Source organism: Streptomyces sp. 3330, assembly GCF_031456635.1.
Classification (GTDB): domain Bacteria; phylum Actinomycetota; class Actinomycetes; order Streptomycetales; family Streptomycetaceae; genus Streptomyces.
The window spans coordinates 1-57550 of sequence record NZ_JAVDVA010000010.1; the positions used below are offsets into that span (position 1 = coordinate 1).

Annotated in this window: 55 protein-coding genes and 3 tRNA genes (1 of these 58 cut by a window edge); 26 read left to right on the forward strand and 32 right to left on the reverse strand. The window is 70.1% G+C overall.

The annotated features are described in order from the left end of the window. Positions 1–96 precede the first annotated feature (96 nt). The 3 genes from J2X68_RS18130 to J2X68_RS18140 all read right to left on the reverse strand — a co-directional run bounded on the left by J2X68_RS18130 (position 97) and on the right by J2X68_RS18140 (position 3310). Positions 97–894, reverse strand: a complete 798-nt coding sequence (locus tag J2X68_RS18130; RefSeq protein ID WP_310433591.1) for a J domain-containing protein — start codon at positions 892–894, stop codon at positions 97–99. Positions 895–1021: 127 nt separating this feature from the next. Next, entirely contained in the window at positions 1022–2467 is a 1446-nt protein-coding gene (locus J2X68_RS18135) for a DUF2252 domain-containing protein (RefSeq protein WP_310433797.1), read from the reverse strand. A gap of 756 nt (positions 2468–3223) precedes the next feature. Beyond that, positions 3224–3310, reverse strand: a tRNA-Leu gene (locus tag J2X68_RS18140). A gap of 411 nt (positions 3311–3721) precedes the next feature. Between J2X68_RS18140 and J2X68_RS18145 the strand changes: the two genes are divergently transcribed. The 6 genes from J2X68_RS18145 (at position 3722) to pknB (ending at position 11863) form a co-directional block, all read left to right on the forward strand. After that, positions 3722–4594 (forward strand): DUF3662 and FHA domain-containing protein, encoded by an 873-nt coding sequence (locus J2X68_RS18145; RefSeq protein ID WP_310433592.1) that lies wholly within the window; start codon positions 3722–3724, stop codon positions 4592–4594. 10 nt (positions 4595–4604) lie between these two features. Then, entirely contained in the window at positions 4605–5117 is a 513-nt protein-coding gene (locus J2X68_RS18150; protein WP_310433593.1) for an FHA domain-containing protein, read from the forward strand. 140 nt (positions 5118–5257) lie between these two features. Further along, positions 5258–6778: a Stp1/IreP family PP2C-type Ser/Thr phosphatase gene (locus tag J2X68_RS18155; protein ID WP_310433798.1), complete on the forward strand. Its 1521-nt coding sequence runs from the start codon at positions 5258–5260 to the stop codon at positions 6776–6778. 27 nt (positions 6779–6805) lie between these two features. After that, positions 6806–8245, forward strand: a complete 1440-nt coding sequence (locus tag J2X68_RS18160; RefSeq protein ID WP_057606287.1) for an FtsW/RodA/SpoVE family cell cycle protein — start codon at positions 6806–6808, stop codon at positions 8243–8245. Next, the gene (locus tag J2X68_RS18165; RefSeq protein WP_310433594.1) at positions 8242–9711 is read left to right on the forward strand and encodes a penicillin-binding protein 2; all 1470 of its coding nucleotides are present in this window, start codon (positions 8242–8244) and stop codon (positions 9709–9711) included. Before J2X68_RS18160 ends, J2X68_RS18165 begins: the two co-directional genes overlap by 4 nt. 169 nt (positions 9712–9880) lie before the next feature. Beyond that, positions 9881–11863, forward strand: coding sequence for a Stk1 family PASTA domain-containing Ser/Thr kinase (gene pknB / locus J2X68_RS18170; protein ID WP_310433595.1), 1983 nt, complete (start codon positions 9881–9883; stop codon positions 11861–11863). A 164-nt stretch (positions 11864–12027) separates the two neighbouring features. Here the strand turns inward: pknB and J2X68_RS18175 are convergent, their stop codons facing one another. From J2X68_RS18175 to J2X68_RS18200, 6 genes are read right to left on the reverse strand one after another with little or no spacing between them, the layout of a single operon-like run. Next, positions 12028–12789: a class E sortase gene (locus J2X68_RS18175; protein WP_310433596.1), complete on the reverse strand. Its 762-nt coding sequence runs from the start codon at positions 12787–12789 to the stop codon at positions 12028–12030. A gap of 22 nt (positions 12790–12811) precedes the next feature. Then, complete coding sequence (locus J2X68_RS18180) at positions 12812–13867, reverse strand: class E sortase (protein ID WP_310433597.1); 1056 nt, start codon at positions 13865–13867, stop codon at positions 12812–12814. Continuing rightward, positions 13864–14502, reverse strand: a complete 639-nt coding sequence (locus J2X68_RS18185; RefSeq protein WP_310433598.1) for an aminodeoxychorismate/anthranilate synthase component II — start codon at positions 14500–14502, stop codon at positions 13864–13866. The genes J2X68_RS18180 and J2X68_RS18185 overlap by 4 nt, the downstream gene beginning before the upstream one ends. Further along, on the reverse strand, positions 14499–14660 hold the full coding sequence (locus tag J2X68_RS18190; RefSeq protein WP_310433599.1) for a hypothetical protein: 162 nt from the start codon (positions 14658–14660) through the stop codon (positions 14499–14501). The genes J2X68_RS18185 and J2X68_RS18190 overlap by 4 nt, the downstream gene beginning before the upstream one ends. 52 nt (positions 14661–14712) lie before the next feature. After that, positions 14713–15390: a class E sortase gene (locus J2X68_RS18195; RefSeq protein WP_310433799.1), complete on the reverse strand. Its 678-nt coding sequence runs from the start codon at positions 15388–15390 to the stop codon at positions 14713–14715. 33 nt (positions 15391–15423) lie between these two features. Further along, a complete protein-coding gene (locus J2X68_RS18200; protein ID WP_399040237.1) occupies positions 15424–16308 on the reverse strand; it encodes a DUF881 domain-containing protein in 885 nt (294 codons plus the stop codon). A gap of 140 nt (positions 16309–16448) precedes the next feature. Between J2X68_RS18200 and crgA the strand changes: the two genes are divergently transcribed. Beyond that, a complete protein-coding gene (gene crgA, locus J2X68_RS18205) occupies positions 16449–16703 on the forward strand; it encodes a cell division protein CrgA (protein WP_054242100.1) in 255 nt (84 codons plus the stop codon). A 277-nt stretch (positions 16704–16980) separates the two neighbouring features. Here the strand turns inward: crgA and J2X68_RS18210 are convergent, their stop codons facing one another. Both J2X68_RS18210 and J2X68_RS18215 read right to left on the reverse strand, forming a co-directional pair. Continuing rightward, entirely contained in the window at positions 16981–17871 is an 891-nt protein-coding gene (locus tag J2X68_RS18210; RefSeq protein ID WP_310433601.1) for a rhomboid family intramembrane serine protease, read from the reverse strand. A gap of 133 nt (positions 17872–18004) precedes the next feature. Further along, the gene (locus J2X68_RS18215) at positions 18005–18538 is read right to left on the reverse strand and encodes a peptidylprolyl isomerase (protein WP_310433602.1); all 534 of its coding nucleotides are present in this window, start codon (positions 18536–18538) and stop codon (positions 18005–18007) included. Positions 18539–18870: 332 nt separating this feature from the next. Between J2X68_RS18215 and J2X68_RS18220 the strand changes: the two genes are divergently transcribed. Beyond that, positions 18871–19575 carry a DUF5324 family protein gene (locus J2X68_RS18220; protein ID WP_310433603.1) on the forward strand — a complete coding sequence of 235 codons (705 nt, stop codon included), beginning with the start codon at positions 18871–18873 and terminating at the stop codon, positions 19573–19575. A gap of 87 nt (positions 19576–19662) precedes the next feature. Here the strand turns inward: J2X68_RS18220 and J2X68_RS18225 are convergent. Further along, positions 19663–19735, reverse strand: a tRNA-Ala gene (locus J2X68_RS18225). A gap of 180 nt (positions 19736–19915) precedes the next feature. Here J2X68_RS18225 and J2X68_RS18230 point away from each other — a divergent pair. Both J2X68_RS18230 and J2X68_RS18235 read left to right on the forward strand, forming a co-directional pair. Further along, positions 19916–20464: a hypothetical protein gene (locus J2X68_RS18230; RefSeq protein WP_062644873.1), complete on the forward strand. Its 549-nt coding sequence runs from the start codon at positions 19916–19918 to the stop codon at positions 20462–20464. 162 nt (positions 20465–20626) lie between these two features. Next, positions 20627–22825: a protein kinase domain-containing protein gene (locus tag J2X68_RS18235; RefSeq protein WP_310433604.1), complete on the forward strand. Its 2199-nt coding sequence runs from the start codon at positions 20627–20629 to the stop codon at positions 22823–22825. Here J2X68_RS18235 and J2X68_RS18240 read toward each other — a convergent pair. Together J2X68_RS18240 and J2X68_RS18245 are read right to left on the reverse strand one after the other, a co-directional pair. Continuing rightward, positions 22789–24177 (reverse strand): hypothetical protein, encoded by a 1389-nt coding sequence (locus tag J2X68_RS18240; RefSeq protein ID WP_310433605.1) that lies wholly within the window; start codon positions 24175–24177, stop codon positions 22789–22791. The genes J2X68_RS18235 and J2X68_RS18240 overlap by 37 nt on opposite strands. A gap of 188 nt (positions 24178–24365) precedes the next feature. Continuing rightward, the gene (locus J2X68_RS18245) at positions 24366–24494 is read right to left on the reverse strand and encodes a DLW-39 family protein (RefSeq protein ID WP_003999697.1); all 129 of its coding nucleotides are present in this window, start codon (positions 24492–24494) and stop codon (positions 24366–24368) included. 348 nt (positions 24495–24842) lie between these two features. On the opposite strand from J2X68_RS18245, the gene J2X68_RS18250 reads away from it, so the two are divergent. Then, a complete protein-coding gene (locus J2X68_RS18250) occupies positions 24843–25208 on the forward strand; it encodes a DUF6344 domain-containing protein (RefSeq protein WP_310433606.1) in 366 nt (121 codons plus the stop codon). Between the two features lie 252 nt (positions 25209–25460). On the opposite strand, the gene J2X68_RS18255 is transcribed toward J2X68_RS18250, so the two are convergent. From J2X68_RS18255 to J2X68_RS18265, 3 genes are all read right to left on the reverse strand, one after another. Beyond that, entirely contained in the window at positions 25461–25814 is a 354-nt protein-coding gene (locus J2X68_RS18255; RefSeq protein ID WP_310433607.1) for a VOC family protein, read from the reverse strand. 115 nt (positions 25815–25929) lie between these two features. Continuing rightward, complete coding sequence (locus tag J2X68_RS18260; protein WP_310433608.1) at positions 25930–26160, reverse strand: hypothetical protein; 231 nt, start codon at positions 26158–26160, stop codon at positions 25930–25932. A gap of 76 nt (positions 26161–26236) precedes the next feature. After that, entirely contained in the window at positions 26237–27016 is a 780-nt protein-coding gene (locus tag J2X68_RS18265; protein ID WP_310433609.1) for a hypothetical protein, read from the reverse strand. 205 nt (positions 27017–27221) lie between these two features. On the opposite strand from J2X68_RS18265, the gene J2X68_RS18270 reads away from it, so the two are divergent. The 6 genes from J2X68_RS18270 to J2X68_RS18295 are packed head-to-tail and all read left to right on the forward strand — an operon-like array spanning position 27222 to position 29864. After that, positions 27222–27656 (forward strand): Asp23/Gls24 family envelope stress response protein, encoded by a 435-nt coding sequence (locus J2X68_RS18270; protein ID WP_310433610.1) that lies wholly within the window; start codon positions 27222–27224, stop codon positions 27654–27656. Between the two features lie 42 nt (positions 27657–27698). After that, on the forward strand, positions 27699–27926 hold the full coding sequence (locus tag J2X68_RS18275; RefSeq protein ID WP_310433611.1) for a hypothetical protein: 228 nt from the start codon (positions 27699–27701) through the stop codon (positions 27924–27926). Then, on the forward strand, positions 27923–28369 hold the full coding sequence (locus J2X68_RS18280; protein ID WP_310433612.1) for an Asp23/Gls24 family envelope stress response protein: 447 nt from the start codon (positions 27923–27925) through the stop codon (positions 28367–28369). The genes J2X68_RS18275 and J2X68_RS18280 overlap by 4 nt, the downstream gene beginning before the upstream one ends. Continuing rightward, a complete protein-coding gene (locus J2X68_RS18285) occupies positions 28366–29055 on the forward strand; it encodes a DUF6286 domain-containing protein (protein ID WP_310433613.1) in 690 nt (229 codons plus the stop codon). Before J2X68_RS18280 ends, J2X68_RS18285 begins: the two co-directional genes overlap by 4 nt. A 10-nt stretch (positions 29056–29065) precedes the next feature. Continuing rightward, positions 29066–29659, forward strand: coding sequence for an alkaline shock response membrane anchor protein AmaP (amaP, locus tag J2X68_RS18290; protein ID WP_310433614.1), 594 nt, complete (start codon positions 29066–29068; stop codon positions 29657–29659). Between the two features lie 34 nt (positions 29660–29693). After that, positions 29694–29864: a hypothetical protein gene (locus J2X68_RS18295; RefSeq protein WP_310433615.1), complete on the forward strand. Its 171-nt coding sequence runs from the start codon at positions 29694–29696 to the stop codon at positions 29862–29864. Between the two features lie 95 nt (positions 29865–29959). Here J2X68_RS18295 and J2X68_RS18300 read toward each other — a convergent pair. From J2X68_RS18300 to dnaA, 9 genes are all read right to left on the reverse strand, one after another. Continuing rightward, positions 29960–30036: transfer RNA gene (locus tag J2X68_RS18300), tRNA-Ile, on the reverse strand. A gap of 123 nt (positions 30037–30159) precedes the next feature. Beyond that, positions 30160–30948 (reverse strand): DUF3566 domain-containing protein, encoded by a 789-nt coding sequence (locus tag J2X68_RS18305; protein WP_310433616.1) that lies wholly within the window; start codon positions 30946–30948, stop codon positions 30160–30162. 18 nt (positions 30949–30966) lie between these two features. Next, the gene (gene gyrA, locus J2X68_RS18310; RefSeq protein WP_310433617.1) at positions 30967–33561 is read right to left on the reverse strand and encodes a DNA gyrase subunit A; all 2595 of its coding nucleotides are present in this window, start codon (positions 33559–33561) and stop codon (positions 30967–30969) included. Positions 33562–33603: 42 nt separating this feature from the next. Further along, positions 33604–35688 carry a DNA topoisomerase (ATP-hydrolyzing) subunit B gene (gyrB, locus tag J2X68_RS18315; RefSeq protein WP_310433618.1) on the reverse strand — a complete coding sequence of 695 codons (2085 nt, stop codon included), beginning with the start codon at positions 35686–35688 and terminating at the stop codon, positions 33604–33606. A 375-nt stretch (positions 35689–36063) separates the two neighbouring features. Continuing rightward, positions 36064–36597, reverse strand: a complete 534-nt coding sequence (locus J2X68_RS18320) for a DciA family protein (RefSeq protein ID WP_310433619.1) — start codon at positions 36595–36597, stop codon at positions 36064–36066. Beyond that, a complete protein-coding gene (gene recF / locus J2X68_RS18325; RefSeq protein ID WP_310433620.1) occupies positions 36594–37715 on the reverse strand; it encodes a DNA replication/repair protein RecF in 1122 nt (373 codons plus the stop codon). Before recF ends, J2X68_RS18320 begins: the two co-directional genes overlap by 4 nt. A 52-nt stretch (positions 37716–37767) precedes the next feature. Then, entirely contained in the window at positions 37768–38643 is an 876-nt protein-coding gene (gene gnd / locus J2X68_RS18330; RefSeq protein ID WP_057606303.1) for a phosphogluconate dehydrogenase (NAD(+)-dependent, decarboxylating), read from the reverse strand. A 200-nt stretch (positions 38644–38843) separates the two neighbouring features. Beyond that, complete coding sequence (gene dnaN, locus J2X68_RS18335; RefSeq protein WP_310433621.1) at positions 38844–39974, reverse strand: DNA polymerase III subunit beta; 1131 nt, start codon at positions 39972–39974, stop codon at positions 38844–38846. Positions 39975–41254: 1280 nt separating this feature from the next. Then, positions 41255–43273: a chromosomal replication initiator protein DnaA gene (gene dnaA / locus J2X68_RS18340; RefSeq protein ID WP_310433622.1), complete on the reverse strand. Its 2019-nt coding sequence runs from the start codon at positions 43271–43273 to the stop codon at positions 41255–41257. Positions 43274–43650: 377 nt separating this feature from the next. On the opposite strand from dnaA, the gene rpmH reads away from it, so the two are divergent. The 9 genes from rpmH (at position 43651) to J2X68_RS18385 (ending at position 50556) form a co-directional block, all read left to right on the forward strand. Beyond that, positions 43651–43788, forward strand: coding sequence for a 50S ribosomal protein L34 (rpmH, locus tag J2X68_RS18345; RefSeq protein ID WP_018846094.1), 138 nt, complete (start codon positions 43651–43653; stop codon positions 43786–43788). A 21-nt stretch (positions 43789–43809) separates the two neighbouring features. Beyond that, positions 43810–44181: a ribonuclease P protein component gene (gene rnpA, locus J2X68_RS18350; protein ID WP_078615780.1), complete on the forward strand. Its 372-nt coding sequence runs from the start codon at positions 43810–43812 to the stop codon at positions 44179–44181. Next, entirely contained in the window at positions 44178–44537 is a 360-nt protein-coding gene (gene yidD, locus J2X68_RS18355) for a membrane protein insertion efficiency factor YidD (protein WP_310433623.1), read from the forward strand. The genes rnpA and yidD overlap by 4 nt, the downstream gene beginning before the upstream one ends. Before the next feature lie 3 nt (positions 44538–44540). Next, on the forward strand, positions 44541–45824 hold the full coding sequence (yidC, locus tag J2X68_RS18360; protein ID WP_310433624.1) for a membrane protein insertase YidC: 1284 nt from the start codon (positions 44541–44543) through the stop codon (positions 45822–45824). Between the two features lie 15 nt (positions 45825–45839). After that, entirely contained in the window at positions 45840–46352 is a 513-nt protein-coding gene (locus J2X68_RS18365) for a R3H domain-containing nucleic acid-binding protein (RefSeq protein ID WP_062644858.1), read from the forward strand. A 118-nt stretch (positions 46353–46470) separates the two neighbouring features. Next, the gene (gene rsmG, locus J2X68_RS18370; RefSeq protein ID WP_310433625.1) at positions 46471–47187 is read left to right on the forward strand and encodes a 16S rRNA (guanine(527)-N(7))-methyltransferase RsmG; all 717 of its coding nucleotides are present in this window, start codon (positions 46471–46473) and stop codon (positions 47185–47187) included. Positions 47188–47437: 250 nt separating this feature from the next. Beyond that, complete coding sequence (locus J2X68_RS18375; protein WP_310433800.1) at positions 47438–48511, forward strand: AAA family ATPase; 1074 nt, start codon at positions 47438–47440, stop codon at positions 48509–48511. Continuing rightward, a complete protein-coding gene (locus J2X68_RS18380) occupies positions 48508–49611 on the forward strand; it encodes a ParB/RepB/Spo0J family partition protein (protein ID WP_310433626.1) in 1104 nt (367 codons plus the stop codon). The genes J2X68_RS18375 and J2X68_RS18380 overlap by 4 nt, the downstream gene beginning before the upstream one ends. A 327-nt stretch (positions 49612–49938) precedes the next feature. Continuing rightward, positions 49939–50556 (forward strand): GNAT family N-acetyltransferase, encoded by a 618-nt coding sequence (locus tag J2X68_RS18385; protein WP_057606308.1) that lies wholly within the window; start codon positions 49939–49941, stop codon positions 50554–50556. 92 nt (positions 50557–50648) lie between these two features. On the opposite strand, the gene trxA is transcribed toward J2X68_RS18385, so the two are convergent. The 6 genes from trxA to murJ all read right to left on the reverse strand — a co-directional run. After that, entirely contained in the window at positions 50649–50981 is a 333-nt protein-coding gene (trxA, locus tag J2X68_RS18390) for a thioredoxin (protein ID WP_062644855.1), read from the reverse strand. A 41-nt stretch (positions 50982–51022) separates the two neighbouring features. Next, entirely contained in the window at positions 51023–51991 is a 969-nt protein-coding gene (trxB, locus tag J2X68_RS18395) for a thioredoxin-disulfide reductase (RefSeq protein WP_310433627.1), read from the reverse strand. A 177-nt stretch (positions 51992–52168) separates the two neighbouring features. Further along, positions 52169–53080, reverse strand: coding sequence for a hypothetical protein (locus J2X68_RS18400; protein WP_310433628.1), 912 nt, complete (start codon positions 53078–53080; stop codon positions 52169–52171). After that, on the reverse strand, positions 53077–53820 hold the full coding sequence (sigM, locus tag J2X68_RS18405; protein ID WP_310433629.1) for an RNA polymerase sigma factor SigM: 744 nt from the start codon (positions 53818–53820) through the stop codon (positions 53077–53079). Before sigM ends, J2X68_RS18400 begins: the two co-directional genes overlap by 4 nt. A gap of 28 nt (positions 53821–53848) precedes the next feature. Further along, a complete protein-coding gene (locus tag J2X68_RS18410) occupies positions 53849–55564 on the reverse strand; it encodes a serine/threonine protein kinase (protein WP_310433630.1) in 1716 nt (571 codons plus the stop codon). A gap of 138 nt (positions 55565–55702) precedes the next feature. Beyond that, positions 55703–57550 carry the 3' portion of a murein biosynthesis integral membrane protein MurJ gene (gene murJ, locus J2X68_RS18415; protein WP_310433631.1) on the reverse strand. Its footprint extends 426 nt past the window's final position, so the window shows 1848 of its 2274 coding nt (coding positions 427–2274); its start codon lies off the right edge, out of view; the stop codon is at positions 55703–55705.

Below are 57550 nucleotides of genomic sequence, written 5' to 3' on the forward strand. Positions count from 1 at the left end.
CGGATGGCTGCACACCTACAATCACCACCGCGGACACACCGCGCTGAAAGGCCAACCACCCGCCAGCCGCGTCCCCAACCTCACGGGTCAGTACACCTAGCCCACCAGCTCGGCCAGCTCGGCCTCGCGGGCGGAGACGTCCGCGAGGAGCTTGTCGGCGATCTCGTCCAGGAGCCGGTCCGGGTCCTCCGGCGCCATGCGGAGCATCGAGCCGATCGCGCTGCCCTCCAGTTCGCGGGCGACCAGCGCGAGCATCTCCTTGCGCTGAGCGAGCCACTCGAGACGGGCGTAGAGCTCCTCGCTGGGGCTCGGGCTCCGCTCCGCGGGGGCCGGCCCGGCCGCCCACTCCTCGGCCAGTTCGCGCAGCAGCGCTTCCTCGCCCCGGGCGTAGGCCGCGTTGACGCGGGTGATGAACTCCTCGCGCCGGGCCCGCTCCGCGTCCTCCTGGGCCAGGTCCGGGTGCGCCTTGCGGGCCAGCTCGCGGTACAGCTTGCGGGCCTCCTCGCTGGGCCGCACCCGCTGCGGAGGCCGGACCGACTGGTCCGTGAGCATCGCCTCGGCCTCGGGGAACAGCCCTTCGCCGTCCATCCAGCCGTGGAACAGCTCCTCGACCCCGGGCATCGGCATCACCCTGGCCCGCGCCTCGGCGGCCTTCTGCCGGTCCTCGGGATCGCCGCTGCGCGCGGCCCGGGCCTCGGCGATCTGGGCGTCCAGTTCGTCGAGCCGGGCGTACATCGGGCCGAGTTTCTGATGGTGGAGCCGCGAGAAGTTCTCGACCTCGACGCGGAAGGTCTCCACCGCGATCTCGAACTCGATCAACGCCTGCTCGGCGGCCCGCACGGCCTGCTCCAGCCGTGCCTCGGGCCGGGGCTGCTCAGCTTCGGGGGTCGTCACCCGACCAGCCTAGGCCAACGCTCCCCCGAACCCACCCGGACGACCCTCCCGCTGGCCTTCCCCCGCCGACCGTCCCGCCGGATCCTTCCGCCCGGGCTCCCCCGCTCCGACTCCGCGCGGCCGCGCCTCACACGCCCGTCTCCGCCGCGATCCGCCCCTCCCGCACCGCCGTCACCAGGTCCGAGTGGTCGGCCTCGGTGCGGTCGGCGTAGGCCACGGCGAAGGCGGCGATCGCCTCGTCGAGTTCCTCGTTCTTGCCGCAGTAACCGGCGATGAGGCGGGGGTCGGCGCTGTGGGAGTGGGCGCGGGCGAGGAGCGCGCCGGTCATCCGGCCGTAGTCGTCGATCTGGTCGGCGGCGAGCGCGGCCGGGTCGACGCTTCCCTTGCGGTTGCGGAACTGCCGTACCTGGAAGGGGAGTCCGTCGACCGTCGTCCAGCCCAGCAGGATGTCGCTGACCACCTGCATGCGCTTCTGGCCGATGACCACCCGGCGTCCCTCGTGCTCCACCTCCGGCACCTCGAAGCCGGCGGTCAGCAGATGCGGGACCAGGGCCGAGGCGCGGGCCTCCTTCACCTGGAGGATCAGCGGCTCGCCCCGGTGGTCGAGCAGCAGCACCACGTACGACCGCGTTCCCACGCTGCCCGTGCCGACGATGCGGAAGGCGACGTCGTGGACCGCGTGCCGGGCCAGCAGCGGGTGACGGTCCTCGGACAGGGTGGTCAGATAGTTCTCCAGTGACGCGGCCACCACGCGGGCCTCCGCGTCCGGGACGCGGCGCAGGACCGGCGCCGCGTCGACGAAGCGCCGGCCGCCGTCCTCCGTCGGCTCGGTCGACTTCGCCGCGAACCGGCCGCTGGTGTTGGCCCGCGCCTTCTCCGAGACCCGCTCCAGGGTGCCCAGCAGGTCGTGCGCGTCGGTGTGGGAGACCAGTTCCTCGTCGGCGATGGCGTTCCACGCGTCCAGCACGGGGAGCTTCGCCAGCAGCCGCATCGTCCGGCGGTAGGAGCCGGCCGCGCCGTGTGCCGCCGTGAGGCAGGTGTCCTCGTCCGCGCCCGCCTCACGGCCCGCGAGCACCAGAGAGGCGGCGAGCCGCTTGAGGTCCCACTCCCAGGGACCGTCGACGGTCTCGTCGAAGTCGTTCAGGTCGATGACCAGACCGCCCCGCGCGTCGCCGTACAGGCCGAAGTTCGCCGCGTGGGCGTCGCCGCAGATCTGGGCGCGGATCCCGGTCATGGCGGTGCGGGCCAGGTCGTACGCCATGAGTCCGGCCGAGCCGCGCAGGAACGCGAACGGCGTCGCCGACATCCGGCCGACCCGGATCGGGGTCAGCTCCGGGATGCGGCCCCGGCCGGACTCCTCGACCGCCGCCACCGCGTCCGGCCGGGAGGGGTCCAGTTCGAGCACGGCATGCGCGGACCGCGGCACCCGGCTGCGCAGCGCCTTGCCCGCCTCCTTGGGCGACCCCGTCCGGGGCGCCCCCGGGGCGGCCCCCGCTTCCGGCGTCACGGCGGACCCCCCGGTGGGCCACTCGGCGAAGCCCCGCACACGGGGGATCCTGCCCGCCCCGCCCATCTCTGTCCCCGCGCCACCGGCCTCGGTCACCACGACCGCCTCCCTGCACACGTACACAGTCGGCTCGGCGAGCCGATCATCAACCCGCGCCGACCGTACAGCCCGACGACCTGACGGCGGCAGCCCCTGTGGACAACCTCCCGCCTGTGGAAAACCCCTCGCCACCCCTGCGGGACAGCCCGGTCGACCCACTCCTTCATGGTAGGCACCGGCTCCACGACGACGGCTCCACGACGACAGGTCCGGCACGACGGCTCCACCCCTGCCGCCCCGCCCTTGCCACCCCGCCCTTGCCACCCCAGCACCGCGGCTCCAGCACCGCGGCTCCAGCACCGCGGCTCCAGCACCGCGGGCATGTTTCACGTGAAACACACCCTCACGGACAGAACGTCCCATCCCGTCCACGCCGCCCCCGGCCTCACCTCACCCGAGACGTCACACGGGTGTCTCACCGCACGCGGCGATCACGTCGGCAGAGATCTCGGACAGAACCGGACCGGCCGACCAACTGACCAACCACCCGGCCGCCCGCCGCCCGGCCGCCCGCCGCCCGGCCGCCCGGCCGCCCGGCCGCCCGCTGCACCCTCGGACGACCTCCGTCGGCGACCGGTGCCCCGTACCGCTCGTCGCCACCCATAGCTCTGAGATGTTCCTCACACACGGTGAGCAACCGTGGCCCGGGCTTGCCCACGTCGGACGTCACCGCCCCGGAACATGCGAAAGCCCCGTAGGTCTGAGACCTACGGGGCTTTCGGCTGGTGCGCGAGGGGGGAGTTGAACCCCCACGCCCTTGCGGGCACTGGAACCTGAATCCAGCGCGTCTGCCTATTCCGCCACCCGCGCATTGGGTGTGTCTTCGGGCTTCTGGGCTTTTCGGCCTGGCGCCTTCCGACACGCAGAACATTAGCACGCGGTCCAGGGTGCGTTCACATCCCTTCTGTGCGGGCAGGGAGCAGGTGGGAGGCCGTCGGCGGTCCCCGTACGTCTCGGCGGTGACTGGTTCACGTATCAACCTCGTACCTAAGGCGGCCGTCTCCCCGGGAGCCGGACAAGGACCACAGTCAGGTGCGGGACACTGGTCCTCGGCCGCCTCTACGATCCTGGGCAGCAACAGGTGCGCAAGAGGGCGTCGACACCCGTCGACGGGGCCGACAGGGGGAACCAGCCGATTCACCGGCGCGTGGATACGATCAGTAAGCAGTACCAGGCAGGCAGCACGGCACGGGACAGCAGCCACTACGGAGGAGGTGCCCCATGGGAGTCCTGAAGAAGTTCGAGCAGCGTCTCGAGGGTCTGGTCAACGGCACCTTCGCGAAGGTGTTCAAGTCCGAGGTCCAGCCCGTGGAGATCGCCGGCGCGCTCCAGCGCGAGTGCGACAACAACGCGACCATCTGGAACCGGGACCGGACCGTCGTCCCCAACGACTTCATCGTGGAACTGAGCACGCCGGACTACGAGCGGCTCAGCCCCTACTCCGGCCAGCTCGGCGACGAGCTCGCCGGAATGGTGCGCGACTACGCCAAGCAGCAGCGCTACACCTTCATGGGCCCGATCAAGGTCAACCTGGAGAAGGCGGACGACCTCGACACCGGCCTGTACCGGGTGCGCAGCCGTACGCTCGCCTCCTCCAGCAGCCAGACGCCGGAGCAGCCGCCCGCGGGCGGCCGACAGCGTCCCGGCGGGTCCGGATATCCCGGGGCCGGAGCCGGCGCCGCCGCTCCGCCCATGCCCTCCGCCCCACCGCCCGGCGCCCGTGCCGGCAGTTACGGCTATCCGCCCGCCGCGAGCGCCCAGCGCCCCGGTGCGGCGGGCGGCGGCCTGGCCGGGGCCCCGCAGCCCGGGTCACGCGCCCGCCACTGGATCGAGATCAACGGCACCCGCCACCAGATCTCCCGCGGCACACTCGTCATGGGCCGCAGCACCGAGGCGGACGTACGGATCGACGACCCCGGCGTCTCCCGCCGGCACTGTGAGATCCGGACCGGTTCGCCCTCGACGATCCAGGATCTCGGCTCCACCAACGGCATCGTGGTGGACGGGCAGCACACCACCCGCGCTACGCTCCGCGACGGCTCGCGGATCGTCGTGGGCAGCACCACCATCATTTACCGGCAAGCCGAAGGGTGAAGCGGGGGCAATGTCAGAGCTGACCCTCACGGTCATGCGGCTGGGTTTTCTGGCCGTACTGTGGCTGTTCGTCATCGTGGCCGTGCAGGTCATCCGCAGCGACCTCTTCGGTACGCGTGTCACCCAGCGCGGGTCGCGCCGGGAGGCAGGGCGGGCGCAGCAGGCACAGCGCCAGCAGGCGCCCCCGCAGCAGCGCCAGCAGCCCGCCGCTGGCCGCACACGTCGCAACGCACCTACCAAGCTGGTCGTGTCCGAGGGCACCCTCACCGGCACGACCGTCGCGCTCCAGGGCCAGACCATCACTCTGGGCCGGGCGCACGACAGCACGATCGTGCTGGACGACGACTACGCCTCCAGCCGTCATGCCAGGATCTACCCGGACCGCGACGGCCAGTGGATCGTCGAGGACCTGGGCTCCACCAACGGCACGTACCTCGACCGATCGCGGCTGACGACTCCCACGCCGATCCCGCTGGGTGCGCCGATCCGTATCGGCAAGACCGTCATCGAGCTGCGGAAGTAGTGCTACATCATGAGTGAGTGCGAGCGGAGCGAGCACGCGGCGGCGGCCGGCACCCATGGCCCCCGTGTGCTCCCGACCGGAGGGTGGGCAGTGTGGCTCGACACGACCGGCTGTACCCGGGGCCGACGGGCGAGGTGCGCATGAGCCTGTCACTGCGTTTCGCCGCCGGATCGCACAAGGGCATGATCCGGGAGGGCAACGAGGACTCCGGTTACGCCGGACCCCGCCTGCTCGCCATCGCCGACGGCATGGGCGGCGCCGCCGCCGGTGAGGTCGCCTCCTCCGAGGCCATCTCCACCATCGTCGCCCTCGACGACGACGTCCCCGGCTCCGACGTCCTCACCTCGCTCGGCACCGCCGTCCAGCGCGCCAACGACCAGCTGCGCTCGCTGGTCGAGGAGGACCCCCAGCTCGAGGGCATGGGGACCACCCTGACCGCGCTGCTGTGGACCGGCCAGCGCCTCGGGCTCGTGCACGTCGGCGACTCGCGCGCGTACCTGCTGCGCGACGGCGTGCTGACGCAGATCACCCAGGACCACACCTGGGTGCAGCGCCTCGTCGACGAGGGCCGCATCACCGAGGAAGAAGCCACCACCCACCCCCAACGCTCGCTGCTGATGCGGGCGTTGGGCAGTGGTGAGCACGTCGAGCCGGATCTGTCGATCCGCGAGGTCCGGGCCGGCGACCGCTATCTGATCTGCTCCGACGGCCTGTCCGGCGTCGTCTCGCACCAGACGCTCGAGGACACCCTCGCCAGCTACCAGGGCCCGCAGGAGACCGTGCAGGAGCTGATCCAGCTCGCGTTGCGCGGCGGCGGCCCCGACAACATCACGGTCATCGTCGCCGACGTCCTCGACCTGGACACCGGCGACACCCTCGCCGGGCAGCTGTCCGACACCCCGGTCGTGGTCGGCGCGGTCGCCGAGAACCAGCTCCAGCTGCACGACAACGGCATCATGCAGACCCCCGCGGGACGCGCCTCGGGCCTCGGCCGCAGGCAGCAGGGGCGGGGCGGAGGCGGCGAGTTCGGTCCGCCCGGCTCCGGCGACATCACCGGTTTCATCCCCACCGACGGCTTCGGCGACTACACCGACGACGACTTCGTCAAGCCCCGCAAGGGCCGCAGGTGGCTGAAGAGATCCTTCTACAGCGTGCTCGCGCTCGCCGTGATCGGCGGCGGCCTGTACGGCGGCTGGCGCTGGACGCAGACGCAGTACTACGTCGGCACCAAGGACGAGCACGTCGCGCTGTACCGGGGCATCAGCCAGGACCTGGCCTGGGTGTCGCTGTCGAAGGTGGAGAAGGACCACCCCGAGATCGAACTCAAGTACCTCCCGGAATACCAGCAGAAGCTGGTCGAGGCGACGATCGCCGAGGGCAACCTCTCCACCGCCCAGAAGAAGATCGACGAGCTTGCCGTCCAGGCCTCCGCGTGCAAGAAGCACGCGGAAAGCCCCACGGCGAGCAAGACCGGCTCGAAGACCGGCGAGAGCCAGGCCGGCGGCACCACGGGAACCACCCCCACGTCCGTCACGTCCAAAGCATCGCCGAGCCCCTCGGCAACCGCGTCCCCGTCCGTACCCGCGACCGCCACTCCCACCCCCGGCCCCAGCCTTTCGGAGGAAGAGCAGAAGGTCGTCTCGCGGTGCGGTGAGCAGTAGGCAAGCCGTGAGAGGCCCCGTCACACGATGAGCAGTACTACCAACTCGCCGACGCACCACACGTCCACGATCGGCTCGATCGGTACACCGAGCCGGCGCAACACCGAGCTCGCGCTGCTGGTGTTCGCCGTCGCCATCCCGGTCTTCGCCTACGCCAACGTGGGCCTCGCCATCAACGAACAGGTGCCGTCCGGCCTCCTGAGCTACGGCCTCGGCCTCGGCCTGCTGGCCGGTGTCGCGCACCTCGTGGTGCGCAAGTTCGCGCCCTACGCGGACCCGCTCCTGCTGCCGGTGGCCACCCTGCTGAACGGGCTCGGGCTCGTCGCCATCTGGCGGCTCGACCAGTCCAAGCTGCTCCAGCGGATCGAACAGGCCGGTACCGCCGCGCCGCGCCAGCTGCTGTACACGGCGATGGGCATCGCGCTGTTCGTCGTGGTGCTGGTCTTCCTCAAGGACCACCGCGTGCTTCAGCGCTACACCTACATCTCCATGGTGGGCGCGATCTTCCTGCTGCTGCTGCCGCTCGTCCCGGGCCTCGGACAGAACATCTACGGCGCCAAGATCTGGATCTCGGTCGCCGGTTTCTCCATCCAGCCCGGTGAGTTCGCCAAGATCGTGCTGGCGATCTTCTTCGCCGGCTACCTGATGGTGAAGCGCGACGCGCTCGCCCTGGCCAGCCGCCGCGTCCTCGGTCTGTACCTGCCGCGCGGCCGCGACCTCGGCCCGATCATCGTCGTCTGGATCATCTCGATCCTGATCCTGGTCTTCGAGACGGACCTCGGCACCTCGCTGCTGTTCTTCGGAATGTTCGTCATCATGCTGTACGTCGCCACCGAGCGGACCAGCTGGATCGTCTTCGGTCTGCTGATGTCGGCGGCCGGCGCGGTCGGCGTGGCCCAGTTCGAGAGCCACGTCCAGCAGCGTGTCCAGGCCTGGCTCGACCCGATGAAGGAGTACACGCTCTCCCAGCAGGGCGTCGCCGGCCACTCCGAGCAGGCCATGCAGGCCCTGTGGGCGTTCGGCTCCGGCGGCACCCTCGGCACCGGCTGGGGCCAGGGCCACTCCGAGCTGATCAAGTTCGCCGCCAACTCCGACTTCATCCTCGCCACCTTCGGCGAGGAGCTCGGCCTGGCCGGCATCATGGCGCTCCTGCTGCTGTACGGCCTGATCGCCGAGCGCGGTGTGCGCACCGCCCTCGCCGCCCGCGACCCGTTCGGCAAGCTGCTGGCCATCGGCCTCTCCGGCGCCTTCGCCCTCCAGGTGTTCGTCGTCGCCGGCGGTGTGATGGGCCTCATCCCGCTCACCGGTATGACGATGCCCTTCCTGGCCTACGGCGGTTCCTCCGTCATCGCCAACTGGGCGCTGATCGGCATCCTGATCCGCATCAGCGACACCGCGCGCCGTCCCGCGCCCGCCCCCGCCTCGAACCCCGACGCCGAGATGACCCAGGTGGTCCGCCCGTCATGAACAAGCCCCTGCGCCGGATCGCGATCTTCTGCGGCCTCCTGGTCCTCACCCTGCTGCTGCGCGACAACTACCTCCAGTACGTCAAGGCGGACAGCCTCGCCAGCGACACCAAGAACCGCCGGGTGAACATCACGCGCTACTCGACCCCGCGCGGCGACATCATCGTCGACGGCAAGGCCATCACCGGCTCGGTCGAGACCACCGGCGACTACAAGTACAAGCGCACCTGGTCCAACGGCGCGATGTGGGCGCCGGTCACCGGCTACTCCTCGCAGGCCTTCGGCGCCAACCAGCTGGAGAAGCTCGAGGACGGCATCCTCAGCGGCAACGACGACCGGCTCTTCTTCCGCAACACCCTGGACATGATCACGGGCAAGGAGAAGGAGGGCGGCAGCGTCGTCACCACCCTCAACGCCGCCGCGCAGAAGGCCGCCTACAAGGGCCTGGGCGACAAGAAGGGCGCGGTCGCCGCGATCGAGCCGTCCACCGGCAAGATCCTGGCGCTGGTCTCCACCCCGTCGTACGACCCGTCGAAGTTCGCGGGCTCCTCCGACGCGGACGCCGAGGCGTGGAACGCCGTCCAGAAGAAGAACGACGCCGACGACCCGATGCTCAACCGCGCGCTGCGCGAGACCTACCCGCCCGGCTCCACGTTCAAGGTGGTCACGGCCGCCGCGGCGCTGGAGAACGGCGAGGTCTCCGGCGTCGACGAGAAGACCGACACCCCGGACCCGTTCCCGCTGCCGCAGTCCTCGAGCAAGCTCACCAACGAGCACGGCACCTGCGAGAACGCCACGCTGCGCTACGCGCTCATGGTGTCCTGCAACACCGTCTTCGCGAAGATGGCCGACAACGTCGGCAACGAGAAGATGATCGAGCAGGCGGGGAAGTTCGGCTTCAACGAGGCCGAGCTGGACACCCCGGTGCGCGCCGCCGAGTCGATCTACCCCGAGGACAACCGGCCGCAGAACTCCCTGGACGGCATCGGCCAGGGCTCCAACCGCGCCACCCCGCTCCAGATGGCCATGGTCGCCTCGGCGGTCGCCAACGACGGCAAGCTGATGAAGCCGTACATGGTCGACCAGCTGAAGGCCCCCAACCTGGACACCCTGGAGACGACCGAGCCCCAGCAGCTGTCGCAGGCCGTCTCGTCCAAGACCGCGCAGGCCCTCCAGGAGATGATGGAGACGGTCGTCAACGACCCGCAGGGCACCGGCGGCAAGGCCCAGATCGACGGCGTCACCGTCGGCGGCAAGACCGGTACCGCCCAGCACGGCATCGACAACAAAGAGAAGCCGTACGCCTGGTTCATCTCGTACGCGAAGCTGTCCGACGGCAGTGCCCCGGTGGCCGTCGCCGTCGTCGTCGAGGACGGCGCCGCCGACCGCGGCGACATCACCGGTGGCGGTCTCGCCGGTCCGATCGCAAGGGACGTGATGAAGGCAGTCATCGACAGCAAGAAGTGACCCCCATCACGTCGCCTACACATCGGTGCACGTTGCGATACCGGTCCTGTATCGGGTGACGGGCTTGGCCAGGTCACACAGCGCCGTCCGGGTACGGTATGCCCGGACGGTAGCCTCCGGCCGCACACGTGTGCCGGTCGGGACCGACGGAGAGGGCTGGTAGGTAGCTATGGAAGAGCCGCGTCGCCTCGGCGGCCGGTACGAGCTGGGCCACGTGCTCGGCCGTGGTGGCATGGCCGAGGTCTATCTCGCGCATGACACCCGCCTCGGCCGCACCGTGGCGGTGAAGACGCTGCGCGCGGACCTCGCGCGCGACCCTTCCTTCCAGGCCCGGTTCCGCCGGGAGGCCCAGTCTGCCGCCTCGCTCAACCACCCCGCGATCGTCGCGGTCTACGACACGGGCGAGGACTACATCGACGGGGTCTCGATCCCGTACATCGTCATGGAGTACGTCGACGGCTCCACGCTCCGTGAGCTGCTCCACTCCGGCCGCAAGCTGCTGCCCGAGCGGACGCTGGAGATGACCATCGGCATCCTCCAGGCCCTCGAGTACTCGCACCGCGCCGGCATCGTCCACCGCGACATCAAGCCCGCGAACGTCATGCTGACGCGCAACGGCCAGGTCAAGGTCATGGACTTCGGCATCGCCCGCGCCATGGGCGACTCCGGGATGACGATGACCCAGACGTCCGCGGTCATCGGCACGGCCCAGTACCTCTCGCCGGAGCAGGCCAAGGGCGAGCAGGTCGACGCGCGCTCCGACCTGTACTCGTCCGGCTGTCTGCTCTACGAGCTGCTGACGGTCCGCCCGCCGTTCGTCGGCGACTCCCCGGTCGCCGTGGCCTACCAGCACGTCCGGGAGGAGCCGCAGCCGCCGAGCGTCTTCGACCCCGAGATCACTCCCGAGATGGACGCCATCGTCCTGAAGGCGCTGGTCAAGGACCCGAACTACCGCTACCAGTCCGCCGACGAGATGCGCCTCGACATCGAGGCCTGCCTCGACGGCCAGCCGGTCGGCGCGACGGCGGCCATGGGCTCCGTCGGTTACGGCGGCTACGGCGACGACCAGGCGACCACCGCCCTGCGCTCCGCGGACGCCGGGGCCACGTCGATGCTGCCGCCCATGAACCCGGACGACGGCGGCTACGGCTACGACGACCGTCCCGACCGGCGCCGCCAGAAGAAGTCCAACGCTTCGACGATCCTGCTGGCCGTCGCGGCGGTCCTGGTGCTCGTCGGCGCGGTGCTGATCGGCAAGTGGGTGTTCAGCGGCGGCGTGAACAACGAGTCGGTGGCCGTGCCCAACCTGGTCGGCCAGGTCCGGGCCGATGCCGAGAAACAGCTGACCAACAGCAACCTCAAGCTGGGAACGGTCACCGAGAAGCCCTGCGCGGACCAGAGCAAGGGCAAGATCTGCGACCAGGACCCCGACGCCGCGACCAAGGTCGACAAGGACTCCACCGTCAACCTGGTCGTCTCGACCGGTGCGCCGAAGGTGGCGGTGCCCAGTGTCCTCGGCAAGAGCCTGGAGGACGCCAAGGCGCTCCTGGAGGGCGACCAGTACGAGCTCGTCGTGGAGACCAAGGAGCAGGTGTCCACCGAGGAGGAGGGCACCGTCCTGGAGCAGAGCCTGAAGCTCGGCAAGGAGGTGGAGAAGGGCACCACCATCACCCTGACCATCGCCAAGGCCGAGGAGAAGGCGACCGTCCCGGACGTCTCCAACAAGAGCTGCGACGACGCCAAGGCGCAGATGGAGCAGAACGACCTCAAGGGCAACTGCGTCGAGGTCGACACCCAGGACCAGAACCAGGTCGGCAAGGTCATCCAGACCGTGCCGTCGATCGGTTCCCAGGCCGACAAGGGCTCCACGGTCCAGATCCAGATCGGCAAGAGCAACCAGACCCAGGTCCCCTCCAACCTCCAGGGCCTGAGCGTCAAGGACGCCAAGAAGGCGCTCCAGGACGCGGGACTCAACGTCGGCAGCATCACCGGCAACTCGGACGACGACGCCCAGGTGATCAGCTCGGACCCGGCCCCCGGCAGCACCGTCAACAAGGGCCAGACGGTGAACCTGGTCGCCGTCAAGAACGGCGACAACAACAACGGCGGCAACAACGGCGGCATCAACTTCTTCGGTGGCACCAGCGGTTGACCGCACCCGGCAAAGGCGTGGGCCCCACCGGACGCATCCGGTGGGGCCCACGCCTTTGTCGCTTCGTGCGGTACGGAGCCTCAGTGCTTCGTGCGGCCCTGAGCCTTTCCGCCCTCGTCGGCCCGGAGCCCTCGCGCCTCGTGCTGCCCGGGCCGGGCCGCGGTCTAGCTCAGTTCCTTCGGCGGCGTCCGGTTCGCGTCCACCTTCTCCACGCGCTCCAACTCCCCCCACACCACGTACCGGTAGCGGCTCGTGTAGACCGGCGTGCAGGTCGTCAGGGTGATGTAGCGGCCGGCCTTCTTCTTGCCGGACTCCTCGGGGATCCGGCCGAGGACCTCGACGTTGTACTTCGAGGTCTCGGGCAGGACCGCGTACACCTTGTAGACGTACCAGTCGTCCTTCGTCTCGAAGACGATCGGGTCGCCCTTCTCCAGCTTGTCGATGTTGTGGAACTTCGCGCCGTGGCCGTCACGGTGGGCGGCGAGCGTGAAGTTGCCCTCCTTGCCGCTCGTCGGGAGTGCGGCCTTGAAGGGGTCGGTGTAGTAGCCGGCGACGCCCTCGTTGAGGACCTTCGACGAGGTGCCCTTCTCGACCAGCACCTCGCCGTTCTTCATCGCGGGCACGTGCAGGAAGCCGATGCCGTCCTTGGTGTCGAGCGCCCCGGGACCGCTGTCCTGCTGGGCCCAGTTGTCGCGCACCTTGTCGCCCTGGCGGTCCGCGTGCCGGTCGGCCACGACGTTCGTCCACCACAGGGAGTAGACGACGAACAGGCCGAGCACCAGGCCGGCCGTGATGAGGAGTTCACCGAAGACGCTGACGGCCATCGCGATCCTGCCGCCGCCGCGGCGCCGCGGCCCGGGATCGGGCGCGTCCACGCGCGGGTGCTTCTCGTGCTCGGTGTCGCCGGTGGTCGCTGCCACGTTCATCTGCCCCTACTCGACTGCACGCCTACTCGACGAGCGCATCCGGCTTTCCCTTGCTGCGCGGCCGTTCCTCGACCATCTTGCCCCAGACGATCAGGCGGTACTTGCTGGTGAACTCCGGGGTGCAGGTGGTGAGGGTGATGTACCGGCCCGGCCCGGTGAATCCGGACTCCGCGGGCACGGGGTCGAGGACGCTCGTGTTGCTGGGCGCGGTCACCGGCAGCGAGGACGCCATCTTGTAGACGAAGTACTCGTCCTGCGTCTCGACGACGATGTCGTCGCCCGCCTGGAGCCTGTTGATGTAGCGGAACGGCTCGCCGTGCGTGTTGCGGTGGCCCGCGAGCCCGAAGTTGCCGGTCTTCGCGTCGGGCATCGCGGTCTGCAGCGGGCTCTCGCCGTAGTGCCCGACCATGCCCTTGTCGAGCACCTTCTTGTTGCTGACGCCCTCGGCGATCGGCACCACGACGTCCAGCTTCGGGATGTGCAGGATCGCGAAACCCTGCCCCGGCGAGAACACCCCGGGGGCGCCCTTGCCGTTCGCCCAGTCGTCCTGGAGGCTGCTGGCCTCCTTGTCGGCCTGCGCGTGCGCCCGCACGTTCGTCCACCACAGCTGATAGGTGACGAAGAGCAGCATCAGCACGCCCGTGGTGATGAAGACCTCGCCGACGGCCCGGCTGGCCACCACCGCGGCGCTCGGCTTGCGGGCCCGCTGCCGACGGCGTGCCTCGACGCGGGACAGCGGCCGCTCGTCCTGGGCCGGCGGGTGGGCCCCGTTGTACGACTCGGTCGCCTCGCCCGGGCCGCCATGACGGCCGTGGCGGCCCTTGGCGGCCTTTCTGCGGGCCGCGCGACCGCCCGCCGGGGTTCCAGGGGCCGGGGAGGCCGCCGATCCGCCAGAAGCGGATATGGGGTCGCCGCCGAACATGGACGCCGGCGGTATCCGCAGCGCCACCGTCTCCTCGTCGACCGGCGGCTGGTACGGCTCCCCGCCGTAGGGGCCGGCTCCGTAGGCGTCACCGCCGAACGACTCGTACGGCGCGGTGCCGTACGAGTCCTCACGCTCGGGGCGCAGCGCGGTCACGCCGTGGCCCTGCCCACCACCGGGGCGAGCCCCGCCGACCTCGCCACCGCGCCCTGGTCGCCGCACTCCACCAGCCAGTTGGCCAGCATCCGGTGCCCGTGCTCGGTCAGCACCGACTCGGGGTGGAACTGGACGCCCTCGACGGGCAGTTCCCGGTGGCGCAGGCCCATGATGATCCCGTCGTGCGTACGGGCCGTGACCTCGAGCGCGGCCGGGACGGTGGCCGGCTCGGCGGCCAGCGAGTGGTAGCGGGTCGCGGTGAAGGGGGTCGGCAGGCCGGCGAACACGCCCCTGCCCTCGTGCTCCACCAGCGAGGTCTTGCCGTGCAGCAGCTCCGGCGCCCGGTCCACGACGCCGCCGTACGCCACCTGCATCGACTGCATGCCCAGGCAGACGCCGAAGACGGGGACGCCGGTGGCCGCGCAGTGCCGGACCATCTCGATGCAGACGCCGGCCTCCTCGGGCGTGCCGGGCCCGGGGGAGAGCAGCACCCCGTCGAAGCCGTCCTGGGCATGGGCCGTGGAGACCTCGTCGTTGCGCAGGACCTCGCACTCGGCGCCCAGCTGGTACAGGTACTGGACCAGGTTGAAGACGAAGCTGTCGTAGTTGTCGACGACGAGAATGCGCGCGCTCACTGGTTGTCCACCGTCACATCGTTGAAGGGAAGCAGCGGTTCGGCCCACGGGAAGACGTACTGGAACAGCGCGTACACCACGGCCACGATCAGCATGATCGAGATCAGCGCCTTGACCCACGCGTTTCCCGGCAGATGCCGCCAGATCCAGCCGTACATGCCGTCCCTTCCGTCGCATCACGGCACCTGACTCACGCCGTACGCCACCAGACTAACGGCGCAGGGCCTTCGGTTCGCCTGCCTCCACGGGCTGTGTGGAGTCGAGATGCGCCCAGACGATCAGCCGGTGACTGTGCCCCCATTCCGGATCGCACGTGGTCAACGTCAGGTACCGGCCCGGACGCGTGTACCCCGACTTACGTGGCACAGCGTCGATCACCTCGACGTCCGAGGGAACGGTTTTGTAGGGGCCTTTGTCGATCCGATAGGTGAACCAGGTCGTCCCGTCCGTCAGGACCACCGCGTCACCCCTTCTGAGCAGGGGAAAGTCCTTGAAAGGATCGCCGTAGGTACGGCGGTGGCCGGCGACGGAGAAGTTTCCGGTCTGCCCGAGGCGCGCGCTGCCCGCGTAGTGCCCCAGCCCCTTCTTCAGGGTGCCGGTCGCCGTGCCCTCCAGCACCGGCTTGTTCCACGTGGAACCGAGACGTGGGATGTACATGACCGCGAAGGCCTTGCCGCCGCGGTAGGGCGCCGGCGGCACGGTGGCGGTCGCGCCGGGGGTGGGGCTCACGGTCCCTCGGGCCCACCGGTCGTGGAGGTCGTCGATCTGGTCGCCCATGACGCGGTCGGCCTGTACGCCGGTCCAGAACAGCACGTAGACGACGAAGAGGACGATGACGGCCCCGGCGGTGATGCACAGCTCGCTGAACGTCCTGACGATCACCCGCACCGACACAGGCGCCCCCCGGCGGCCGCTGCTCCCCTACTCCACAGGCTTGGCGTAGTGCAGATCCACTGTGCCCGAGTAGCCGGGCAGAGTCACCGTCCCGTCCTCGGTGACTTTCCAGCCGAGGCCGTAGACGTTCACGTAGACCATGTAGTTCTGGATCGCGGGGGCCTCGGCGAGCGCCTGCTGCAGCTTCTCCGGGTCGCCGACGGCCTGGATCTTGTACGGCGGTGAGTAGACGCGGCCCTGGAGGATCAGGGTGTTGCCGACGCAGCGCACGGCGCTGGTGGAGATCAGCCGCTGGTCCATGACCTTGATGCCCCGGGCGCCGCCCTGCCAGAGCGCGTTCACGACGGCCTGGAGGTCCTGCTGGTGGATGACCAGGTAGTCGGGCTGCGGCTCCGGGTAGCCGGGGAGCTTGGCGGTGGCGTTCGGCGGGGCGTCGTTGAGGGTGACGGTGATGGCCTCGCCCTTGACCTTCTGGGTCCCGGCGTCCTTCTCCAGCCCCGCGAGCTTGTCGTCCTCGGCCTGGGTGCTGCCGTCGTCCGCCTCGGCCAGCGACTCCACGTCGTCGCGCAGGGCCCCGTTCGTCTCGTCCAGCTCGCCGTTCTTCTGGCTGCGCTCCTGGATCAGGTCGGACAGCTTCAGCAGGGAGGCGTCCGTGCGGATGTTGGTGCCCTTGGCGGTGTTGAAGCTGGTGAAGAAGAGCAGCCCCGCGAGGGCGAAGACACCCACGGTGAGCACCCGCACGGGCCGGAATCCGCCCCGGCGGTCGGGCGAGGAGAGGGCGGGAGCGGGCCGGTCGGGGGCCGCCGAACCGGCCGGGGAGGGATCGGGTGCGGAGCCGGGAGCGGAAACACGGGTGGGATCGGGGGCTGAACCCGTTGTACCCGTCCGGGGGGAGTCGGCAGAATTGCTCAACGTACCCTTATCTCCTTCGGCGCCGTAGAAGCACTACGCTAACGGACGCCCGGGGGAGCCTCTCAGTCCCCTAGCACGCAGCCCCCGAGCCCGATCCAGCACCTGCGCGGCCACGCAGCGCATCGACAGGAGAGACCCTCGTGCCGAAGTCACGTATCCGCAAGAAGGCCGACTACACGCCGCCTCCGGCGAAGCAGGCGACCGCCATCAAGCTGAACAGCCGTGCCTGGGTCGCGCCGGTCATGCTGGCCATGTTCCTCATCGGCCTCGCCTGGATCGTGGTCTTCTACGTGACGGACGGCTCGCTCCCCATCGACAAGCTGGACAACTGGAACATCGTCGTGGGCTTCGGGTTCATCGCGGCCGGGTTCGGCGTCTCCACGCAGTGGAAGTAGCGGCGCGGGCAGCGGAGAAAGCCCAGGCCGGCTAGCTCTGCCCAGGGTTATCCCCTGAGTTATCCACAGCAGTTTTCCACATGGGGAAAAGAAAGACGATCTGTGGATAACTCACCGGAGGTTGACGCCGGTGTGACGTAACTACCGGCTGTCACCCTCACTCGAAAGAACGTTCGCCCCCTGTCTGACCTGTACAAACGCAGGTTGTTGACAGGGGGCGAAGCTGTTCCCGCACGTTGTGCACAAGATTCGACACAGACTGTGGACAACAGCGCGCTCAGGTGAGCTGGACGGTCCTCAGGAGCGTCACCACCACGACGACTGCCAGCATCAGCGCGCAGGTGCCGAACTGGACGAGGGCCCTCCGCTCGCGAGGGGCGTGGACCATGCCGATCCCCATCACGACCCCGGCGACCAGACCGCCGATGTGGGCCTGCCAGGAGATGCCGCTCCACCCGAAGGTGATGACCAGGTTGATCACCAGCAGGGCGACGATCGGCCGCATGTCCTGGCGCAGCCGGCGCATCAGGACGGCCGTCGCGCCGAACAGACCGAAGATCGCGCCGGAGGCACCCAGGGTGGCGGTGCCCGGCGAGGCGAGCAGATAGCTCAGGGCGCTGCCCGCGAGGCCCGACACCAGGTAGAGCGACAGATAGCGGGCCCGGCCGAGCGCCTGCTCCAGCGGGCCGCCGAGCCACCACAGGCTCAGCATGTTGAAGGCGAGGTGCCAGGGAGCCTCGTGCGAGAACATCGAGGTGACCATGCGGTACCACTCGCCCTCGGCCACGCCCTCCGTCGGATGGAAGGGGGCCGGCGGCCACTGGCCGATCAGCACCAGGCTGTCCAGCAGCGAGGACCGCACCTGCACGGCGAGGAACACCGCCACGTTGATCCCGATGAGGATCTTGGTGAGCAGCCGGGGATCCGCGGTCACCACGCCTCCCGCCAGCGTGCGGGGCTGGGAGGCACTGGGCGCGTGCCCCGTACCGGAGCCCTCGCGGACGCAGGTGGGGCACTGGAAACCGACGGAGGCGCTGACCATGCACTCCGGGCAGATCGGGCGCTCGCAGCGGGTGCAGCGGATGCCGGTCTCCCGGTCGGGGTGCCGGTAGCAGACGGGCAGGCCGCTCTGCGCGTCGTCCTGCCGGCTGCCAGGCGCCTGGTCCATGGGCTCCCCCAAGAAAGTCGTCCGAGTCGTCGGGGTCGAGTATCGGAGTAGTCGGCGTCGTCGGAAAGGAACCGCCCTGCTCATCCTTACGGACGAGCAGGGCGTTTGGTTCCCGGTGCGCCGTGGCGCCGCCTCAGCTCTTGCGGCTCTCGACGACGACCGACTCGATGACGACGTCCTGCAGCGGACGGTCGGTGCGCGGGTTGGTCTGGATGGCCGCGATGGCGTCCACCACCTTCTGGCCGGCCGGGTCGACGACCTCGCCGAAGATGGTGTGCTTGCGGGTCAGCCAGGCCGTCGGCGAGACGGTGATGAAGAACTGCGAGCCGTTGGTGCCCGGGCCGGCGTTCGCCATGGCCAGCAGGTAGGGCCTGTCGAAGCGCAGGTCGGGGTGGAACTCGTCCTCGAACTGGTAGCCGGGGCCACCGGTCCCGTTGCCCAGCGGATCGCCGCCCTGGATCATGAACCCGCTGATCACCCGGTGGAAGACCGTGCCGTCGTACAGCCTGTCCGTGGACCGCACGCCGGTCTCCGGGTTGACCCACTCACGCCCGCCGGTGGCGAGGTCGACGAAGTTCTTGACCGTCTTCGGGGCGTGGTCCGGGTAGAGCCGGATCTCGATGTCGCCGTGGTTGGTCTTCAGGGTGGCGTACAGGTGCTCGGCCACGGTCTGCCTTCCGTTGTCTCTCTGTGACCCTCAGATCCTCGCACGGGCCGGCGCCGCCGCAGTCCGACGGCCCGCACCGGCATCAGACGCGTCGGTCCGGGTACACAAAAGCATCCGACTCGTCCGGGACGGGAGCGGGCGGTGCCGATCCGTGGCATCGTCGGTTTTGTCGCTCTGCCGACCCTCTGTTGCCCTAGCCCTCGATCCGTCCCCTATCGCATGTGATCAACACTCGTATGCCCGTCCGCGCATGCCGGGACGGCCATTGACAGGCATGATCCGTAAAAGGGTGGAAAGTCGAAATACCGTACGCCACCGAGGAGGAGGAACCCGTGACCCGCATCGACAGCGTGCGCGCCGCGACCGGCTCGGCGAAGGACAGCGTGCTGCACGCCGCGGAAGTGGTGGCGCCCTACGCCGACACGGCCAAGGAACGGGCCGCGCTCTACGCGCACGAGGCCCGTGTACGGCTCGCGCCCAAGGTGTCGCTGGCCGCAGAACAGGCCCGCGTGCAGTACGACGCCCATGTCGCCCCGCGTCTGGAACAGGCGAAGACCCATGTCCCGCCGAAGGTCGACCTGGCCGCGCAGGAAGCGGCCGCCCGCACCCGGCTGGTCGCACGGCAGGCAGCCGAGTACTCCCGGCCGAGGATCGAGCAGGCGGTTGCCGCGGCCGGGCCCGTGAAGGACGAGGCCGCCGCCCGAGGCGTCGCCGCGCTGGCCGCCCTGCGCGGTCAGGTGACGCCGAAGGAGATCGAGAAGCTGATGCGCAAGCACCGGCGGCGGGCCAAGGCGGGCAAGCTCGCCAAGGCGCTGATCGTCCTCGGCGCCGTCACCGGCGGCGCCTACGCGGCCTGGAAGTGGTGGGACAAGCAGGCCAACCCGGACTGGCTGGTCGAGCCGCCGGCGGCCACGGAGGTGCCCGCCTCGGGCGGCCTGGCCTCGGTGGACGGCAGCAGCGACCCGTCGGTCCTCGACCCCGAGGTACAGGCCAAGGAGGCCGAGGAGGAGGCCGCGAACCGCGACGACCGCAGCTGAGCGGTCGGCGGTCGGCCCGCGCCCCCACCTCAACGGCAAAAGACCCCGCCCACCTGCGTTTCCGCAGGTGGGCGGGGTCTTTCCAGGTGGAGCCTAGGGGAGTCGAACCCCTGACATCTGCCATGCAAAGACAGCGCTCTACCAACTGAGCTAAGGCCCCGCAAGAGACGTCCGGCCGGAAAACCTCGTACCGGCGGGCGCCGCAGACCAGAGTACCGGGTCACCCGGGGTATCTCGCAAAAAGATTGGGGGTCCCCGCGGATGACCACGCTCCGTAAGATGCTCGGACGCGGTTCGCTACAGCGAACCGCGGTTTCTGGGGAAGCGATGGGGAGACGCAATGGACGCCGCACAGCAGGAAGCGACCGCGAGAGCGCGGGAACTTCAGCGGAACTGGTACGGAGAGCCGCTGGGGGCGCTCTTCCGTAAGCTCATCGACGATCTTGGCCTCAACCAGGCTCGTCTCGCTGGGGTACTGGGCCTCTCGGCGCCGATGCTGTCGCAGCTGATGAGCGGTCAGCGCGCGAAGATCGGCAACCCGGCCGTGGTGCAGCGGGTGCAGCTGCTCCAGGAGTTGGCGTCGCAGGTCGCGGACGGCAGCGTCAGCGCCGCCGAGGCGACCGAGCGCATGGACGAGATCAAGCGGTCCCAGGGGGGCTCGGTGCTGAGCAACACCACGCAGACGACGAGTGGTTCGGGAGCGCCCACGGTCAAGCGGGTCGTCCGCGAGATCCAGTCCCTGCTGCGCTCGGTGGCCGCCGCCGGCGACATCATCGACGCCGCCGACACTCTCGCCCCGACCCACCCGGAACTGGCAGAGTTCCTCCGGGTGTACGGCGCCGGCCGTACCTCCGACGCGGTCACGCACTACCAGTCCCACCAGAGCTGAGCCCTCGGCCCGGTCGCCGAAGGGGGTTCGGCAGCCGGGCGGTAGGCACCAGCCACGGGGGCATCAGGACGCAGCGGGGCACACGGGGGTCGTATCGCTCATCGCGGGGGAAGGCAGAGGGGGAGACCCGAGCGGGACCAGGGGGAGGAGCGACGCACAGCCATGGGTGAGGTCTTCGCCGGACGGTACGAACTGGCCGACCCGATCGGTCGCGGCGGGGTCGGCGCGGTCTGGCGCGCCTGGGACCACCGCCGCCGCCGTTACGTGGCCGCCAAGGTGCTCCAGCAGAGCGACGCGCACGCGCTGCTGCGCTTCGTGCGCGAGCAGGCGCTGCGGATCGACCATCCCCATGTGCTCGCGCCCGCCAGCTGGGCCGCCGACGACGACAAGGTCCTGTTCACCATGGATCTGGTCGCCGGCGGCTCGCTGGTCCACCTCGTCGGCGACTACGGCCCGCTGCCCCCGGTCTTCGTCTGCACCTTGCTCGACCAGTTGCTCTCCGGTCTCACCGCGGTCCACGCGGAGGGTGTCGTGCACCGCGACATCAAACCCGCCAACATCCTGCTGGAGGCCACCGGTACGGCACGTCCGCGCCTCAGGCTCTCCGACTTCGGCATCGCCATGCGGCTGGGCGAGCCGCGGCTGACCGAGACCAACCTGGTGGTGGGAACGCCCGGTTACCTCGCGCCCGAGCAGATGATGGGCTCCGATCCGGACTTCCCCGCCGACCTGTTCGCCGTCGGCCTGGTCGCGCTGTATCTCCTGGAGGGCGCCAAGCCGGACGCCAAGGCCCTCGTCCAGTACTTCGCGGAGCACGGAACTCCGGGCGCCCCCAAGAGCGTTCCGGAGCCGCTGTGGCAGGTGGTCGCCACGCTCCTCCAGCCGGACCCACAGGCGCGCTTCCGTACGGCCACAGGGGCGCGCAAGGCGCTCGCGGCGGCCGCCGAACTCCTGCCCGAGCCCGGCCCGGACGACGAGCTGATCGAGATCTTCGACCAACTCGGCCCGCTGCCCCCGGGGTTCGGTCCCGACGGCCCGCCCAGGCGCCCGAGGCCCCCCACCTCCCTGTCCCCCCACCCGCACACCACCCCCGAGCCCCACCCGCACACCGCCCCCGAGCCGGACCGCCCCTCCACCCCACCCGACCCGGAGGGTGGACCCAGCACCTCCGAGGCGGGCGGGCCGTACGGCACCTCCGAGGCGGGCGGCCCGCGCGCCTCTGGCAGGGGGCACCTGAGCAACCCGCGCGAGCCGGCCGGCCGGGCCGCCGCGCTCGGCCCGGATGGCCCCGCTCCGGCTTCCGGCCCGGGAGAGAGGGGCGCCGCTTCCGGCCCCGGTGGATCGGGCGCCGCGCCCGGCGCGGGCCGCCCGGTCACCCCGCCCGGGCCGGCCGGTCCCGGTGCCGCTCCCGGTTCGGAACCTCCCGGCGGCACGCCCCGGCCGGCCGCCCAGGGCACCGGGCCGCTGCCCGCCCGTCCGGGAGCGGCCCCCGGGACAGCCCCTACGGGCACCGGATCCCTCCCCTCCGGTCCCGCGGCGGCCGCCGCTGCTGTCCACCCGGGCACAGGTGGTCTGCCCTCCCGGCCGAACCGAGCGCCTGATCCGGCCCACCCGGGCGCTGGTACGGGCTCGGGCATGGGGACGGGCGCGGGATCGGGCTCGGGTGTCGGCACGGGGACGGGCGCGGGATCGGGCTCGGGTGTCGGCACGGGGACGGGCGCGGGATCGGGCTCGGGTGTCGGCACGGGGACGGGCGCGGGCGACGGTACCGGAAACGGCACCGGTGGGGCGTGGTCGGGTGGGGGATCCGTGCCGTCCGCGCCCTCCGTACCGGGTCATGCGCCGGGGTTCGGGCCGAACGACCCACGTCAGGAACCGGATCCGACGCCCACCGATCCGCGGCGGCCCACGCGACCGACGCCACGGTCGGCGGCCTCGGCCCCCACGCCCGCCCCGTCCATGTCGGACACCGGCAGCTTCCACCTGCCGCCCCCGCGACCGGCGACCGGCTCCTTCCCCGGCCCCGGCGACGCGGAGCCCTCCCCTCCGCATCCCCCCGCCTACGCGCCGACGCCCGGCCCCATGGCCGCGCCCCCGTACGAGCCCACGTTCGTGCTGCCGACCCGCGGCCGGCACGGCGAGGGGTCCACCGCCTCGTACACCGCTCAGGACCCGCCGCACGCGCAGGCCCCTCACGCGCCTCAGGCCCTCTCCACCCCGCAGGTCGTCTCCCCGCACGGCCGTCGGCGCGGGCACCGCGCCGCGCGCCGTCCTGGTCCGCCCGCCGGAATCGCGCTGCCGCTGCTCTTCCTCGCGCTGGCCTGCTACGCCGTGGGGTTCTGGGCGTTGACGCGCATCTGAGCCGCCGACCGGCGCCGGGCGGTCAGCGTCCATACCCCGAGCACCATCAGCAGCACGCTTCCGGTGCCGATGCCGCCCACGGCGACCGCCTTCATCGCGGGGTCGCCGCCCGACGTTCCGTCACCCGACGCGTCGGCGGCCGCCGTGTCCCCGCCCGCCGCGAGCACGGGGTCCGGCGCCCCGACGTCGAAGAACCCGCGCGGCACCGACTGCCGGGCGTACCCCGGCCCGGCCCGGGTGCTGCCGCCGAGGCCGACGCGCAGGGTCAGCCCGTAGGGCCCCTCGCCGAAACGCTCGGCGACCTGCGCGGCGAGGTGCACGACGAGGTAGTACGCGCCGGCGAACCGCAGGGACTTCGTCGGGTCGGTGGGGGCGTACCGGTTGGCGTAGCCGACCGGCGGGAGCGGGGGCAGCGAGGCCGACTTCTGGCTGCCGCCGTAACCGATGCCCGTGTCCTTCACCGAGGCGCGCACCGGGTTGTAGAGCGTGAGGTCCAGGGCGTCGACCACGTACCCGGAGTTCGTGTCCGCGCTGCCCAGGTCGACGGTGGCGGACGGCTGCTGGCCCCAGTCGACGGGCACCTTGTAGAAGAGGGTCTGCCCGGGGACGATCTCGTCGCTCCAGACGCCCGGCCGGACGGCGGCCGCCTCGGCGAAGCCCGCCCCGCCCCGGGCCGAGACCGGTTCGTCCACGGGCGGCGTGGGCGTGGCGGAGTCCCACACCTCGGGCGCTCCCGTGGCGGCGGCCTTCGCCAGCGGCGCCTCGGAGACGGGCGCGAGCTCCAGGTCCCAGGACCGGCTGCCGGACAGGTCCGTGTCCTCCTCGCCGCCGCCGGTGCCGGTGCGCTCGACGACCACGTAGTACGTCCCGGCCTTCCGGCACAGCCCCTTGCCGGGCAGGAGTTCGCGCGCTCCCCAGGCGGTGAGCGGCTGCGGGCTCCCGGCGACCCCGACGGTCACGGAGTCGGAGGAGCAGGTGGTGCTGTCGGCGTCCTGCACGGAGACGCTGATCCCGTCCCCGGCGAGGAGCGTGGCCCGCGCGCGCGGGATCGCCGTGACGGAGACGTAGACGTCCGAGACGCCGTCGAGTTCGAGGCGGTAGTAGGCCTTGTCCTCGCCCTGGAGGGAACTCCGGTACGTCGCGCCGGGTTCCAGGCGGGCGGCGCCGGTGGTGCCCTTCGTCGCGGGGGCGCTGCGGACGTCGTCGGCGAAGGCGTACGAGGGGACCTCCGGCGCGGCCACGGCGACCCGTGCGGGCTGCGCCGCCCACGACAGGCCGAGCACCGCCGTCACGACCGCGCTCCGTACGACGGCCCGCCACACGGCCGCTCCACGCCCCGTACGCCGGGCCATCGACCCCGCCCCCTCCGCCCCCTCGCCTTCGACCGAACGTGGGCCATCCTCCCCCGCACGCGCGCGTGCCGCCCCCGCATTCCGTACGAGCGTCCGAAAAGGCCGCCTCTAACCCCGGTCCGGGGGACACGCAACACAAAACCCCGACCGCGAGCGGCCGGGGTCTGTTCAGTCTTCGGTATCGATACTCACGAACCCGTGGGCACGGAGTCGGTCGCCTCCGTCCACAGATCCTGCTCGGCGCGATCCGCCTGGATCTGGCGGTACACGAGGAGCCCGCCGATGGCGGCCAGTGCGACCAGGAGAAGCTTCTTCACCGCGCGACCTCGTCTTTCCTTGACGTAGGGGACCTCTGGCGCCCGACTATACACACCGACCGAGACCGATCGGTGACCTGCGTCCGCCCCCAACTGCCGCCCTCGGCAGCGCAGTAGAACCGGATCGCGCCGCTCCGATCGGAGGGTGATCACACCCGCACGGACGGTGACTTTTGCCCTTCCTCATACCGTCTGATCCTCACTTCTGGGCTTTTAGAGGCCTTTGCGGCCATCCGGGTGGTGTTCATCAGAACAACGCCACGCCGCGAGCGTCGGTCCACCACTTCACGGCGCTCATACACATCATGAGGAAAGTACGCAAATCACCCAACCCGAAAGTGAGGGGCCATGCCCGAGAACAGGGTCATGAAGCTGTGGACCGCCATCGTCACCGCCTTCCTCGCGCTGTGCACGGCGCTCGGACTCATCACGACGACCGCCACCACGGCGGCCGCGCAGACCGCTCCGACGCGCAGCAGCGAGAATGTGACGACCGCCGACACGACGGCTCGGCCGACGGTCGCGGCGCCCTGGGTGTGGGCCCAAGCCCGCTCCCTGCCCCCCACGATGAAGCAGCGCATCCGCGCCGAGGCGCACGGCAAGTCGCCCAGCTGCCGCCACCGCGGCCTCCCGGACGCGGAAGCGGCCGAGCACACCGCCGCCTCCTGCGACTCCGCGGACCCGGCCGAGCCGGCCACCCCGCTCCAGCGCTGAGCCCCCCCGGCACGCCGCGTGCCGCCTCCCCCGACGTAACGGCGAACTTGCGTACAGCCCGCACGAGCAGGCCCGGCAGCTCCCCCAGGAGCCCCCGGGCCTTCGCCATGCCCCACCGCATTCCTCACACGCCCGGCCACACGCCCGGCCACGCGGCGCCCCGCCAGATGCACGGCCACGCACCCGGCCACGCGTCCCCGACCCGGCAGTCCCGTGGTTCAGGGGCGGGTCGACGGCGCTACGGGCCGGCGCCTAAGGATGCCTCCGCCCGAGGACACAGAACTCGTTGCCCTCGGGGTCCGCCAGGACGACCCACGGCTGGTCACCCTGGCCGATGTCGACACGCGTCGCGCCGTGGGCCTCGAGACGCGCCACCTCGGCCGCCTGGTCATCGGGCCTGAAGTCCAGATGCAGCCGGCTCTTGGCCTGCTTGATCTCGTCGAGCCGGACGAACTCCAGCCCCGGCAGGCGATCGGGCTCCGGACGGATCTCGAACTCGTCGTCGGAGGAATGGACCACGACCCAGCCGAGAGCCGTGGCCCACCACTGCCCCAAGGCCACCGGATCCGCCGAGTGGACGATCACCTGTTCCCATTGCAAGGTCATCCGCGCAGCCTAGGCCGCCCCGAGCCCGCCGGCCCGGCCAGGCCTTCGCACGGGTGGGGCCGAGACGGACGTGTCCTGTGGCCTCGTCCTACGCGGCAGCCGTCGTGGCGTCCCGTCAGGCGTCCGCGCCGTCGCCGTTCGGCAGGAGTGCGGCCAGTTCGGCGCCGTCCGGGCGGTGGACCGCCTCGGCGGCCTCGCGCAGAACGGCGCGGTCGGCCTTGTCCTCGTCGGCGATCAGGCGAATCACCGCACCGTCGTCGGGCACCGCGTACTCGTGGCGGTCCCCGGCCTCGCGGCACCAGGCGTCGCCGTCCCGGACACAGGTGACCTTCTTCTTGCCCGACACCTCGCCCAGCGGCTCCTCGGGGCAGCTCTCCGCCGTCAGCGTGCCGTGCCCCGCGAAGAGGCCGAACTCGGCGGCACTAGGCCGCTGTTTCCGCGACGAGGACGGCGACGGCGATCGGGCGCGTGGCGTCCGTGGCGGCGGCGTGGGCCACGGCGGCCCGGACGCCGAGGGCGACGTCCAGTGGATGGTGCCCTGCCGCGACGGCGAGGTGGACCTCGATGTGGCGGCCGGGTGGATCGTCGAAGTCCTGCACCTTGACCGGGCGGCTTCCCCATGCGGCGGTGAGGCGGGCGACGCCCGGAACAGCCGTCGCGACGTCCGCCAGCTCACCGACGGGCCCCGGCGTGGGTCGTGTTCCGGTCTCCGGGGGCAGGCTTCGCGCGGCTGGGGCTGCGGCCGCCGCGTCCGGCGCGGGCTCCGTGGCCCTCGTCGCGATGGGTGGCCTGACGACCGTCTCCGAGCCCAGTTGGAGATCCGTGACGCGCAGGTCGGCTGTGACAGTGGCCAGGCCGAGCCGTTCAGCGGCCGCATCGAGCAACGCGCTCCTCAACTGGGCGGCGGTTTCGGGCAGTGGCCGACCGAGAGATGAGGCGAAGGCGGCTTCGATCCTGAGCGGGCCGGGCGGTAGCGCGCTGGCCGGCGGACGCACGGCCGGTTCGGACACGGGCTCGAGCGGTGCCGGCCCTATGCGCAGGGACTCCAGCCGAACACCGGGAACCGCGGCAGCCGCGCGCCCGAGGACCCCGACGGCCGCTTGCTCGGTGATCCATGTCCCGTCGCCCGGCCCGCCCAGCGGCAGCAGCCGGCCGAGGTCCAGCCGGAGCTGTGCCGCCTGCGCCCACGCCTCGGACTCCACCGCCCTCTCACCCTCTTGCTCCCCCTGCTCCGGTTCTCGTCCCGCCCGCCCTGCGGTCGGGGTGTCCGCGAAGGGCCCGGGCGGGACGTTCGGGCCCCTCGGATAACCGCTCCATCTCCCGCAACACATCCGGTCAAAAACTTACTAAAAAGACTAGAATATCAAAAGAGATAGGCATATGAGCTTTTGAGGAAGGAATGTCACGATGACTGAGAACACCGGCGTGAAAGTCGGCGGTCCGCCCGGCTCTCGCGGCCGGACGATCGTCGCCGACGTGGTAGTGGAGAAGATCGCCGGGATGGCGGCACGGGATGTGCTCGGCGTCTATGCCCTGGGCGGTGGACTCGCCCGCTCGATGGGAGCCATGCGGGAGCGGCTGCCCGGCGCCGGCAGCGGCAAATCCGCCACGCGCGGGGTCAGTGTCGAGGTCGGAGAGCTACAGGCGGCCATCGACCTGGAGCTCGTCGTCGACTACGGCGTCTCGATCACGGACGTCGCCGCCGAGGTGCGGGAGAACGTGATCTCCGCGGTGGAGCGGATGGCGGGTCGGGAAGTGGTGGAAGTCAACATCACCGTCAGCGACGTGAAGCTGCCCGCCGACGAGGAGGACGAAGGAGAGGAGCGGCAGCGCATTCAGTAGCCGGGGCGCGCGGAGCGGCCGGCTTGAGTGAAGGAGCGCGTGATGAGCAGGGCCGTGGTGGGCTTGATGGCCGGTATGGCGCTGGGTTTCGCGGCGTATTTCGGTAACTTCTGGGCTTTCCTGCTGGTGCTGGGACTGGGTGTCGTCGGTCTTGTGGTCGGGCGGTTCACGGAGGGCGATCTCGAACCGGGCGACTTCGTCCGGCGCCGGGACCGCCAGGAGCGGATCCGCGACGACCGGCGACGGACCCGGGGGGACTGGCGGCAGTGACCGGTGAAGCAGATCGGCGTCCGGCCGTTCCCCGCGACGAGCGCGGTGCGCTCACCGTCGCCGACCGGGTCGTTGCGAAGATCGCCACCCGTGTGGCGTGCGAGGCGCTGAGCGGGTTCACCGAGTCGGCCGGCCGTGTACCGCCGGGCCGCCGGACGCCACGTGTGAACACCTCGGTGCGGCGGGCACCGAGGCGGAGTACCGCAGGACGAGACGCCGGGTCCGCCGCGCCACGGCAGACGGCGCTCGGCGAGGCGCGGCTGCGCATCGCCGTCGAGCTCGGCTATCCGTCCGACATCGGGGCGCAGTGCGCGGCGGTGCGCCGGGCGGTCACCGAACGGCTCAGGACATGGGTCGGCATGGACGTGTCCGACCTCGTGGTGTCGGTCGAGAGGCTGCACCCGGTGCAGGGGCGGAACACGGACCAGGAGAGGGTGAGATGAGCGCGCACACCTGGCGGCAGCCGACCGGTGCCGGCGACGGCGACCTACCCGCCGATCCCGGCCGGGCGACTTCGTCCGCCGATGACACCCCGGACACGGGCGCGATGGCGACGACCGGCGCGTCAGGCCGGTCGGGGCGCCGCTTCTGGTCGGCGCGGCGCGTTCCCGCGGCCCTGGTGGCCCTGCTGTCCGCCGCGGCCGTCGGACTGCTCCTGTACGACGTGGTCTCGGTGCGGGCAGGCCGGCCGTCGATGAGCTGGCGTCGGCACCTGGCCGAGGAACTGGCCACCCGGCCACTGGACGACGTCTGGGTGATCGTCGGGGCCGCGGTGGCGATGGCCCTGGGCGTGTGGATCTTCCTGCTGGCGGTGACGCCGGGCATGCGCAGGCTGCTGCCCATGCGGCAACCCACCGACATCCCCGGCACGGCGGATGTCCGAGCCGGGCTCGACCGCCGCGCGGCCGCTCTGGTGCTGCGCGACTGGGCGGTGCGGGTGCCCGGTGTCCGGTCGGCCCGGATCGCTGTGGGCCGCCGGAAGGTCAAGGTCCTGGCGCAGGCCCATTTCCGCGGACTCGACGAGGTCCGCGAGGATCTGGCCGCCACGCTGGAGGAAGCCGTGAGGTCCTTGGGTCTCGCCCGGCAACCCGCACTGACCGTCCGCGTCCGGCGCCCGAAGAAGGGCTGAGGTGATCCTGATGCGCAGGACGGTGAACCGGGTGCTGCTGGGGCTTCTCGGCCTCGGGCTGTTCGCCCTGGGCGGCGGCGTGCTCTGGGGAGGGCTGGATCTCCAGCGCCGCTGGGGATTCGGCATGCCGGGCTGGTGGCCCTTCGTCGGGCCGGACGATGTGCTGCTGGGCGCCGAGGGACGTACCCGGTGGCGGGACGAGGGCTGGTGGTGGCCGACCGTGATCGCGGCGCTCGCCGTCCTGCTGGTCCTGCTGCTGTGGTGGCTCCTGGCGCAGCGCGGACGTCGCCTGGACCAGGTCCTCGTCCGGAGCGAGGACGGCGCGCCGGCCCGGCTCGACGGCCGAACGCTGGAGGACGCCATCGAGGAAGAGGCGCGGTCCCTGAACGGGGTTTCCCGGGCTCAGGTCCGGCTGTCGGGCCGACGTACCGCTCCCGCCGCACGCGTGCGGCTTTTGCTGGAGCCTTACGCGGAGCCCGCGCGGACTCTGGGACGGCTGAGCCGCGAAACACTCGCCCACGCACGGGACTCGGCCGGCCTGGACAGCCTCCCGTCGAAGGTCCGGCTCAGGGAGGCCCGCCATCGAGCCCGACGCACCGCATGAGTTCCCGCGCAAGCCCTTCCCGGGAGGTCCCGTCGTGGTCCTTTTCCTGGCCCTGCTCATCGCCGGAATCGCCCTGGTCGCCATCGGCGCGGCCGTGGACGGCATGCTCTACCTGATGTCCGTCGGCGTACTGCTCCTCATCGCCGATCTGCTCTACCTGGCGGCCCGCTCCATCTGGCGCTCCACCCGCCGCCCGGCCCCCTGAAGAAGCCCGGCCACGGCGACGGACCCGGGTGGGCAACCGGTGTCGCCCGGTGATGTCAAAAGACCCCCGGACCGATGGTCCGGGGGTCTTTTGGCTGGTGGGGCTAACAGGATTTGAACCTGTGGCCTCATCCTTATCAGGGATGCGCTCTAACCAACTGAGCTATAGCCCCGCCGCGCTCTGCGGTGTGTGTCCCGCGCGCTGACTCCTGAAGATTAGCGCACGACGTGGGCAGTCCCAAAATCGATAGTCGCGGGACCCACGGCAGGGTTTGAAACCGCTGCGACGGCAGAGGTCACTCGTCCTCGGCCAGCGTCAGTTCGACGCCTCCGACGAACCCCGCGGACAGGTTGTAGATGAACGCGCCGAGCGTCGCCAGCGCGGTCGCGAGGACGACGTCGATGACCGCGATGATCGACGTGAACATCAGGACGTGGGACAGCGACAGGAACGACTGGAGGTCGAAGCCGTTCGACTCGTTCGAGCCGGTCGCCTCCGAGACCGTGCCGCCGACCGTCGAGAAGACGCCCATCGCGTCCATGACCATCCACAGCACGGCGGCCGCGACGATCGTGCAGATGCCGAGGGCGATGGAGAGCAGGAAGCTGACCTTCATCACCGACCAGGGGTCGGCCTTCGACACCCGCAGCCGCGCCTTGCGGACCCGGGGCGTGGTGCGGGCCCCGGTCCGGGGACGGCGGACGGCGCCGGCCGCGGCCGGCGCCGCGGGCGCCTGCGCCGGGTAGGCCTGCGGCGGGTGGTAGGGCCCGGCCTGCTGCTGCGGCTGGCGCTCACCGGGAAGCGGCGACGCCTCCTGCTGGGCCTGGGTGCCTCTGGTGTCCGTCACGGTTCCCCCCTGGGATCCCTTCGATCCGTGCGTGTCGGCCGAGGGTGAGGGCGAGTCGGCCGCAGAGGGCTTGATGGCCTTCAGCTGCGTCGTGTGGGTGTCCGCCGCACGCCCGTCGGCACCCCCGGCGCCCCGCGCGTCGGTCGTACGCGCGTCCCCCGCCGGCGCGGCGGAGCCACGGCCGCCGCCGTTCTTTCCCGTACCGGCAGACGTACCGGCGCCCGTGGCTCCGCTCACGATGACTCACTCCTCGTGCTACTCGGACGAGGGCGACTCACCCTCGTCCGTGCCGGTGGTCGTGGCTGCCTCGGCGGGCTCGTCCACGGCGACCTCGCCGTCGACCTCCTCCGCCTCGCGCCCCGCCTCGGCGTTACGTGCGATACCGACGACGGCATCGCGCTTGCCCAGGTTGATCAGTTGGACGCCCATGGTGTCACGGCCCGTCTCCCTGACCTCGTTGACTCGCGTACGAATCACACCGCCGGACAGCGTGATGGCGAGGATCTCGTCGGTCTCCTCGACCACCAGCGCGCCGACGAGCGAACCGCGGTCCTCGACGATCTTGGCAGCCTTGATACCCAGGCCGCCGCGACCCTGGACGCGGTACTCGTCGACGGCGGTGCGCTTCGCGTACCCGCCGTCTGTGGCAGTGAACACGAACGTACCGGGTCGAACAACATTCATCGAGAGCAGCTGGTCTCCCTCACGGAAGCTCATGCCCTTGACACCCGAGGTCGCACGGCCCATGGGCCGCAGGGATTCGTCCGTGGCGGTGAACCGGATCGACTGCGCCTTCTTGCTGATCAGAAGCAGATCGTCGTCGGCCGAGACGAGTTCGGCTCCGATCAGTTCGTCGTCGGAACCGTCCTCCGTCTCACGGAGATTGATCGCGATGACACCACCGGCACGCGGCGAATCGTAATCCTTCAGAGGCGTCTTCTTGACCAGGCCGCCCTTGGTGGCCAGGACCAGGTAGGGCGCCGCCTCGTAGTCGCGGATCGCGAGGATCTCGGCGATCGCCTCGTCGGGCTGGAAGGCCAGGAGGTTCGCGACGTGCTGGCCCCGCGCGTCACGGCCGGCGTCGGGCAGCTCGTACGCCTTCGCCCGGTACACCCGGCCCTTGTTGGTGAAGAACAGCAGCCAGTGGTGCGTGGTGGAGACGAAGAAGTGGTCGACGATGTCGTCTTCCTTGAGCTTCGCCCCGCGCACGCCCTTGCCGCCGCGCTTCTGGGAGCGGTAGTCGTCCGTCTTCGTGCGCTTGACGTAGCCACCGCGCGAGATGGTGACGACGATGTCCTCCTCGGCGATCAGGTCCTCGATGGACATGTCGCCGTCGTAGGGCACCAGCATCGTCTTGCGGTCGTCGCCGTACTTCTCGACGATCGCGGCCAGTTCCTCGCTCACGATGCCGCGCTGGCGGACCGGCGAGGCCAGGATGGCGTTGTACTCGGTGATCTTCGCCTGGAGTTCGTCGTGCTCCTGGATGATCTTCTGGCGCTCCAGGGCGGCCAGGCGGCGCAGCTGCATCTCGAGGATGGCGTTGGCCTGGATCTCGTCGATCTCCAGGAGCTCCATCAGGCCCGTGCGTGCGATGTCGACGGTGTCGCTGCGCCGGATCAGCGCGATGACCTCGTCGATGGCGTCCAGGGCCTTCAGCAGGCCGCGCAGGATGTGCGCCCGCTCCTCGGCCTTGCGCAGCCGGAAACGCGTACGGCGGACGATGACCTCGATCTGGTGCGCCACCCAGTGCCGGATGAACGCGTCCAGCGAGAGGGTGCGCGGGACGCCGTCGACCAGGGCCAGCATGTTCGCGCCGAAGTTCGACTGCAGATCCGTGTGCTTGTACAGGTTGTTGAGGACGACCTTGGCGACCGCGTCCCGCTTCAGGACGATGACCAGGCGCTGGCCCGTACGGGACGACGTCTCGTCACGGACGTCCGCGATGCCGCCGACCTTGCCGTCCTTCACCAGGTCGGCGATCTTCTGCGCGAGGTTGTCGGGGTTGGTCTGGTACGGCAGCTCCGTGACCACCAGGCACTGGCGGTTCTGGATCTCCTCGACCTCGACGACCGCCCGCATCGTGATGGAGCCACGGCCCGTGCGGTACGCCTCCTCGATCCCCTTGCGGCCGACGACTAGGGCGCCGGTCGGGAAGTCGGGGCCCTTGATGCGCTCGATGAGGGCGTCCAGCAGCTCCTCGTGCGAGGCTTCCGGGTTCTCCAGGTACCACTGGGCGCCGGACGCGACCTCGCGCAGGTTGTGCGGCGGGATGTTGGTCGCCATGCCGACCGCGATACCGGCCGAACCGTTGATCAGCAGGTTCGGGAAGCGGGCCGGCAGGACGGTCGGCTCCTGGGAGCGGCCGTCGTAGTTGTCCGTGAAGTCGACGGTCTCCTCGTCGATGTCGCGGACCATCTCCATGGACAGCGGCATCATCTTGCACTCGGTGTACCGCATGGCGGCCGCCGGGTCGTTGCCGGGAGAGCCGAAGTTGCCGTTGGAGTCCACCAGCGGCATCCGCATCGACCACGGCTGCGCGAGGCGGACCAGCGCGTCGTAGATCGAGGAGTCGCCGTGCGGGTGGTAGTTGCCCATGACGTCGCCGACGACGCGGGCGCACTTGTAGAAGCCCTTCTCGGGCCGGTAGCCGCCGTCGTACATGGCGTACAGGACGCGCCGGTGCACGGGCTTGAGGCCGTCCCGGACGTCCGGCAGCGCGCGGGAGACGATGACGGACATCGCGTAGTCGAGGTACGAGCGCTGCATCTCCGTCTCGAGCCCGACGGGCTCGATACGCATCACGACGTCGCCGCCCTCTTCAGGCGTGACGGGAGTGTTCTCGTCGGTCATTGCTGGTAGGAATCCTTTCTGACGCGGTCAGCTGAGACCGACTCAGATGTCGAGGAAACGGACGTCCTTGGCGTTGCGCTGGATGAAGGCGCGGCGCGCTTCGACGTCCTCGCCCATCAGGACCGAGAACAGGTCGTCGGCCTGGGCGGCGTCGTCGAGCGTGACCTGGCCGAGGACGCGGTGCTCCTGGTCCATGGTCGTGATGCGCAGCTCCTCGGCGTTCATCTCACCGAGACCCTTGAAGCGCTGGATCGAGTCCTCGCGCACGCGCTTGCCGCGCTGGCGGCCCATCTCGAGCAGCGCGTCGCGCTCCCGGTCGGAGTACGCGTACTCGATGTCCTCGCGGCCCCACTTGATCTTGTACAGGGGGGGACGGGACAGGAACACGTGCCCGGCCTCGACCAGCGGCCGCATGAAGCGGAACAGGAAGGTCAGCAGCAGGGTGTTGATGTGCTGGCCGTCGACGTCGGCGTCCGCCATCAGGATGATCTTGTGATAGCGGAGCTTGGAGATGTCGAAGTCCTCGTGCACACCGGTGCCGAAGGCGGAGATCAGCGCCTGGATCTCCTGGTTCTGCAGGATCTTGTCGATCCGCGCCTTCTCGACGTTGAGGATCTTGCCCCGGATCGGGAGGATCGCCTGGTACTGCGGGTTCCGGCCGGACTTGGCCGAGCCGCCGGCGGAGTCACCCTCGACGATGAAGATCTCGCACTTGGTGGGGTCGTTCGACTGGCAGTCGGAGAGCTTGCCCGGCAGAGAGGCCGACTCCAGCAGACCCTTGCGGCGGGTCAGGTCGCGGGCCTTGCGGGCCGCCACGCGCGCGGTGGCCGCCTGGATGCCCTTGCGGACGATGTCCGCCGCCTCCACCGGGTTGCGGTCCAGCCAGTCGTTGAGGTGCTCGTAGACCGCCTTCTGGACGAAGGTCTTCGCCTCCGTGTTGCCCAGCTTGGTCTTCGTCTGACCCTCGAACTGGGGCTCGCTCAGCTTGACCGAGATGATCGCCGTCAGACCCTCGCGGATGTCGTCGCCCGTGAGGTTGTCGTCCTTCTCGCGCAGCAGCTTCTTGTCGCGCGCGTACTTGTTGACGAGGTTCGTCAGCGCCGAGCGGAAGCCCTCCTCGTGGGTGCCGCCCTCATGCGTGTGGATGATGTTGGCGAAGGAGTAGACGCCCTCGCTGTAACCGCTGTTCCACTGCATGGCGACTTCGAGGGAGAGGCTCTTCTCCTTGTCCTCCGCCTCGAGGTCGATCACCGTCGGGTGCACCGCTTCGCCCTTGCGGGAGTTGAGGTACTTCACGAAGTCGACGATGCCGCCCTCGTAGTGGTACGTGACGGTCTTGACCTCGTCCTTCTCGTCCGCACCCGCCTCGTCCGCCCCGGCGGTCGCCTTCGCCGACTCGCGCTCGTCGGTGAGTTTGATCGTCAAACCCTTGTTGAGGAACGCCATCTCCTGGAAGCGCCGCGAGAGCGTCTCGAAGGAGTACTCCGTGGTCTCGAAGATGTCGGCGTCGGCCCAGAAGGTGACCGACGTGCCCGTCTCGTCGGTGGCCTCGTGCTGGACGAGCGGGGCCGTCGGGACGCCCATCTTGTAGTCCTGCGTGTGGCGGTGGCCGTCGGTCTTGACCTCGACCGCGACCTTGCTCGACAGGGCGTTCACGACCGAGACGCCCACGCCGTGCAGACCACCGGAGACCGCGTAACCGCCGCCGCCGAACTTGCCGCCCGCGTGCAGCACGGTCAGCACGACCTCGAGGGCCGGCTTGCCCTCGGACGCCACGATGCCCACCGGGATGCCGCGGCCGTTGTCGACGACACGGACGCCGCCGTCGGCCAGGATCGTCACGTCGATGGTGTCCGCGTGGCCGGCCAGCGCCTCGTCGACCGAGTTGTCGACGACCTCGTACACGAGGTGGTGCAGGCCGCGCTCGCCGGTCGAGCCGATGTACATACCGGGTCGCTTACGGACCGCGTCCAGACCCTCGAGGACGGTAATGGCGCTGGCGTCGTACGAGGTGGTGACCTCGCTGGTCGAGGCGGCTGCCTCGACGCTCGCGCCGGCGTCGGTGGACGGGATGTTCTCGTTGGGGTTGCCGGAATCGGCCACGAAGCGCCCTTTCTGGCACAGCACCAGCCAGGCTCGTCGGCAGGTTGCCGGAGCGGCTGCGGCATGTTGCGTTGGTAAGCCTTGAATCAGCGTTGCTCAGCTTCTCCCGGGCGGTCCCCACGTTCGGGGCGGGATTGGCTTCCAGTCTACCGGTAGCACTGACACTGATGGGGGTTTGCCGGTACCTGAGTCCGCATGTGCCGCCCTCAACCGGTCTCTTCCGGGTCCCGATATACGGAAGGGGGCTCCAAGAGGCTCACGGAGGCACTCAGCGCTTCCGGGTGTCAACCCTTGGCTACTTGGGAGTCAGGTCCGGATTCGCACCCGCACGCGGCCGGGCAACGCGAAGGCCGGGCGGTCCCCACAGGACCCTCCCGGCCTGGAAAAGCGTGACGCACGTCACCCGTAGGTATCGCCGGGACCCGTGCTTCCCGGGGCCCTGAGGGGGCCGTAGCGGCGCACGGGACCACTGGGCCCGAGCACCTTGATCAGCCGCACCGTCCCGTGGCCCAGATCCTCGTTGAGGCGCGCGACCAGGGTCGGCGCGAGCAGCCTCAGGTTCGTCGCCCACGCCGTCGAGTCGCAGCGCACGATCAGCGCCCGCTCGTCCTCGTCGTACTTCTCCGGCACGCAGTGCTTGGCCACGTCCTCGCCGACGATCTGCGGCCACCGGCCCATCACACCGCCCACCGCGGCCGGCGCCTCCCACCCGCGCTCGTTGAGCAGCCGGTTGATCGCCGCGCCCAGCGCCATGGGGTCGCGGCCGTCCGCGCGCGCGCCGGAGCGCAGGCCGCCACCGCGCCGCGCCTGCTTCTTCTGCTGGGCCGCGTCCCCCCGCGCGCGTGCCTGCTCACGGGCCGCCCTGAGCGCCACCCGCGCGAGATCGACGCCGGACGGCTCGGGGGTCCGCTTCGCGGGCTCGTCGGCGGTCACAGGCGCTCCACCGTCCCCTCGGCCACGGCGTACCGGGCCCCCGCGAGGACATGCGGCACGTCGTCGTCGACCGCCGCCGTCACCAGCACCTGCTCGCCGGGCGCCACCAGCTCGGCCAGCCGCTCCCGCCGACGGGCGTCCAGCTCGGCGAACACGTCGTCCAGCACCAGCACCGGCTCGTTGCCCTCGGCCCGCAGCAGGTCGTACGAGGCCAGCCGCAGCGCCAGCGCGTACGACCAGGACTCGCCGTGGGAGGCGTACCCCTTGGCGGGCAGCTGGCCGAGTTTGAGGACCACGTCGTCGCGATGCGGGCCCACCAGGGTCACGCCCCGCTCGATCTCCTGCTTGCGGACGTCCGCGAGCGCGGCCGTCAGCTGCGCGTAGAGGTCCTCACGCGTGTGCGCCTCACCGGGCGCGGACGGCTTGTACTCCAGGGCCACCGGACCGCCGCCGGGCGCCAGCTGCTCGTACGCCTTGTCGGCCAGCGGCTGGAGCGCGGCGACCAGGTCGAGGCGCTGGGCGAGCAGCTCGGCGCCCACGCGCGCGAGGTGCTGGTCCCACACGTCGAGGGTCGACAGGTCCAGGGAGCGCCCGCCGTGCCGCCGGGCGAGCGCGGCCGACTTGAGGAGCGTGTTGCGCTGCTTGAGCACCCGCTCGTAGTCCGAGCGCACGCCCGCCATCCGCGGGGAGCGCGCGGTGATCAGCTCGTCGAGGAAGCGGCGCCGCTCCCCGGGGTCGCCCTTGATCAGCGCGAGATCCTCGGGCGCGAACAGCACCGTCCGTACGATGCCGAGCACGTCACGAGGCCTGACCTGCGAGGACCTGTTGATGCGGGCACGGTTGGCCTTGCCGGGGTTCAGTTCGAGCTCGACCAGCTGCTGTCGCTCGCCCTGCCGGATCTGCGCCCGGATGATCGCGCGGTCGGCGCCCATGCGGACCAGGGGCGCGTCCGAGGCGACCCGGTGGCTGCCGAGGGTGGCGAGATAGCCGACGGCCTCGACGAGGTTCGTCTTGCCCTGCCCGTTGGGGCCGACGAACGAGGTGACGCCCGAGTCGAGCGGAACCTCGACCCGGGCGTACGAGCGGAAGTCGGCCAGCGACAGATGCGTGACGTGCATGGTCGTTCGCCGACCTCCCCCAGGGTTGTGGATCGCGGGGCGACCCTGTGGACTACTTCTTCTCGACCGCGTGGCCGCCGAACTGGTTGCGCAGCGCCGCGATCATCTTCATCTGCGGCGAGTCCTCCTGGCGGGAGGCGAACCGCGCGAACAGGGACGCCGTGATGGCGGGCAGCGGCACGGCGTTGTCGATGGCGGCCTCGACCGTCCAGCGGCCCTCGCCGGAGTCCTGCGCGAAGCCGCGCAGCTTGTCCAGGTGCTCGTCCTCGTCGAGGGCGTTGACGGCCAGGTCGAGCAGCCAGGACCGGATGACCGTGCCCTCCTGCCAGGAGCGGAAGACCTCGCGCACGTCCGTGACGGAGTCGACCTTCTCCAGCAGCTCCCAGCCCTCGGCGTAGGCCTGCATCATGGCGTACTCGATGCCGTTGTGGACCATCTTCGCGAAGTGGCCGGCGCCGACCTTGCCGGCGTGCACCGCGCCGAAGTCGCCCTCGGGCTTGAGCGCGTCGAAGACGGGCTGCACCTTGGCCACGTGCTCCGCGTCGCCGCCGTACATCAGCGCGTAGCCGTTCTCCAGGCCCCAGACGCCGCCGGAGACACCGCAGTCCACGAAGCCGATGCCCTTGGCGGCCAGCTCCCCGGCGTGCTTCTCGTCGTCCGTCCAGCGGGAGTTGCCGCCGTCCACGACGACGTCACCCGGCTCCAGCAGTTCGGCGAGCTCGTCGACGGTCGACTGGGTGGCCGCGCCGGCCGGGACCATCACCCAGACCACGCGCGGGCCCTTGAGCTTGCCCACAAGCTCTTCGAGGCTGTGGACGTCGGCGAGGTCCGGGTTGCGGTCGTATCCGACGACGGTGTGGCCTGCGCGGCGGATCCGCTCGCGCATGTTGCCGCCCATCTTGCCGAGGCCGACGAGACCGAGCTCCATCAGTTGTTCCTTAGGTCGCTGTGTGGCGTGGCGGGCACCTTCGTACCCATGTCCGAGCCTAAACCCGGACGGTCACGCACACCTGTGGGCATACGCGCTCAGACGTACACCCCACCTGGGGGTTCGCCGGCGGCTTCTCCCCAGGGACCGCCCCGGTCGTCCACGGCCTGTGGACGACCGGCCGGATCACGGCGCCGCCGTCAGCCGCTGAGACGCACCGGCATGATCAGGTACTTGTAGGCCTCGTCCGCCTCCGCGTCCAGCGCAGGCTTGCCGCTGAGCAGCGCGGGCTTCGTGGACGTCGTGAAGGACAGCTGGGCGACCGGGGAGTCGATGGCGCTCAGACCGTCCAGCAGGAAGGTCGGGTTGAAGGCGATCGAGATGTCGTCGCCCTCGAGCTGGGCGTCGACCCGCTCCACAGCCTGTGCGTCGTCACTGGAGCCGGCCTCCAGGATGAGCACGCCCTGCTCGAAGCTGAGCCGCACCGGGGTGTTGCGCTCGGCGACCAGGGCCACTCGCTTGACGGCCTCCACGAAGGGGGCGGTCTCGATCACGGCGACGGAGTTGAACTCGGTCGGGAACAGCGTGCGGTACTTGGGGAGGTCGCCCTCCAGCAGGCGGGTCGTCGTGCGCCGGCCCGCGCCCTCGAAGCCGATGAGGCCCTCGCCCGAACCGGAGCCGGACAGCGCCAGGACCACGCTGTCGCCGCTCGTGAGCGCCTTGGCGGTGTCCAGGAGCGTCTTGGCGGGCACCAGGGCGACCGCGGAGGCGTCCGGGTTCTCCGGCTTCCACAGGAACTCGCGGACCGCGAAGCGGTAGCGGTCGGTGGAGGCCAGCGTGACCGTGTCGCCCTCGATCTCGATGCGCACACCGGTGAGGACCGGCAGCGTGTCGTCACGGCCGGCGGCGATGGCGACCTGGGCGGCCGCGGAGGCGAAGACCTCGCCGGGCACCGTTCCCGTCGCGTTCGGCATCTGCGGCAGGGACGGGTACTCCTCCACAGGCAGGGTGTGGAGGGTGAAGCGCGAGGAGCCGCAGACCACGGTCGCCCGTACACCGTCTGTGGAGATCTCCACCGGGCGGTTGGGCAGGGCGCGGCAGATGTCCGCGAGCAGGCGGCCGGAGACGAGGACCGTGCCCTCCTCCTCGACCTCGGTGTCCACGGAGACCCGCGCGGAGACCTCGTAGTCGAAGCTGGACAGGCTCAGCTGGCCGTCCTCCGCCTTCAGCAGCAGGCCGGCGAGGACCGGCGCCGGCGGACGGGCCGGGAGGCTGCGTGCCGCCCAGGCCACGGCCTCCGCGAGTACGTCGCGTTCCACCCGGATCTTCACTCTTGCCGCCTCCTGCTGTTGCCGGCGCTTCTCGCCCTGCCTGGCCTTCGTCGTCTGTCTCGGTGTGGTCGGCCCCGGCGAGGGGCAGGACCAACGGGGACCAGTCTGACGCACCGCACTGACAGTCGGTGCCCCTCGGGGTCAAGTCGTGACGAGGGGCAGCCGGGCACCGAGGAGCGAGTTGTGCACAGGACCCCCTTCTAAACGGATTTCTCGCTCTCTCTAGTCGGGAGTAGTAGTAGGGGCTGTGGAAACGGTGGATAACCGTGTTTTCGCAGCTCAGGGCCGGAATTTTATCCACCGGGCCTGTGGGCGGAGCCGGTGGACAACCGGGGCCTTCTGTGGAGAACAGAAAGTTCTGCACACGCCGTGCACAGGCGGGGGCGAGTTCTCCCCAGCGGCGTCCCCAGGTTTACCCACCTTTCCCACAGGGCAACCCGGCACCTTCGTGTGACGCCTTTCACTCGACCCGGTGAGGAGGCGCGTCACGTTGCCGAACAGTGGACAGACATGTGGAGAAGCCCGAGATCGCTGGGGACAACGGGCCTCAGCCTGTGGGTCGTCGGTGGACAACTTCGTGCACAGCCTGTGGATCATTTTTTTGTCCACAGCCTGTGGAGAACCTTCGTCCACGAATCCACAGCCAGGTGACCTGCTTCGATGGTCCCGCACCGGGAGCGCCTGTGGACACAGTCTGGACAACTTTCCAGTCCCCAGGGTGTGGACGGGAAAAAGTCACCGAATCTGTGGAGAGAGGCCGTAACCCGGCCGGTAATCGAACAACGGGTGAGCGGTGGACGACCGTCGACGGACGCGGTTCGGCCCGGGCTCGCCGCCGATCCGGCGCCAGATCGGCCCCGGCGGCACCCCGCATCCGCCCCGGAGACGCCCCGGAGACGCCCCGGAGACGCCCCGGATCGCGTCCTCGGGTGGCCTCGGATCCGCCCCGGATCGCGTCCTCGGATCGGCCTCGGACCGGCTTGGATCAGCTCGCGGTCGGCCTCGGACTCGCCAGGAGCTGCCTCGCGGACGCTGTAGATCCGCCTCGGGATCCGCCCTGGAGCCCCGCGCCGCGCCCTGGAGCCCTGGAGCCCCGCGCCGCGCCCTGGAGCCCTGTGAGCCCCGCGCCGCGCCCTGGGGTCCCGGGAGCCCCTGGAGTCCCGGAGCCCCTGGAGTCCCGGAGCCCCTGGAGTCCAGAGGCCGTGCACGACGGAGGGCGCCCCCGGATCTTCCTCCCGGGGACGCCCTCCGTGCCGTCTGCGGTGCGGTCTGCCGTGCCGTCAGCCGTTCTTGATGCGGTTGGTCAACTCGGTCACCTGGTTGTAGATGGAGCGCCGCTCGGCCATCAGATTGCGGATCTTGCGGTCCGCGTGCATGACCGTCGTGTGGTCGCGGCCGCCGAACAGCGCGCCGATCTTCGGCAGCGAGAGGTCCGTCAGCTCGCGGCACAGGTACATGGCGATCTGCCGGGCCGTCACCAGCGCGCGCCCGCGCGAGGTGCCGCACAGGTCCTCGACCGTCAGCCCGAAGTAGTCGGCGGTGGCGCCCATGATGGCCGTCGAGGTGATCTCGGGGGCGGAGTCCTCGCCGCCGGGGATCAGGTCCTTCAGGACGATCTCCGTCAGGCCCAGGTCCACCGGCTGCCGGTTGAGCGACGCGAACGCCGTCACCCGGATCAGCGCGCCCTCCAGCTCGCGGATGTTGCGCGAGATCCGGGACGCGATGAACTCCAGCACCTCCGGCGGCGCGTTCAGCTGCTCCTGGACCGCCTTCTTGCGGAGGATCGCGATCCTCGTCTCCAGCTCGGGCGGCTGCACGTCGGTGATCAGGCCCCACTCGAAACGGTTCCGCAGCCGGTCCTCCAGGGTCACCAGCTGCTTGGGCGGCCGGTCGCTGGACAGGACGATCTGCTTGTTCGCGTTGTGGAGCGTGTTGAAGGTGTGGAAGAACTCCTCCTGCGTCGACTCCTTGTCCGCGAGGAACTGGATGTCGTCGACGAGCAGGATGTCCATCTCGCGGTACCGCTTGCGGAAGCTGTCGCCCTTGCCGTCGCGGATGGAGTTGATGAACTCATTGGTGAACTCCTCGGAGCTCACGTACCGCACGCGCGTGCCGGGGTAGAGGCTGCGCGCGTAGTGCCCGATGGCGTGCAGCAGGTGCGTCTTGCCGAGACCCGACTCCCCATAGATGAAGAGGGGGTTGTAAGCCTTGGCGGGCGCTTCGGCGACGGCGACCGCGGCCGCGTGCGCGAACCGGTTGGAGGCGCCGATGACGAACGTGTCGAACAGGTACTTCGGGTTCAGGCGCGCGGTCGGCTCACCGGGGCCGGGCGTCGGCGAGGACTGCTTGGCCGACTGGCCGGGCCCGCCGGCGCCGGGCTGACCGGGACCTGCCGGGCCGCCGCGGTGCGGATGGCCGGGGCCGGACGACGGGTCGGACAGCTCACGCCGGCCGGAGTCGCGCTGGTCGTAGTCGGAGCGCGACTGCTCGTACTCCGGGCGCTTCTGCCGGTACGGCGAGGGGTCGTACGGCGGCCGCTCCATCGACTGGGGACGGTAGTCCTGCGACGGCGGACCGTAGGAGTCCTGCTGCGACGGGGCGCCGTACGGGGCCTGGGACGCGGGTCCGCCGTAGGTGTCCTGCGACGAGGGCGACGCGTAGGGGTCGCGCTCCGGGAAGCCGAGGCGCTGCTGCTGCCAGCTGTGCTCGTCCTGCTGCGGCCGCGGCCAGGCGCCGGGCTCCGGGCGCTGGTACTCCGACGGGTACGCGGGCCGCGCCGTGGGCATCTGGTCCGGGCGCGAACCGGGCGGCTGGTCGCCGGGCGCCTGGGGCAGCTGCTCGGCGCGGTGCCGGCCGTAGCCCTCGTACTGGCCCTCGCGCGTCTTGTCGTAGCCGTTGTCGTACCGGCCGTCCCCCTGACCTTCGAACCGGCCGTCCTGACCGTCGTAGGGACCGGCAGGGGACTCGGACTCCTCATAGCGCGACTGCTGCGCCGGGGGAGCCGACGGGGCCGGGGGTTCGCCGACGGAGTCGTCGACGGTGATCGCGATGCGGATCGGCCGGCCGCACTCGCGGCTCAGCGTCTCGCTGACGATCGGGGCGAGGCGGCCTTCGAGGACGCCCTTCGCGAACTCGTTCGGCACGGCGAGCAGGGCGGTGTCGGCGACCAGCGCCAGCGGCTGGCAGCGCCGGATCCAGTGCTCGTCCTTCCCCTCGACACCCTGGCCGCGGCCCTCCCCGAGGAGCTGCTCCAGTACGCGTGGCCACACTGCGGCAAGATCGGCAGGCACGTCAGCCACAGGGCACGCTCTCTCGTGGGTCCCACGAACGTGTGGTTGCGGGACGGTCGGGATTCATATCGGGTGGGGGCAGGGACAAAGGAACGAATCGGAGTTCCGTCACGGTAGTCAGGGCGACGGCTACGGTTCAAGTTGTTGTCCCCAGCCTGTGGATAGTGTCCCCCGTGACCGCCGGTTTGACCGAATGGCGCAGCCGCGCGTACCGTAACCAGGTCGAGTTGTCGATGGCTGCTGCCGCCTGCCTCCGATGGGCACAGATCACGTCAGGTGATCGGGAAGCGGTGCACTCGGGCGTTTAACCGCGAGCTACCTCGTGGGCGCACGGTGACAGCCAGGACGGCACCCCGCCACCACCGATTGATTTCTGGAGCCCCCGAGTGAGCAAGCGCACCTTCCAGCCGAACAACCGTCGTCGCGCCAAGACCCACGGCTTCCGCCTGCGGATGCGCACCCGTGCCGGTCGCGCGATTCTCGCGAACCGCCGCAGCAAGGGTCGCGCGAACCTGTCCGCCTGAGCCTGATCAGGTCATGACGTCGTGCTGCCTACCGAGCATCGGCTGAGGCGGCGCGAGGACTTCGCGACCGCGGTACGACGAGGTCGTCGGGCCGGCCGCCCGACCCTCGTGGTCCATCTTCGAAGCGGTGCCACGGACCCGCACGCGCCTGGGGAGAGCGCTCCCCCGACGCGTGCGGGTTTCGTCGTGAGCAAGGCCGTGGGCGGCGCGGTCGTACGCAACAAGGTGAAGCGCAGACTGCGTCACCTGATGCGCGACCGGGTCACCCTGTTCCCCCCCGGTAGCCTGGTAGTCGTACGGGCGCTGCCCGGGGCGGGCGACGCCGACCACGCACAGCTGGCCCAAGACCTGGATGCCGCCCTTCAACGGCTACTGGGAGGGGGCGCGCGATGAAGTACCCGCTGCTGGCTCTGATCAAGCTCTACCAGTGGACGATCAGTCCGCTGCTCGGGCCGGTGTGCAAGTACTACCCGTCGTGCTCCCACTACGGCTTCACTGCTATCGACCGGCACGGCGCGGTCAAGGGAACGGCACTTACCGCCTGGCGGATCCTGCGGTGCAATCCGTGGTCGCTCGGTGGCGTGGACCATGTTCCGCCGCGCAAGCGCCCGCGGTGGCACGAAATGTTGCGTGACGCCTGGCGTGCACGCAGGGGCGGGACCTCCGCCGCCGAAACGGCCACCGAAGAGAACCTTCCTTCTCCTTCGAGCCCGGCCGCAGAGACACCGTCCCATGCCCAAGGAGCATGATTAGTGGACACGATTGCCAGCCTCTTCAGCTTCATCACGACACCTGTCTCCTGGGTCATCGTCCAGTTCCACAAGGTGTACGGGGCCATTTTCGGCCCTGACACCGGGTGGGCCTGGGGCCTGTCGATCGTGTCCCTGGTGATTCTGATCCGAATCTGCCTGATCCCGCTCTTCGTGAAGCAGATCAAGGCGACGCGGGCCATGCAGACGCTGCAGCCCGAGATGAAGAAGATCCAGGAGCGCTACAAGAACGACAAGCAGCGCCAGTCCGAAGAGATGATGAAGCTGTACAAGGAGACGGGTACCAACCCGCTCTCCTCGTGCCTTCCCATCCTGGCGCAGTCCCCGTTCTTCTTCGCCCTCTACCACGTGCTCAATGGCATCGCCAACGGCGAGACCATCGGCGTGATCAACGAGAGCCTGCTGGAGAGCGCGCAGAAGGCGCACATCTTCGGTGCCCCGCTGGCCGCGAAGTTCACGGACAGCGCCGCTGACCTGGTGCCGTTCGACGCCTCGCTGACCAACGTCCGCATCGTCACCGCGATCATGATCATCATGATGTCGGCGTCGCAGTTCTTCACGCAGCGCCAGCTCATGACGAAGAACGTCGACACCTCGGTGAAGACGCCGTTCATGCAGCAGCAGAAGATGCTGATGTACGTCTTCCCCGTCATGTTCGCCGTCTTCGGCATCAACTTCCCCGTCGGTGTGCTCGTCTACTGGCTGACCACGAACGTGTGGACCATGGGCCAGCAGATGTACGTGATCCGCAACAACCCGACGCCGGGTTCGAAGGCTCAGGCCGCGTACCTGGAGCGCCTGTACAAGCACGTCACGCACCACGGCAAGACCCGCAGCCGCGGCGAGCGCGCCATCGTGAAGGCCATCGTGGCCAAGGGCCGCGATCGCAACGACGCCGAGCGCAAGTTCATCAACGGTCTGACCAAGGTGGGCTTCGCCGCCCAGGCCGACGGCACCGTGATCAAGAGCGAGGCCCAGGCCGCGGCCCAGGCCGAGGACGGCACGCCGACGAGCGCGGCCGCCGCCAAGCGGCAGCAGCCCAAGCGGCAGTCGAAGTCGCAGCGCCAGTCCACGGCCCCGGCGAAGGGTGCCGGCGAGACCATCTCCCTGAGCAAGTCCGACGAGCCGGAGGACGCCAACCCCTCCGGAGCCGCCGGCACGGCCAAGAAGGCCGCTCCCAAGCCCGGCAGCGGAGGCCGTAGCAAGGCCCAGTCCGGGCAGCGCAAGGGCGGCCCGCAGCGCCCCAAGTCCCCGTCCAAGAAGTAAGAAGGAGCCCATCCCGTGACGGAAGGCACCACCTCCGCTGCCGCCGAGGGTGCAGACACCCTGACCCGCCTCGAGCAAGAGGGCGAGATCGCGGCGGACTACCTCGAAGGTCTGCTGGACATCGCCGATCTCGACGGCGACATCGACATGGACGTCGAGGCCGACCGCGCCTCTGTGTCGATCATCAGCGACGCAGGCACCCGTGACCTGTCGAAGCTGGTCGGCCGGGACGGCGAGGTGTTGGAGGCGCTCCAGGAACTCACGCGCCTGGCCGTCCACCGGGAGACCGGTGACCGCAGTCGGCTGATGCTGGACATCGCGGGTTACCGGGCGCAGAAGCGTGCCGAGCTCTCCGAGCTGGGCGCCAAGGCTGCGGCCGACGCGAAGAACAGCGGTGAGCCGGTCAAGCTGAAGCCGATGACGCCCTTCGAGCGCAAGGTCGTCCACGACGCGGTCAAGGTCGCCGGCCTGCGCAGCGAGTCCGAGGGCGAGGAGCCGCAGCGCTTCGTCGTCGTCCTGCCCAACTGATTCGGTACGTACGTGTCTCCGGCCCCGTCTGTTGCGCAGACGGGGCCGAACTTTGTCAGCCCGGTAGTTCTGGTGGTCGGCGCTCACAGCGCTGATGCGGTACGGAAGGACGGTCCCCGTGACGGAGGCAGCGGAGCTCCCCCCTGCGCCCGAGGTGGCACGAGAGGTATTCGGCGATCGCTTCGGTGATGCGGTCCGATACGCAGAGCTCCTGGCCGAGGCCGGCGTGCAGCGTGGGCTCATCGGCCCACGCGAGGTGCCGCGCCTCTGGGAGAGGCACCTGTTGAACTGCGCGGTGCTCTCCGAGGTCGTGCCCGAGGGCGTGACCGTCTGCGACGTCGGTTCGGGTGCCGGACTGCCCGGCATCCCGCTGGCGCTCGTGCGGGAGGATCTGAAGATCACCCTGCTGGAACCGCTCCTGCGACGGACCAACTTCCTCACCGAGGTGGTCGAGCTCCTCGGCCTGGACCATGTGACGGTCGCACGCGGCCGCGCCGAGGAGGTCATGGGCTCGATGCCGCCGGTGCATGTGGTGACCGCCCGCGCGGTGGCGCCGCTGGACCGCCTGGCCACCTGGGGCATTCCCCTGCTGCGGCCCTACGGCGAGATGCTCGCCCTCAAGGGCGACACCGCCGAGGAAGAGCTGAAGAGCGCGTCCACCGCACTGAGCAAGCTCGGGGCCGTGGGCACCTCGATCCTGCATGTCGGTGAGGGCGTGGTGGATCCGCTGTCCACGGTGGTGCGGGTCGAGGTCGGGGAGAGCCCCGGTGGTGTGAGGTTCGCCGCCAAACGGGCCAAGGCGGCGCGCACCAGTCGCACGCGCCGACGTCGCTGACCCGTACTCCACACAAGCTGCCAAACCCACGCATCACGGAGTGTCGCGAGGGATCAGGCCGCCGACGCTGTGCATCGTGTTTCACGTGAAACGTCGCTCCCTGCTCCACGGCATCATCAGCCGCGGCCGCGCCGCAGCCGAACCCCGCGCCCGTAAGCCTCTCGGTTCACTCGATGAGGGACGGGAGTTGTCCACAGAGGTGGATTTCTCCACAGAACAACAGGCCTCACTGGTTCACGACCCCGAAGCCATGGGAGGCTCTGTGCATTGCGAGCCTGAAGTCGAGGAGAGTGAATCCGTGCGGTCCGACGCCAACATCGCGGGACCGATGACCGATCCGGTCCCCGGTCCCCGTACCGAGTCGTTCGGGGAGGATGTTTCACGTGAAACACCGCCTCCGATGGACGACACCCCGATCGGTCGTGCTGCCCAACTCGCGGTGGAGGCTCTGGGCCGCGCCGGCGAGGGCCTGCCACGTCCTGAGCAGACCCGTGTGATCGTCGTTGCCAACCAGAAGGGCGGGGTGGGCAAGACGACGACGACCGTCAACCTTGCCGCATCCCTCGCCCTGCACGGTGGCCGGGTCCTGGTGGTCGACCTCGACCCTCAGGGCAACGCGTCCACTGCCCTGGGAATCGACCACCACGCCGAAGTCCCGTCCATCTATGACGTACTGGTGGACAGCCGCCCGCTTTCGGAGGTCGTCCAGCCCGTTCCCGATGTGGAAGGCCTCTTCTGCGCTCCCGCCACGATCGATCTCGCCGGCGCGGAGATCGAATTGGTCTCCCTGGTGGCACGTGAGAGCCGCCTCCAGCGAGCGATCCAGGCCTATGAACAGCCGCTGGACTACATCCTCATCGACTGCCCGCCGTCGCTCGGCCTGCTGACCGTCAACGCGATGGTGGCCGGTGCGGAGGTCCTCATCCCGATCCAGTGCGAGTACTACGCGCTGGAAGGGCTGGGGCAGTTGCTGCGCAACGTCGACCTGGTGCGGGGACACCTCAATCCCACCCTGCACGTGTCGACCATTCTGCTCACCATGTACGACGGCCGGACGCGTCTCGCGTCGCAGGTCGCGGAGGAGGTGCGCACCCACTTCGTGGAGGAGGTGCTGCGGACGAGCATTCCCCGCTCGGTCCGCATCTCCGAGGCGCCGAGCTACGGACAGACGGTGCTGACCTACGATCCGGGATCGAGCGGTGCTCTCTCCTACCTTGAGGCAGCACGAGAGCTGGCGCTGAGGGGTGTCGGCGTCAGCTACGACGGGACACACGCCCATATCGGCGCCCAGAACAACGCGAACATGGTGGAGGGCATTCAGTGAGTGAGCGACGGAGGGGGCTGGGCCGAGGTCTTGGAGCGCTGATCCCGGCTGCCCCGACGGAGAAGACGCCGGCGCAGGCCGCGGTGGGAGGCGGGGGCTCGGTGTCCACCGCAGCCGCACCGATGCTGACGTCCGACCGCGGAGTGGCAGCGGCGAAGGTGGCCGCGCTGGTTCCTGTTTCACGTGAAACCGAAGAGCAGTCGGCGAACGGCTCCGTGGAGATTCCCGCGCCGCCCGTCGGTGCGCACTTCGCCGAGATTCCCCTCGACCACATCGCGCCGAACCCGCGCCAGCCGCGTGAGGTCTTCGATGAGGACGCGCTGCACGAGCTCATCACCTCCATCAAGGAGGTCGGCCTGCTGCAGCCGGTCGTCGTACGCCAGCTGGGCCCCGCTCGCTATGAGCTCATCATGGGTGAGCGGCGTTTCCGGGCGTGCCGCGAGGCCGGCCTGGAGGCCATCCCGGCGATCGTGCGGGCCACGGATGACGAGAAGCTCCTCCTGGACGCCCTTCTGGAGAACCTTCACCGGGCTCAGCTGAACCCGCTGGAAGAGGCCGCCGCCTACGACCAGTTGCTGAAGGACTTCAACTGCACGCACGACCAGCTGGCGGACCGCATCGGTCGATCCCGCCCGCAGGTCTCCAACACGCTGCGTCTGCTGAAGCTCTCGCCGGCGGTTCAGCGCCGGGTCGCGGCGGGAGTGCTCTCCGCCGGTCACGCCCGAGCCCTTCTCTCGGTCGACGACTCGGAGGAGCAGGACCGTCTGGCCCACCGCATCGTGGCCGAGGGACTGTCGGTACGGGCCGTCGAAGAGATCGTGACCCTCATGGGCTCGCGTCCGCAGACGGCTCAGCGGGCCAAGGGGCCGAGGGCCGGCGGCCGGGTCTCCCCGGCGCTGACCGATCTCGCGACCAGGCTCTCGGACCGCTTCGAAACCCGGGTGAAGGTCGACCTGGGGCAGAAGAAGGGCAAGATCACTGTCGAGTTCGCCTCCATGGAGGACCTGGAGCGCATTCTCGACTCGCTCGCGCCCGGCGAGGGCCCCGTCCTGCAGAAGGGCCTCGTGGACGGCGGCGACGCCGAGGAGTCGGAAGACTGAACCGCGGCCGGGTGGAGCGCCTGTCGGCCGTGGTACCTGTGAGCGAGCCGTGTCCGGTGTGTACCGGAACACGGCTCGCTCTTTGCTTTCAGGCAGTATCGATGGAATCGCATCGTGGATACGATGTGAGGGGGTTGTGGCGCATCCACCTGGCAGTACCTCGGAGCGGGAGGCGAGGGCCATGCGAACGATGAGCCGGACCGGACTGGTGAGCGCCGGGCTGGGACTGGGCGCGGTCGGCGGTTTCGTCGCCGGCCTCCTCCAGGAACGGAGCGCTCTGACAGCCGCTCGCGTCGCCGCGAGCGAAGGAAGCGAGGAACAGCCTTCATGGGGCGTCGGCTCGTACCGCTCACGCTGGACAACCTTCAGGATCTGCCCAAGCGCTGTCGGGCGTGTGTCTTCTGGGAGCTGGACCCCGTCAGCAGTGCGGCCGCGGTAAGGGCGGGCACGTCCGCCCTGGAGAAGGAGTCCTGGATCTCCGCTGTCCTGCTGGACTGGGGGTCGTGCGGCCGGGTCGTCTACGTGGACGACGTTCCTGTGGGCTTTGTGCTCTACGCGCCGCCCGCCTACGTTCCCCGCTCGACGGCGTTCCCCACGAGCCCGGTCTCGCCGGACGCCGTGCAGTTGATGACCGCGTTCATCATGCCGGGCTACCAGGGGCAGGGGCTCGGCCGCGTGATGGTCCAGACGGTGGCCAAGGATCTGCTGCGACGGGGCTTCAAAGCGATCGAGGCGTTCGGCGACGCCCGCTGGAAGGAACCGGCCTGTGTCCTCCCCGCCGACCATCTGCTGGCGGTGGGGTTCAAGACCGTCCGTCCGCACCCCGCTCATCCTCGGATGAGGCTGGAGCTGCGGACCACGCTCTCCTGGAAGGAAGACGTGGAGATGGCGCTCGACCGGCTGCTGGGGGCGGTCCAGAAGGAGCCGGCGCTGCGCCCGCTCTGAAGCGTTCGGTAACGCAATGGGCCAGCCCCTCGGGGGCCGGCCCATTCGTGTTTCACGTGAAACATCGGCCGTCGGTGGGACGGCTCAGCGTGTCACTCGGAGATGAAGGTCTCCAGGTCGCGGACGAGCGCGGCCTTCGGCTTGGCACCGACGATAGTCTTGGCGACCTCGCCACCCTGGTAGACGTTCAGGGTCGGGATCGACATGACGCCGTACTTGGCGGCCGTGCCCGGGTTCTCGTCGATGTTGAGCTTGACGACCTCGATCTTGTCGCCGTGCTCGGCGGCGATGGCCTCGAGCGAGGGGGCGATCTGGCGGCACGGACCGCACCAGGCGGCCCAGAAGTCCACCAGGACGGGCTTGTCGCTCTTGAGGACGACCTCTTCGAAGTCGGCGTCGGTCACATTCTTCAGGGTGCCGGCCACAGGGGGCTCCTTAATTCTCTGTGCGGTGGGGCGGGAGAGGGTCAGACGGCGGTCTTCTCGGGCTCGGCCTGCTCCTCGTCCGCGAGGGCGGCGAGGTAGCGCTCGGCGTCGAGAGCGGAGGAGCAGCCGGTGCCGGCCGCGGTGATCGCCTGGCGGTAGGTGTGGTCGACCACGTCGCCGGCGGCGAAGACACCGGTGATGTTCGTCCGGGTGGAGGGCGCGGCGACCTTCAGATAGCCCTCCTCGTCCAGGTCGAGCTGACCCTTGAAGAGCTCGGTGCGCGGGTCGTGGCCGATCGCGATGAACAGGCCGGTCACCGGGAGGTCCGACAGCTCACCCGTCTTGAGGTTGCGCAGCTTCAGCCCCGCCAGCTTCGGGTCGCCCTGGATCCCGGCGACCTCGCTGTCCCAGACGAACTTGATCTTCGGGTCGGCGAAGGCGCGCTCCTGCATCGCCTTGGAGGCGCGCAGGGTGTCCCGGCGGTGGACGATCGTCACGGACTTGGCGAAGCGGGAGAGGAAGGTGGCCTCCTCCATCGCGGTGTCGCCGCCGCCGATCACGGCGATGTCCTGGTCCTTGAAGAAGAAGCCGTCACAGGTGGCGCACCAGGAGACGCCGCGTCCGGAGAGGGCGTCCTCGTTCGGCAGGCCGAGCTTGCGGTGCTGGGAGCCGGTGGTCACGATGACCGCCTTGGCCCGGTGGATCGTGCCCGCGGTGTCCGTGACGGTCTTGATCTCACCCGTGAGGTCGACGGAGACGATGTCGTCCGGGATCAGTTCGGCGCCGAAACGCTCGGCCTGGGCACGCATGTTGTCCATGAGCTCGGGACCCATGATGCCGTCCTGGAAGCCGGGGAAGTTCTCGACCTCGGTGGTGTTCATCAGAGCGCCGCCCGCGGTGACGGCGCCTTCGAATACGAGCGGCTTCAGCGACGCGCGCGCGGTGTACAGCGCCGCGGTGTAGCCGGCGGGCCCGGAGCCGATGATGATCACGTTACGGACGTCGCTCACGGCTTGATTCCTCGTCTCTGGACTGCATCGGTTGAGCGGTGGGAGCTACTTGGACTCTCACCCCACCCAACGGATCCTAAGGGGCGTGCATTCCCGGTGTGTCCGGGCACACGGAGGGACCACACCGTAGGGGCTGACGGGGGAACACAGCGCGGCGGCGGGACGGGACGTCGGGCGTCAGCGACGGGTGTAGGAGTCCGTCAGCAGAACCTTCGCCGGACTCGACGCCGGGTGATCCACACAGGTCTTGTCCATGAGGTAGGCGTCGATCCGCGTGCTGTCGGAGGTGTCCGGTAGCACGACGAGCAGAGCCGCCGTCCCCTGGTACGTGCCTTCCTGGACGGCGAGTGCCGCATCGGTGCGGCCGATGCCCTGCTGGACGCACGACGGCACCACGGGCTGCCGCAGGATCTTCGGTGAGCCGGCACCGGGCGATGCCGCCTCGGACTGCCCTTGGATGCCGAGGCTGTGCGTGCCACGGGTGTCCGCGGCCGCGGCGAGGAGGTCGGTGACCTGCCTCTCCAGCCCGCTCGCGGAGAAGGTGTCCGGCGCGGTCGATCGATGTGCCGAAGTACCCGCCCCTCCGCCGTCCGTGAGTGACGACACCAGGACGGAACCGAGTCCCAGCGCCGCGACGGTGAGGACCGCTCCCAGCACAGCGATCTTGCGGCGGCCGCCCCGCTTGCGGTCCTTGCGGCCCGGGCCGGTGGCGGCGCGGGCGCGTCCGGCGGGTCGGTCCGTCGCGGTCGTGGTTTCACGTGAAACATGGAGCGCGTCGGCATCGGCCGTGACCGGACCGACCGTCGGCGCGGCGTCCGTGGTCTCCGGCGCCGTGGCGCTCAGCAGGGCCTCGGCGGCGAGTGCGGCATCGATGCGGTGGGCGACGTCGTCCGGCATGCGGGGTGGGCCGGGGAGGGCGCCCAGAAGGCCACGGATCTCCTCGAGGGAGGCGTGGACGTCCGCGCAGAGCTCGCAGGCGTCCAGATGCCGACGTAGGTCGGCGCTCCGGGAAGGGGCGAGCAGGCCCTCGGCGAGGTCGGAGATCTCCGCGACGTCCGGATGCCCGGTCGTGTCTGTCGTCGGGGTCACGCTCGCCCACCTCCGCCCTTCACAGCAGCTGAATCGCCTGTCCCGGCGTTGTCCGGCCCCTCGTCCCGAGGTTCCGCTGCCGGTGGGACGGATGTCCCCTGCGCCCGGTTCCGTCCTGCGCCGTTTTCTCTGCTGCTGCTGCTGCTGCTGCTGCTGCCGCCGCCGGCCGGCCGCAGATGGGCGAGGAGTGGCAGGAGTCTGGCTCTGCCCCGGGCGCAGCGGCTCTTCACCGTGCCGGTCGGCACGTCGAGCACGCGGGCGGCCTCGGCGACCGGGTAGCCCTGCATGTCCACGAGGACGAGGGCGGCTCGCTGGTCGGGGGGAAGGGTGCCGAGCGCTTCGAGGAGCTGGCGGTGCAGGTCGTTGCGTTCGGCGGGCGCGGAGGCCGACTCGTGCGGCTCGAGCAGCCGCTCAAGGCGCTCGGTGTCGTCGACCGGCGAGGTCTTGCGGGAAGCGGCCTTGCGGGCGCGGTCCAGGCAGGCGTTCACCGTGATGCGGTGCAGCCAGGTCGTGACGGCGGACTGGCCGCGGAAGGTGTGGGCGGCCCGGTAGGCGGACACCAAGGCGTCCTGGACGGCGTCAGCGGCCTCCTCGCGGTCTCCCAGCGTGCGCAGGGCCACCGCCCAGAGCCGGTCGCGATGACGCCGTACGAGCTCACCGAAGGCGTCGGGGTCGCCCTCTACGTGGCGGGTGAGGAGGTCCTGGTCGCTCGCTCCGTCATGTCCGGCGCCTTCCGCCATCGGACCCCCTCCCCTCTTCGGTGAGACGTCAGCCCGTGAACTTCACGTCGGTGATGGCCTGCTTGAAGCCGGGGTCGCTGTACTGATCGCCCGGCGCGTGGGGCGCGGCGGTGATCCATACGAGAACGTACCGCGTCTTCACCGGTGTCTTGGCGGAGATCTTCAGTTCCTGGCCGGACGTCTTGGCGTCGGCGATCTTCGTCATGGACGAGAGGGAGGCCGACGAGGACAGCGAATCGGCCGCGTACAGGCTCGCGGCGGTGTAGTCGCCGCCGTAGCGGAGCCCTATCGAGGCTGCCGAGACGCTCTGCTCGGAGCCGAGGTCGTAGACGATGCCCACGCCCTTCTTGTACGGCGCGAGCACGGGGCCGCCGGAGAAGGAGTACGACCGCCAGTACGTGGAGCTGTCGTTGTCGTAGGTCAGCTTCGCGTCGTCGGGGTGCTGGGGCTTGCCGTCCGGGTAGTACTCGGCGGCGTCCTGGATCTTGAGCGTCGTGACCGGCTTGGGCGCGGTGCTGTTCTTGTCGCCCTCGTCCGTCGTCTGGGTCTGGTCCGGGTCGTCGGACCGGCTCTGGTCCATCAGGGCGTCCGCCAGCTGCCAGCTGCCCAGGCCGAGGGCGGCGATCAGGAGGGCGGAGACCGCCCACTTCAGTGCCTTGCCGGTGCGGCTCTGCAGCGGGGGCGGCGGGGCCGGGACCTGCTGGGTGGCGCCGGGGTGCGACGCGGGACGGCCGTAGGTGCCCTGCTGGTACGTCGTGCGCTGGTACTCGGGCGGGGCGGTGAACGCGGGCTCCGGCGGGCGGATGCGGGGCATCTCGCCGATCGCCTTCACCAGCTCCTCCGGCGTCGTGCAGGCGGCCTCGTGCCGGGAGGCGGTCGCGCCGTCGTTGACGAGGGCGCGCATCGACAGCTCCGACAGGCCCCGGTGAACGCCGGCGCGCACCTGGTCCGGTGCGATCAGGCCGATGTCCTTGGGCAGCCCCGAGAGACCGTAGGCGTCGTTCTCGTACGGCCAGCGCTGGGTGAGCGCCGCGTAGAGCAGGGCGCCGATCGCCTCGGTGTCGGTGCGCTGGGGGGTGTCGCTGGTGACGCCGCGCAGGGCGGCGTTCACCGCGAGGCCGCGGATGCGCCACTGGCCCGAGGAGGTGCGCAGAACGGCGTTGGGGTTCAGCCGCAGATGTGCCAGGCCCTCGCGGTGGGCGGCGGCCATGGCGGAGGCGATCTGACTCACCATCTGGTACGCGTCGTGCGGCTCCAGCGGACCGGCCGCGAGCAACGCGGTCAGCTCGGTGGCGTCGGGCAGCCATTCGTGGACGACGTAGACGAGGTCGTTCTCCTCGACGGCGTCCAGCACCTGGACGAAGCGGGGATCGCCGAGCAGTGCGGACGAGCGGGCCGCTGCCAGCACCGAACGGGCCCGGCTGTGGTCTGCGGGCAGGATGTGGACACCCACGGCACGACGGAGTTTCTCGTCGACCGCGCGCCAACTGCTGAAACCGTCCAGACGGGTGACGCACTCTTCGAGGCGATAGCGTCTGGCGAGCTTGTGACCGCTGTGCAGTTCCGGCGGTGAGGCCTTTCCGGGACGTTCTGCCCCGCCGCTCCCCTGTGCCTCGTCGCTGTCCGTGTCCTGCTCCCGGTTCTTGACCACCCCGTCGGCCGTGGACTGGTCCGCTTGTGCGGTCAGCGGCTCGTCACCGCTGTTGTCTGCCACGTCGACGGCAGCTGTGCTCCGTTCCGCCACCGTCGTTCCTGCCTCCCCATTCAGTGCGCGCCGTCCGGCCCCGTGCGCGCCGTGCGACGCCGAACCCAATTGTGCCCACAGTCCGCCGCTATGCACGACACGCGGCGGCGGACGATGGTTGTGCGCCTACCCCCTGACTCAGCGACCCAGGCGTCCGCGCACCATACCGACGAGCGAATTGAGCTCCTCGATGCGCATACGGCGGGCGGCCACGAAGAAGATGCCGAGCAGCAGCACCCCGCCGGCCAGCAGCGCGGCGAAGGAGCCCAGGACGCCCTGACCCAGGCTGTGTCCGATCCCGTAGCAGGCCGCGCCACTGATCAGCGCGGCCGGAACGGAGGCGATGCACAGGCGGGCGTAGGTCCGCAGGACGTGGGAGCCGTCGAGGTCGCCGCCGAGCCGCTTGCGCAGCCTGTTCCAGGCGACGCCGACACCGATCGCGTACGCCAGGCCGTAGGAGGCGGCCATGCCGACCACGGCCCAGCGGGCCGGCAGGACGAAGAAACAGATCGCGGAGGCGCCGGCGTTGACCGCGGCCACGATGACCGTGTTGTAGAACGGCGTCCGGGTGTCCTCGTAGGCGTAGAAGGCGCGCAGGACGACGTACTGCACGGAGTAGGGGATCAGGCCGAGGCCGAAGGCCATCAGCATGAAGCCCATGTTCGTGGCCTCGCTGGTGCCGGAGGAACCGAAGATCAGCGTGCACATCGGGATGCCGAGCGCGAGAAAGCCGAAGGCGATCGGGACGATCGCGACGGCCGTGGTGCGCAGGCCCTGGGAGATGTCGTCGCGGACCGCGCCGGCGTCGCCCTCGGCCGCCGAGCGGGAGATACGGGGCAGCAGCGCGGCCATCAGGGAGACGGTGATGATGGCCTGCGGCAGTCCCCAGATCAGCTGGGCGTTCGCGTAGGCGGAGAAGCCCGTGCCGTCGACGGGCGAGTCCTTGCCCGCCGACGTGGACAGCTGGGTGACGACGAGCGCGCCGGCCTGGTTGGCCAGGACGAACAGGACGGTCCACTTGGCGAGGGTCGCCGCCTTGCCGAGTCCGTGGCCCTTCCAGTCGAAGCGCAGCCGCAGCCGGAAACCGGTCTCGCGCAGGTACGGGATCATGGCGAGGGCCTGTACGACGAGGCCGAGCAGGACTCCGATGCCGAGGAGTCGCTCGCCCTCCGGCGGGATCGTCGTGACCTTCATGCCGGAGTCGGCGGCGGTGCCGTAGACCCAGATGAACATGCCCAGCGTCACGATGATGACGATGTTGTTGAGGACCGGAGTCCACATCATCGCGCCGAACTTGCCGCGTGCGTTGAGGATCTGCCCCATCACCACATGGACGCCCATGAAGAAGATCGAGGGCAGGAAGTAGCGGACGAAGGTGATGCCGACCTCGTTGGCCGCCGGGTCGCTGGCGACCGAGTCGGACAGCAGGCGGATCAGGACGGGCGCCGCGGCGACCGCGGCGACCGTGAGCAGGCCGAGGGCCACCATGACCAGCGTGAGCAGGCGGTTGGCGTACGCCTCGCCGCCGTCCTCGTCCTCCTTCATGGCCCGCACGAGCTGCGGCACGAAGACCGAGTTGAGGCCGCCGCCGACGGTGAGGATGTAGATCATCGTGGGCAGCTGGTAGGCGACCTGGAAGGTGTCGCCGAGCAGACCGACACCCAGCGCCGAGACGATCAGCGCGGAGCGGACGAAGCCGGTGAGGCGGGACACCATCGTGCCCGCCGCCATGACGGCGCTGGACTTCAGCAGGCCACCGGCACGTCCGCCCTTCTTCGCGGCGGGAACGGCCGCCGCGGGGGGCGCGGCGGGCGTGGCCGTGAGGTTCATGGTCTGGTCGGCCGCGGAGGCCGCCGCCGTCGGAGCCTGGTACGCCGGCGCCGCTCCCTGACCGCCCGGAGCGTGGGCCGGGCCGGGCACCGACGGGGACTCCGCGGAGCGGGCGCCGCCCTGCTGCTGGTCCCGGAAGAGATGGGCGAAGGCGTC

Bases quoted from the DNA above. Each gene is read 5' to 3' on its own strand.
- J2X68_RS18135 (WP_310433797.1), bottom strand. From the start codon at position 2,467: ATGGGCGGGGCGGGCAGGATCCCCCGTGTGCGGGGCTTCGCCGAGTGG.
- J2X68_RS18145 (WP_310433592.1), top strand. From the start codon at position 3,722: ATGGGAGTCCTGAAGAAGTTCGAGCAGCGTCTCGAGGGTCTGGTCAAC.
- J2X68_RS18150 (WP_310433593.1), top strand. From the start codon at position 4,605: ATGTCAGAGCTGACCCTCACGGTCATGCGGCTGGGTTTTCTGGCCGTA.
- J2X68_RS18155 (WP_310433798.1), top strand. From the start codon at position 5,258: ATGAGCCTGTCACTGCGTTTCGCCGCCGGATCGCACAAGGGCATGATC.
- J2X68_RS18160 (WP_057606287.1), top strand. From the start codon at position 6,806: ATGAGCAGTACTACCAACTCGCCGACGCACCACACGTCCACGATCGGC.
- J2X68_RS18165 (WP_310433594.1), top strand. From the start codon at position 8,242: ATGAACAAGCCCCTGCGCCGGATCGCGATCTTCTGCGGCCTCCTGGTC.
- pknB (WP_310433595.1), top strand. From the start codon at position 9,881: ATGGAAGAGCCGCGTCGCCTCGGCGGCCGGTACGAGCTGGGCCACGTG.
- J2X68_RS18175 (WP_310433596.1), bottom strand. From the start codon at position 12,789: ATGAACGTGGCAGCGACCACCGGCGACACCGAGCACGAGAAGCACCCG.
- J2X68_RS18190 (WP_310433599.1), bottom strand. From the start codon at position 14,660: ATGTACGGCTGGATCTGGCGGCATCTGCCGGGAAACGCGTGGGTCAAG.
- J2X68_RS18210 (WP_310433601.1), bottom strand. From the start codon at position 17,871: ATGGACCAGGCGCCTGGCAGCCGGCAGGACGACGCGCAGAGCGGCCTG.
- J2X68_RS18230 (WP_062644873.1), top strand. From the start codon at position 19,916: ATGGACGCCGCACAGCAGGAAGCGACCGCGAGAGCGCGGGAACTTCAG.
- J2X68_RS18235 (WP_310433604.1), top strand. From the start codon at position 20,627: ATGGGTGAGGTCTTCGCCGGACGGTACGAACTGGCCGACCCGATCGGT.
- J2X68_RS18240 (WP_310433605.1), bottom strand. From the start codon at position 24,177: ATGGCCCGGCGTACGGGGCGTGGAGCGGCCGTGTGGCGGGCCGTCGTA.
- J2X68_RS18250 (WP_310433606.1), top strand. From the start codon at position 24,843: ATGCCCGAGAACAGGGTCATGAAGCTGTGGACCGCCATCGTCACCGCC.
- J2X68_RS18255 (WP_310433607.1), bottom strand. From the start codon at position 25,814: ATGACCTTGCAATGGGAACAGGTGATCGTCCACTCGGCGGATCCGGTG.
- J2X68_RS18270 (WP_310433610.1), top strand. From the start codon at position 27,222: ATGACTGAGAACACCGGCGTGAAAGTCGGCGGTCCGCCCGGCTCTCGC.
- J2X68_RS18275 (WP_310433611.1), top strand. From the start codon at position 27,699: ATGAGCAGGGCCGTGGTGGGCTTGATGGCCGGTATGGCGCTGGGTTTC.
- J2X68_RS18285 (WP_310433613.1), top strand. From the start codon at position 28,366: ATGAGCGCGCACACCTGGCGGCAGCCGACCGGTGCCGGCGACGGCGAC.
- amaP (WP_310433614.1), top strand. From the start codon at position 29,066: ATGCGCAGGACGGTGAACCGGGTGCTGCTGGGGCTTCTCGGCCTCGGG.
- gyrA (WP_310433617.1), bottom strand. From the start codon at position 33,561: ATGACCGACGAGAACACTCCCGTCACGCCTGAAGAGGGCGGCGACGTC.
- recF (WP_310433620.1), bottom strand. From the start codon at position 37,715: ATGCACGTCACGCATCTGTCGCTGGCCGACTTCCGCTCGTACGCCCGG.
- gnd (WP_057606303.1), bottom strand. From the start codon at position 38,643: ATGGAGCTCGGTCTCGTCGGCCTCGGCAAGATGGGCGGCAACATGCGC.
- yidD (WP_310433623.1), top strand. From the start codon at position 44,178: ATGAAGTACCCGCTGCTGGCTCTGATCAAGCTCTACCAGTGGACGATC.
- J2X68_RS18375 (WP_310433800.1), top strand. From the start codon at position 47,438: ATGGGAGGCTCTGTGCATTGCGAGCCTGAAGTCGAGGAGAGTGAATCC.
- J2X68_RS18385 (WP_057606308.1), top strand. From the start codon at position 49,939: ATGGGGCGTCGGCTCGTACCGCTCACGCTGGACAACCTTCAGGATCTG.
- sigM (WP_310433629.1), bottom strand. From the start codon at position 53,820: ATGGCGGAAGGCGCCGGACATGACGGAGCGAGCGACCAGGACCTCCTC.